Below are 48726 nucleotides of genomic sequence, written 5' to 3'. Positions count from 1 at the left end.
CTCAACATCAACGCCGGCACCACCGGATCGGCCGGCGGCGACAGCTAGGGCCCCCGGGGATTGAGCCCGCCGGTGATTGAGCCCGTCGAAACCACCGGGCCTCGACAGGATCGAGCCCACCGGTGATTGAGCCCGCCGAAATCATTTGGTCTCGACGGGCTCGACCACNCCCCAGCGGCTCCCCCTGCTCGCAAGCTCGCACCGGGTCCCCCGCCGCTGTGGGCCCAGGCTCGACCACCGACCGGTCTCGACCAGCGGCGGGGCCGCACCGCCACAACAGCGGTGCGGCCCCGCCGTCGTCATTTGTAGCAATCACACAAATGGGCATTGGCACGGCTCTGGTCCTATGCTCGTTCAATGGCATATGACAGCAGCGACCCGACGGCATCCTCGCGCACCCTGGAGCGGTTGCGCGCCAACCTGGGGCACCTGTCCACCTCGACGCTGCGCGAACTCGACAACACGCTGCCCTGGTACCGGCGGCTCAGTTCCGACGAACGGTCCGCCCTGGGCCTGGTGGCACAGAACGGCATCGCCGCGTTCGTGTCCTGGTACGAGCACCCGTCCTCGCCCGGCTGGGTGCTCTCGGACGTGTTCGGCACCGCCCCGACCGAGCTGACCCGCTCGATCAGCCTGCAACGGGCGCTGCAGCTGATCCGCACCGTGGTCCAGGTGGTGGAGGACCGGGTGCCGGAGCTGGCCCCGGTGGACGAGCAGGTCGCGCTGCGCGAGGCCGTGCTCCGGTATTCGCGCGAGGTCGCGTTCGCCGCCGCCGACGTGTACGCCCGCGCCGCGGAGACGCGCGGCTCCTGGGACACGCGGCTGGAAGCGCTGGCCGTGGACGGGATCCTGCGCGGCGAGAACACGGACGCGCTGCAGTCCCGGTTCGCCGCGCTCGGCTGGAAGACGCAGCACAACATCACCGTCATGGTGGGCCCGTCACCGTCCGGCACGAATGCCGGGTTCGTCGCCGGGCTGCGCCGGGCGGCCGGCCGCTTCGCCGACGACGTGCTCGTGGGCATCCAGGGCGACCGGTTGATCCTGGTGTTGGGCAACGTGGTCGACAAGGAACCGGCCTACCACCGGCTCAGCGACCTGTTCGCGCCGGGGCCGGTCGTGTACGGGCCCCTCGCCGCGGGGTTCGACGAGGCCACCGCCGCCGCGCAGGCCGCCTTCGCCGGCATGGCCGTGGCGAAGGCGTGGCCGGCCGCGCCACGCCCCGTGGCGGCCGACGACCTGTGGCCCGAACGCGTGATCTCCGGCGACGAGACCGCACGCCGGGCGCTGCTCGCCAACATCTACCGCCCCCTGGTGGCCGCCTCGAACGGGTTGGCGGAGACGCTGGGCAGCTACCTGCAGCTGGGTCATTCACTGGAGGCCACCGCACGCGAACTGTTCGTCCACGCCAACACGGTCAGGTACCGGCTGCGCCGGGTCTGCGACGTCACGGGCTGGGATCCGCTCATCCCCCGCGAGGCGTTCGTACTGCAGACAGCGCTTGTAGTGGGCCGGCTGGCGGCACCGGCGAAGCCCGCCGCGGAGCGCCCCAATGGCCGCGCCTGACCCCGTCCACGTTGTAGACTTCCTACAAATGGACCCCCGGAGCTTGGTGCACCAAAACACGGGGAAAACCGGCCCCGGGCTGGAAAGGTAGATACCGTGCTCGCAATAGTTTGCCCCGGCCAAGGCTCCCAGACCCCCGGTTTCCTCTCCCCATGGCTGGAACTGCCCGGCGTCGAGGCCAGGCTCGCCTACCTGAGCGAGGCCGCCGGCATCGACCTGGTCACCCACGGGACGGTCTCGGATGCCGAAACCATCAAGGACACGGCGGTGGCGCAACCGCTGATCGTCGCCGCCGGCCTCATCGCCGCCGACGCCCTGCTCGACGCGCCGCTGGACACGCTGCCGGCCGTCGTCGCCGGCCATTCGGTGGGCGAGATCACCGCGGCGGCGCTGACCGGCACCTTGAACGACGACGACGCCATGGCGTTCGTGCGCGAACGCGCCACCACGATGGCCGCGGCCGCCGCCGTCACCCCGACCGGCATGGCCGCCGTCGTCGGCGGGGACCCGGACGAGGTGCTGGCCGCCATCGCCGCCGCCGGCCTGGACCCGGCGAACATGAACTCGAAGGGCCAGACCGTGGCCGCCGGAACGCTGGACCAGATCGCCGCGCTGCTGGCGAACCCGCCGGCCAAGGCCCGGGTCATCCCGCTGCAGGTCGCCGGCGCCTTCCACACCCACCACATGGCCCCGGCCGTCGCCGCGCTCGAGGCGCTGGCACCGTCGCTGACGGTCCACCAGCCGTCGGTGCCGCTGCTGTCCAACTACGACGGCGCCGTCGTCCGCTCCGGCGAAGCGGCGCTGGAGTCGCTCATCGCCCAGGTGTCGCGCCCGGTCCGCTGGGACAAGTGCATGGACACCATGGGCGCCATGGGCGTGACCCGCCTGATCGAGCTGACGCCGGCGGGCACGCTGACGGGCCTGGCCAAACGCGGCATGAACGGCGTTGTCACGGTTGCGGTGAAGACTCCGGACGACCTGGAGACCGCCAAGGAACTGCTGGCCGAACCGGCCACGGGGGAAGAAGGACACCAGTGAGCACGCCCACACTGAAGCAAAACGCCCTGCACGAGGGGACCCGGATCCTGGGCGTCGGCGCGTACCGGCCGTCCGTCATCGTCAGCAATGACGACGTGTGCCAGTGGATCGACTCATCCGACGAGTGGATCCGCAAGCGCACCGGCATCGTCACCCGGCACCGGGCCCCGCACGACGTGTCGGTCGTCGACATGGCCGTGGCGGCCGGCAGCGAGGCCATCGAGAAGGCCGGGATCGCCCCGGGCCAGCTCGGTGCCGTGATCGTCTCCACCGTCACCCACCCGTACGCGACCCCGTCCGCGGCCGCGCTCATCGCCGAACGGATCGGCGCCAGCCCGGCGCCCGCCTACGACGTGTCCGCCGCCTGCGCCGGCTACTGCTACGGCATCGCCCAGGCCGACGCCCTGGTCCGGGCCGGGACCGCCGACTACGTGCTGGTCATTGGCGCGGAGAAACTGTCGGACGTCATTGACAACCACGAACGCACCATCTCGTTCCTGCTGGGCGACGGCGCCGGCGCCGTCGTGATCGGCCCGGCCGAGGAGCCCGGCATCGGCCCGTCCGTGTGGGGTTCGGACGGCAGCAAGTGGGACACCATCGGCATGACGCACTCGCAACTGGAGATCCGCGACTTCAGCGAGCAGAGCATGAAGAATGGCACGGACCTGGACGACCTGGACCTGGCGGCCCTCGGGGAGGCGCAGGCCAACCTGTGGCCGACGCTGCGCCAGGACGGGCAGACGGTGTTCCGGTGGGCCGTGTGGGAGATGGCGAAGGTGGCCAAGCAGGCGCTCGAGGCGGCCGGCATCGAGGCGGCCGACCTCGGCGCGTTCGTCCCGCACCAGGCCAACATGCGCATCATCGACGAATTGGCCAAGCAGCTGAAACTGCCCGAATCGGTCATCGTCGCCCGGGACATCGCGGACGCCGGCAACACCTCGGCCGCCTCGATTCCGTTGGCCACGCACCGCCTGTTGGCGGAGAATCCGGAACTTTCCGGTAAATTGTCCCTGCAGATCGGTTTTGGTGCCGGCCTGGTGTTTGGCGCCCAAGTCGTCCGACTCCCGTAGAAACGAAAAATCGCGGACGGGCCGCGCCCGCGGCCCGTCCGACACCGCCTGAAACGGTCAAGATTCCTGACCAGGCACATCACATCAAGAAAAGGAGCCTGTAATGGCCAGCAACGAAGAAATCCTCGCCGGTTTGGCTGAAATCGTCAATGAAGAGACCGGCCTGGCCCCCGAGGCCGTCGAGTTGGAGAAGTCCTTCACCGACGACCTGGACATCGACTCCATCTCCATGATGACGATCGTCGTCAATGCCGAGGAGAAGTTCGACGTGAAGATCCCGGACGAAGAGGTCAAGAACCTCAAGACCGTCGGCGACGCCGTCAGCTTCATCGCCGGCGCCCAGGCCTAGCACTCACTGATCCGGCCCGGCCTCCCGCAGGAGGCGGCGCAGGCGGCGTGGATGGCCGGGGTGCCAGCCCCGGCCATCCACCAGCACACGCCCCATCCTGAACACTTCGTCTATTACCACGAGAGTTGAACCATGTCCCGCAAAGTTGTCATCACCGGTCTCGGAGCGACCACGCCGATCGGCGGAGATGTCCCGACCATGTGGAGGAACGCCCTCAAGGGTGTTTCCGGCGCCCACACGCTGACCGATGAATGGGTGGCCAAGTACGACCTTCCTGTGCACTTTGCGGCGAAGGTCAGCAATCCGGCCAGCGAGGTCCTGTCCCGGGTCGAGGCGAAGCGCCTGGACCCGTCCAGCCAGTTCGCCGTCATCGCCGCCCGCGAGGCCTGGAAGGACAGCGGCCTCGGGGAAATCGACCACGACCGTTTTGCTGTCGCGTTCGCCACCGGCATCGGCGGGGTGTGGACCCTGCTGGACGCGTGGGACACGCTGCGGGAAAAGGGCCCGCGCCGTGTGTTGCCCATGACGGTCCCGATGCTGATGCCCAACGGCGCCGCCGCCGCCGTCAGCCTGGACCTCGGCGCCCGGGCCGGCGCCCACACGCCGGTCTCGGCCTGCGCCTCGGGCACCGAGGCGCTGCACCTGGGCCTGGACCTGATCCGCGCCGGCAAGGCCGACGTCGTCATGGCCGGTGGTGCCGAGGCGGCCATCCACCCGCTGCCGTTGGCGGCGTTCGCCTCGATGCAGGCCCTGTCACGCCGCAATGACGATCCGGAGCACGCCTCCCGGCCCTACGACATCGACCGTGACGGGTTCGTCATGGGCGAGGGTGCCGGCGCGCTCGTCCTGGAGGCCGAGGAGCATGCCCTGGCCCGCGGGGCGCGCATCTACGGCGAACTGGCCGGCACGTCGGTCACGGCCGACGCCTACCACATCACGGCCCCGGACCCGGAGGGCCTGGGTGCCACGCGGGCGCTGAAGGCCGCCCTGTTCGATGCCCGGGCGCAGGCGGAGGACGTGGTGCATGTGAACGCCCACGCCACCTCGACGCCCGTCGGCGACCGGCCCGAGTACACGGCGTTGAGGGCCGCCCTCGGAAACCACGTGGACAATGTGGCGGTCTCCGCCACGAAGTCCCAGACCGGCCACCTGCTGGGCGCCTCGGGTGCCGTGGAGGCCGTCATGACGGTGCTGGCCGTGTACGACCGCAAGGCGCCGGTCACGATCAACCTGGAGAACCAGGACCCGGAGATCCCGCTGGACGTGGTGACCACGGCCCGCGACCTGCCTTCCGGCGACATCGTGGCGCTGAGCAACTCGTTCGGCTTCGGCGGGCACAACGCCGTCATCGTGGTGCGCAACCACTAGCCCACGCCCTCCCACGTGCGGGCCCGGCTAAACACGGCGAGGCGGCCACCCAGTTTGGGTGGCCGCCTCGACGTTTTTGGCTCCAGGTAGTTTGGTGGAGGTTTCCGCCGATGCGCTTTCAGCCGACGCGGTGCAGCCAGCGCACCGGGGCACCCGCGGCGGCGTGCCGGAACGGTTCGAGTTCCTCGTCCCAGGCCTCGCCGAGGGCAAGGGACAGTTCCTGGTACACGGCCGCGGGGTCGCCCTTGCCGGCCTCATAGGCGTAGCGGATGCGGTCCTCGGAGACCATGATGTTGCCGTGCACGTCGGTGACGGCGTGGAAGATGCCCAGCTCCGGGGTGTGCGACCAGCGCGACCCGTCGACCCCCCGGCTCGGTTCCTCGGTCACCTCGTAGCGCACGTTGGCCCAGCCGCGCAGCGCCGAAGCCAGCTTGGCACCGGTCCCCGCGGGGCCGTCCCAGGCGAGTTCCGTGCGCAGCATATTGGGCGCAGCGGGCTGGTCGATCCACTGCAACCCCGTGCGCTGGTCCATCACGGCGCTGATGGACGACTCGATATGTGGGCACATCACGGCCGGGGCCGAATGCACAAACAAGACACCGCGCGTCGAACCGACGTTCATACCATCCTCCATACTGTAGGTGCGTCTTCCCCAACGACCTGCCATGGAGCGGTGTGTTCGCGAGCGCGGATCCCTGGCGCCCATCGGCGCTGGTGCTCGTCCCGATCTTGCCCTTACTGGTGTGGTTACATCCCTATCATTGATCTTCCCGCCCGGGCAAAACGCAACGGGCGAATCCGTGTTTCATTGTGCCGCAGCTTCAATTGTTACGCCACCATGAGCGGCCAACGTCCGGCGTGTCGCCCGGCGTGTCGTACTCAGGCCCGCGGGTGGGCCTGCTGGTAGCTGGCCCGCAACCGTTCCACGGACACGTGCGTGTACAGCTGGGTGGTGGCCAGCGAGCTGTGGCCCAGGATCTCCTGGACGGTGCGCAGGTCCGCTCCCCCATCGAGCAGGTGCGTGGCCGCCGAGTGCCGCAGCGTGTGCGGGCTGGTCGCGGACGTGTCACCCAGGTCGGCCAGACGGCGTTCGACGACGGCGCGCACCTGCCGCTGGTCTATCCGGCGGCCGCGCACGCCGAGGAACAACGCCGGGCCCCCGGCCGGTTGCCAGAGGGCGGGCCGGCCGGTCCGCAACCACCCGTCGACGGCCCGGGCGGCCGGCACTCCGAACGGCACGGCCCGTTCCTTGTTGCCCTTGCCCAGGACGGTGAGCGTGCGGCGCGCAAGGTCCACGTCGTCGATGTCCAGCCCGGCGAGTTCACCGACGCGCACACCCGTGGCGTACAGCAGCTCGACCATGGCCAGGTCGCGCAGCGGCACGGCTCCCCCGTCTGCGGCGTCCTCGGCCAGGGCCCCAAGGGCGCGCTGGACCTGCTGCTGTTGCAACACCCCCGGCAGCGACTTGTCCCGCTGGGGTGCCCGCAGCCGCAACGCCGGATCGACGAGGACGAGTTCCTCCCGGGTGGCCCACGCGGTGAATGTGCGCACCGTGGCGGCACGGCGCGAGAGTGTGGAGCGGGCCAGCCCCTCCGTGCTTTGCGCCCCCAGCCAACGGCGCAGCAGGCCCAGGTCCAGGTCGGCCAGCGTGTGGCAGCCCTCGGCCACCGCATGGATGAACAATGCGTCAAGATCCGACAGGTACGCCCGAAGGGTGTGTGCCGACCGGCCGCGTTCGGCCGCAAGGTACCGGGCAAAGCCCGTCGACGCGGCGGTGAACTCCGCCGGCAGCCGGTCCCGTTCGTGTTGATCCACCCCCCTACTGTCCGCCGCGACAGCGGGCCGGGCAAGCTGCCCCGCCGCCCGCCACCAAAGTGTTACCTCTTCCGCCGCCAGCCGGCGCCGCCGCGCTCCGCCAGTCCCATGACCTCCAGCCGGCCAAGCCCGGCCAGCACGGCGGGCAGGCCCAGCCCGGCCACCGAACACAGTTTCTGCGGTGTCGTCACCGACGCCACGGGCAGCGCGTCCATGAGCAGCAGGTCCTCGACGGCCAACCCGTCGTGGCGTGCGGCGGCGCCCACCGGCTCGGCGGCCAGGTTGCTGCCCGCGGCCCCGGCCAGCTCGGCGACCTCGGCGACGTCCGTGACGCACACGGCCGATCCCTCACGCAGGATCCGGTGGCAGCCGGCCGAGTTCGCCGAATACACCGAGCCGGGGACGGCACCCACCGGACGGCTCAGCGCATCGGCATGGTGGGCGGTGTTCAGCGCCCCGGAGCGCCAGCGCGCCTCGACGACGACCGTGGCCGCCGCCAACGCCGCGATCAGCCTGTTGCGTTGCAGGAACCGGTACCTGGTCGGATTGGTGCCCGGCGGCACCTCGGCCACGAGCGCCCCGGCATCCGCGACGGCCCGGAGCAGTTCCTCATTCCCGGCCGGGTAGAACCGGTCCAGACCGCCGGCCATGATGGCCACGGTCGCCGGCCACCGGCCGGGATTGCCGCCGAGCGCCCCCCGGTGCGCGTGCGCGTCGATCCCGTAGGCGCCGCCGCTGATGACCGTGAACCCCCGGCCAACCAGCCCGTGGGCGACCTCGCCGGCCACATTGGCACCATAGGCGGTGCTGTCGCGGGACCCGACGACGGCGACGCACCGCTCGAGCGGTGGCAGCTCCCGCAGCCGTCCGCGCAGCCACAGCGCGATGGGCGCGGCAAGTTCCAGGTCACCGAGCGCGGCGGGCCACGCGTCGTCCTCCGGGATCAGCAGCGTGCCGCCCAGCCGCCCGATCATGGCGAGGTCCCGTTCCGGCGCCAGGTCACCCACCCTGGGCCGCCACCGGGTCAGCGCATCCGCCAGTCCGGGCCAGCGGGGCACCCCGGCATCGGCCAGCACGGCGCTCATGGCACGTTCGAGTTCCGGGCTGCCGGCGGCGGAGCCGCGGATGAACGCCAGCGCCTCGACGGGTCCGGCGGCCCGCACCAGGGCCAGCCCGGGCAGATCCGCCGGTTCCATCAGGCGGGTCAGCGCGGCGCGGGCGATCCGCGGGGCGTCACTGCCCACCCGGATTGGGGTCTCAAAGGTGTTCACAGTCCCAGTCCTCGCTGTCGCATTGTCAGGGCCAGCCCCACGTCGTCGCCGCCGGGCCTGTCCCGATCGGCGAGGTCGGCCACCGTCCAGGCGATCCGCAACACCCGGTCGTAGCCGCGGGCCGTCAGCGTGCCCGCCTGCATGGCCCGGTCCAGCAGGCCCGTGTCTGTGCGTTTGAGCTGCAGCGGTCCGCGCAGCAGGTTGCCCGTGACGTCGGCGTTGCGCACCAGCCCGAAGGGTCGCAGCCGCGCCGCCTGGCGGTCCCGGGCCCGCCGCACCCGGGCCGCCACGTCCACACTGGATTCGCGCGGCTCCGTGGACGACAGGTCCGGCAGAGAGACCCGGTGGACCTGCAGCTGGATGTCGACGCGATCCAGCAGCGGCCCGGACAACCGGCCGAAGTATCGGCGCCGCGCCATGGGCGTGCAGCTACACTCGGTGCCCTTGCCGCCGGCCTTCCCACACGGGCACGGGTTGGCGGCCAGCACGAGCTGGAAGCGCGCCGGGTAGGCGGCCGTGCCGGCCGACCGGTGCAGGACCAGCTCACCGCTTTCAAGCGGCTGCCGCAGCGCATCGAGGACCCGGCGATCGAACTCCGGCGCCTCGTCCAGGAACAAGACGCCACGGTGCGCCCGGGAGGCCGCCCCGGGACGGGGCACACCCGTGCCGCCCCCGATGATCGACGCCGTCGAGGCGGTGTGGTGCGGACGTTCGTACGGCGGGCGGTGCATCAACGCGGCGATGCCGGTGTGCGGTCCGTCGAGCGAATGGACGGCCGTGACCTCCATGGCCTCCCCGTCGTCAAGGTCGGGCAACAGCCCCGGCAACCGGTCGGCCAGCATGGTCTTGCCCGAGCCCGGCGGGCCGACCATGAGCAGGTGGTGGCCGCCCGCGGCGGCAATCTCCAGGGCCAGACGCGCCTCCGGCTGCCCGGCCACGTCCCGCAGGTCCGCCGCCTCCCCGGCGCCCGGGCCGGCGGCATCGTTGGGCGTCTGAATGGCCGCCGGTTCCGCGAACACCAGATCCTGCGGGTCGGCCCCATAGTCCAGCACGGCCTGGGCCAGCGACTCGTAGCCGCGCACCCGGGCGCCGCCGACCAGCCGGGCCTCGGCCAGGTTCCCGGCCGCCACGACGAAGTCCCGGCGTCCCGCCCGCAGGCCCGCAAGCACGGCCGGCAGGATGCCGCGCACGGGCCGCAGCCGCCCGTCCAGGCCCAGCTCGGCGATGAACACGGTCTGTCCCGTGCCGCGGACATCTCCGGCGGCATTGAGCGTCGCCATGACGATGGCCAGATCGAACGCCGAACCCTTCTTCGGCAGCGACGCCGGGATCAGGTTCACGGTGATCTTGCGCCGGCTCAGCGGGATGCCGGAGTTCTGCGCCGCAGACCGGATCCGGTCCTTGGCCTCGTTCAACGACGCATCGGGCAGCCCGAGCAGGACGAACGCCGGCAACGTCTGGCCGATGTCCGCCTCGACCTCGACGACGTGGCCGTTCAGGCCGACAAGCGCCACGGCCAGGGCCCGGCCCATGCCCACGGTCAATACACCCCCTTGAGGTGCGCGATGTCGGGCTCCGACCGGCCGTCGTCGATGATCCCCAACACGTCAATGCGCAGGGCGCCCAGGCCGCGGCCGTGCTCGTGGGCCCACATGACGGCCAGCGTCTTCAGCCGCGCCAGCTTGGCCCTCGTGACGGCCTCGAGCGGGTCGCCGAAGTTGCGTGAGCGGCGGGTCTTGACCTCGATGACGACGAGATCGCTTCCGTCGACGGCCACGATGTCGATTTCCCCACGCGGGCAGCGCCAGTTGCTGTCGATGACGCGGATGCCGCGGTCTTCCAGGTAGTCGGCGGCGAGCATTTCGCCGCGCCGGCCCAACTCGTCCTTTGGTTTCATCTGTTCCTCCGCGACCAGCGTCGCGGAGTCCGGGCGGGGGCACCAGTGCCGGGACGCACCCTGTGGACGGCGCAGGGTGTGGCGGTGGCTGTGGAGGAGTCTAGCCCAACGGCCCCAGGTGCCCATCCTTGGGGATCTGCAGGTCGTCGGTCTTCACAAGTTCCTCGACATTGACATCCTTGAACGTGATCACCCGCACGTTCTTCACGAAGCGCGCCGTGCGGTACACGTCCCACACCCAGGCGTCCTGCAGCGTCAGGTCGAAGTACACCTCGCCGTCGGCGGAACGGGCCGTCAGGTCCACATGGTTGGCCAGGTAGAAACGGCGCTCCGTCTCAACGACATAGGTGAACAGGTTGACCACGTCGCGGTACTCGCGGTAGAGCTGCAGCTCCATGTCCGTTTCATAGTTTTCCAGGTCCTCGGCACTCATGGTTCCATCATCCCCCACGGCGGCGCCGGGCGCCCACTCACCCGGCGGTGAGGCGCCAGGTTCGGCGGTGGAACTCCGTGGCGCCGTGCGCGGCGATCGCGGCCCGGTGCGCGGCCGTGGCGTAACCCTTGTTCACGTCCCAGCCGAATTCCGGGTGCGAGACGGCCAGCCCCGCCAGGATCGAGTCCCGCTCCACCTTCGCCAGCACGCTGGCCGCCGCCACCGACAGGCACGTCAGGTCCGCCTTGATGCGCGTGCGCACCGGCACGTCGGCACCACCGGCGGCCCCGCCGAACATCAGCTCGGGCTGCACCGGGACCGACAGCCAGTCCTGGTTCCCGTCGAGGATGACGACGCCCGGCAACACTTCGGCGGCCACGGCGTCCAGGGCGCGCACGCCGGCGCGCCGGAGCGCGGCCACGAGACCCACGGCGTCGATCTCGGCGGCCGACGCGTGCCCGACCGCGCTGGCCACGGCCCAGTCCCGGATCACGGGGACCAGCGCCTGCCGAGCCGGCTCCCGCAACAATTTGCTGTCCTTCACCCCGGCCAGCAGCTCCTGGCCGGCGGCAACCACCACGAGCCCGACGCTCACGGGCCCCGCCAGCGCGCCACGGCCGACCTCGTCGCAGCCGGCCACGAGGGCGTACCCCTGCCCGGCGAGTTCCCGCTCGAAGTCGAGCGTGGGCGCGGCGGCGGGCATCAGCGGGCCGCCGGGACGCCGGCGAAGACCTGCGGGTAGTCGCCCAGGATCGCCCAGCGCGTCACCGGCCAGGCGATGACGGTGGCCCGGCCCTCGATGTCGGAGATCGGCACGAACCCCTTGCCCGGCTGGTCCTGGTGGTAGCGGGAGTCCAGGGAATCGTTGCGGTGGTCGCCCATGACCCACACCTCGCCGGCCGGGACGACGACGTCGAACGGCGTGGCGGACGGCGCCGCGCCCGCGAACACATACGGCTCGGTGATGGGCGCGCCGTTGATGGTCAGCTTCCCGGCGGCATCACAGCACACGACGTGGTCGCCGGGCAGCCCGATGACGCGCTTGATCAGATGTTGCTGGGACTCGTCCGGCGCCAGGCCCACGAACGTGAGCGCGTCGCCGACCCAGCCGAACGGCCCCTTGTCCACGGGCGCCGTGGCCGGCAGCCAGCCCTGGGTGTCCTTGAACACGACGACGTCGCCGCGCTTGAGCGCCATCGGGGACGGCACCAGCAGGTTCACGAAGATCCGGTCATCAACCTGCAGGGTGTTCTCCATGGACCCGGACGGGATGAAGAACGCACGGAACAGGAACGTCTTGATCAGGAACGACAACAGCAGCGCGATGACGACGATCGTGCCGATCTCCTTCAGCCACGACAATGCCACGCCCCGGGGACCCGACGGCTTGCCGGCACCGCGTTTGCCCGCACTGTGTTGGCCGTGCCCTGAGCCGTGCCCTGAGCCGTGCCCTGAGCCGTGCCCTGGACCATGCCCTGAAGCATGCCCTGAACCGTGCCCGGCGTCGGCTGCGCCATCGTGCACTACGCCGGAGCCGGCGTCGCGCTCCCGGCCGGCGGCAGCATCGCCGTCGTACTCCGGCTCTCCCGGCGTGCCGGGCGGGTTCTGCTGCATCAATCGCTGCTTTCCTTGGGGTTGGTTCTTGCCGGGCGTGCGGCGCCTAGCGGGCCGGAAAGGACTGGATCCGGGCCGGCGGCCAGAGCACCTGCACCGGCCGGCCGATGACGCGGTCCACGTCCACCAGGCCGCCGCCCGGGGCGCCCAGCAGGTCGCGGGAGTCGGCGGAGACGGCACGGTGATCGCCCATGAGCCATAACTTACCGTCCGGAACGCGCACCTCGAACCGCAGCTCGCTGGGCGCGTCGTGCGGGTACAGGTACGGTTCGGTGATCGGGACGCCGTTGACCTCCAGCTGGCCGGCGGCGGTGCAGCATTTCACGGTGTCCCCGGCCACGCCGAGCACGCGCTTGACGTAGATGTCGTTGTTCGCCACCACACCCAGCCACTGCCCGGCCGCGACCAGGGCGTCCGCGACGGGGCCGCGCCCGGAGGCCGGCGGCGTGAACGAGCCGCGCCCGTCGAAGACCACGACGTCGCCGCGCCGGACGCCGGCGCCCGCGAACGCGGTGCGGGAGACCAGCACCCGGTCGCCGACGACCAGCAGCGGCTCCATCGACGCGGACGGGATCGAGTAGACGTCCACCCACGTGTTGCGCACCAGCGAAAGGGCCAGCACGAACGCGACGACGGCCACAATGACAAAACGCCAGCCCGGTTTCCCGGGCCGGCGTTTCGCTTCGGTCAAAGCGCTTTCGCCCGTTACTTGGCGGACGTGTTCTCGCGCTTTTCCTTGATCTTGGCGGCCTTGCCGCGCAGGTCGCGCATGTAGTACAGCTTGGCGCGGCGCACGTCGCCACGGGTGACGACCTCGATCTTGTCGATGACCGGGGAGTGCACCGGGAAGGTACGCTCCACGCCGACACCGAAGGAGATCTTGCGGACCGTGAACGTCTCGCGGACGCCGTCGCCCTGGCGGCGCAGCACGAAGCCCTTGAAGACCTGCACGCGGGAGCGGGTGCCTTCAATGATGTTCACGTGCACGTTGAGGGTGTCGCCGGCGCGGAAGGCGGGGATGTCGCTGCGCAGGCTGGCTGCGTCAACGGAATCGAGAATATGCATGTTCTCTCTCCTGGCAAACGCCACAGGTCGCTCGCGTTGTGTTGCGGCGCACCGGGCGCCCTTGCGGGCCCGACCCGGGCGTCGAAGCATGGTTGACCGGCTGCGCCGTGGATGGTTTGCCGGTGTGCCGGACTGTTGGCGGACGCTCCCCCTGTGGCAGGAACGCGCCCAGCGGGCACTGCACCCCATTTTGCCACATGGCGTGCCCCGGCGACGAATTCCGTCATCGTCTCAGAGCCGCAGGGCCGCCTCGATGTGGTCGAGGTACTCGGCGACCAGCCCGACCAGGTCGGCCCCCGGATCACCCACGGCGCTGAGCAGCGCCGCCATGGCGGCCCCCACCACGGCGCCGGCGAGGGCACGGATCTGGGGGTCGTCCACGGTCCGGCCGGTGCGGGCCGCCGCCAGGGCGGCCACCTGCTCGATGCCTTGAACCAGCTGGTCCAAGGCGGTGGCCCGCAATTCCGGCACCGTCCACAACAGGTTCATCCGCTCGCGCATACCGGCCGCCTCCGCCCCCGAGACGTGCCCCAGGACCTCGCGCATCGCCCCCACGATGGCCTCCACGGCATTGAGTTCGGGCGGTTGCGCGGCAAAGGCGGCATCGATCAGGGGATCCATGTCGTCCTGCAGCACCAGGTCCGCCTTGGTGGGAAAGTGCCGGTACAGGGTGCTCTCCGACACCAGTGACGCGGCGGCGACCTGTTCCACGGTGGTGGCGTCATAGCCCTGGTCCCGAAACAGTTGCAGGGCCTGCGCCTGGATCTCCCTCCGCATTTTGGCACGTTTTCGTTCGCGCAGCCCACCCGTCGGTTTATGCGTCTCCGCTGACAAGTTTGGGCTCCTTCCCGTCGGCTTTTCCGAGCCTATCGCGGCCGGCGCCGCCCCGCGGCATGAACACCAAGGCCAACACGAACCCACCACCACAGATCGCCACCGAGACCCACAGGGCCGCCGAAATACCGCCCACGAAGGCTTCGCGCACGGCCGCGACGTCGGCCGGCCGCGCCCGGGCGGCCAGGGCCACGCCGGCGAACACGCTGTGCCGGGCCGCCGCGGCAATCGCCGGCGGCAGCCCCTGACCGGCCAGCCCGGCCACATAGTACGCGTGCAGCACGCTGCCCAGCACGGCGGCGCCCAGCGGCGCACCGACCTTGCTGGCCGACTGCAGCACGGCCGAGCCGACCCCGCTGCGGTCCTCGTCCAGCCGGGAGAGCGCCGCCGTGCTGGCCGTGACCATCACCAGCCCCATCCCGGCGCCGACGAGCCCCAGCCACAGGCCCAGGAACCAGTCGGCGGATGCCACGGTGGTCAGGGTGCCGATCCCCGCGCCCAGGCCGAGCAGCGCGAAGCCGGCGGCGGTGGCCGCCTTCGCACCCACGGCCCGGGCCGCGACGGAGGCGCCCAGCGTCCCCGCCACCAGGCCGGCCACCAGCGGCAGCAGCCGCAGGCCGGAGCCGAGGGCGTCGGCGCCGAGCACGCCTTGGAAGTATTGCGGCATGGTGAACAGCGTTCCGATCATGGCCAGCCCGGCCACGGCCGCCAGGATCACACCCCAGGTGAAGGACGGCTCGGAGAACAGGGCAACGTCCACCAGCGGACTGCCGCCGGGGCGTCCGCCGATGCGGCGCTCCACCAGGAACAGGCCGGCCAACAGGGCCGCCCCGACGACGATGGCCACCCAGGCGCCCGGGTCGGTCCAGCCGTCCTGGCCGGCCCGGATGAACCCGTACACGGCCACGGCCAGCCCCGCCACGGACAAGGCGACGCCGGCCGGGTCCAGGCCCGGGCGTTGCGCGGCGCGGGATTCCGGCACCAGCGCCCCCGCGACCAGCATGCCCACCAACGCCACCGGCACGTTCACCAGGAAGACCCAGCCCCACCAGACATTGGTCAGCAGCCAGCCGCCCAGAATGGGCCCGATCGGCAGCGCCAGGAAGTTCGCCGCAGCCCAGATGCCCACCGCCCTGGGCCGCGCGGCGTCGTCGAACAGGACCGTCAAGGCCGCCAGGACCATGACCACGATCCCCGCGCCGGCCAGGCCCAGGAACATCCGCGCCGCGATGAACTCCAGCGACGTCGTCGAGAAGGCACAGGCCGCCGACCCGGCGCCGAACAGGACGAGGGCGACCATCAGCAGCCGCTTGCGCCCAAAGCGGTCGCCGATCAACCCGATCGGCAGCATGGCGGCGGCCAGGACCAGCAGGTACCCGGCCGTGAACCATTGCAGGTCGGGTTCGGTGGCGTGGAAGACGCCGGCCAGCGTGGGCAGCGCGACACTGAGCACCGTGGAATCCAGGCTGACCGCCATCACGGCCAGGCTGAGGGCGCCGAGGGCCCACCACTTGCGCGTGGACCGTTCGATCATGACTGTCGTTTCCATTATGAGTGTCACCTCCATTTTGGTAGTTGCAACTAAAACGAATGTTACTCCCAGAATTTCACCGCGGCAATGGCCGTGATCGGGTCACGTGGCGGCTTCCCGCTTCACCAGTTGACGGTCGACGACGGCGTACCCCAGTTCCCAGAGCACGTTGCGGTCCGCCTTGCCCAGCGACCCGGCGTCCAGTGCGGCGATGAGGTCCGGCCGGCGGGCGACCGTGCGCCGCAGCTGCTGCTCCCGGCGGAACTTCGCGATCTTCCCGTGGTTGCCGCTGAGCAGCACCTCCGGGACCTCCCGGTCGCGCCATGCGGCGGGTTTCGTGTACACGGGATACTCGAGCAGCCCGTCGGCGTGCGACTCCTCGACCAGCGACTCGGGGTTGCCGACCACACCGGGGACCAGGCGGCCGATCGCCTCGACCATGGCCAGCACGGCCACCTCGCCGCCGTTGAGCACGTAGTCGCCGAGGCTGACGGGACGGACGGTGTAGTGGTCGGCGGCCCAGTCCAAGACGCGTTCATCGATGCCCTCGTAGCGGCCGCAGGCGAACACCAGGTGCTGCCGCGCGGCGAACTCATGGGCCAGCGCCTGGGTGAACACCTCGCCGGCCGGGGACGGCACGATCAGCGTCGGCTTCGCGTCCGCGTGCGGGTCCAGCACGGACTCGAGCGCCTGCGCCCACGGCTCGGGCTTCATGACCATGCCGGCGCCGCCGCCGTACGGCGAGTCGTCAACCGTGCGGTGGCGGTCCGTGGTGAAGTCGCGCAGATCATGCACGGCGACCTCCAACAGGCCCTGGCCGCGGGCCTTGCCGATCAGGCTCAGCTCCAGCGCGGCCAGGTATTCGGGGAAGATGGTGAAGACGTCAAAGCGCACGGCTACCGTTCGCCCTCCGCCGCATCGGCCCCGGGCTCCCCGCGGTTCAGCTCGAACAGCCCCGGCGGCGGGGTGAGCCGCACATAGCCGGCCTCGGTATCGACCTCGGGGACGATCTCCTCGACGAACGGGACCAGCACCTCCTCGCCGTTGGCGTCCTCGACGATCAGCAGATCCTGCACCGGCAGGGTGCGCAACCCCGTAACCTTGCCAACCGTCTCGCTGCCGACCCGCACCTCAAGGCCCAGCAAATCGTGTTCGTACCAGCCGTCGTCGTCCGTGTCCTCCTCGGCGTCGATGAACAGCGTGGTCCCGCGCAGCAGCTCCGCGTCGTTGCGCGTGAGCACGCCCTCGAAGCCGAGCAGCAGGATGTCCTTGTTCCAGCGGGCGCTGCGCACCACCAGTCCCCCGGCCCGTGCCGGCCTGGTGGCGAATTCGGCGCCGGCGACAAACCGGGCATCCGGGTCGTCGGTGAGCACCTGGGCGGTGACTTCACCGCGAATGCCGTGCGGCTTGCCGAGTCGGGCAACCTGGACCTGCATGGGATCTCCTGGGTGGATCGTGTCGGGAATGGAAGCGGCCCCGGCACCACGAGGGTGCCGGGGCCGCGACTAGAGGCATGTGGGTGGGCCCACGCGCCCGAGGGAGGGCGTGGGTGGGCCCACAGCGGCGAGGGCCCCGCTGCGAGCTTGCGAGCAGCGGGAGCCGCTGGGGACTAGCGGCGACGGTCCGTGTCGACCACGTCCACACGAACCGGTTCGCCATGAGCCAGCGCCGCAACCACCGTGCGCAGGGCGTGGGCGGTGCGACCCTGGCGGCCGATCACGCGGCCCAAATCGTCCTGATGCACGCGAACCTCGAGGGTTTCCCCGCGACGGTTGTTCAACAGGCGGACCTTGACGTCCTCGGGAAAGTCAACGATTCCGCGGACCAGGTGCTCCAGCGCATCGGCCAGCAAGTTACTCGGCCTCGGCGGTCTCTGCCGGAGCCTCGTCGGCCTTCTTGGCCTTCGGCGTGATGGCTTCCCTCAGCACGACGTTCTTGGCCTCGGGGGCGACGAAGGCGGGCTTCGGGGCCTTGGTCTTCAGCGTGCCTTCCTGGCCGGCGATGCCCTTGTGCTTCTGCCAGTCACCGGTGATCTTCAGCAGCTTGAACACCTGCTCGGTCGGCTGCGCGCCGACACCGAGCCAGTACTGGGCACGGTCCGAGTCGATCTCGATGAACGAGGGTTGCTCGGTCGGGTGGTACTTGCCGATTTCCTCGATGGCACGGCCATCGCGCTTGGCGCGCGAATCCATGACGACGACGCGGTAGTACGGGGCGCGCATCTTGCCGAAGCGCTTCAGACGAATCTTTACGGCCACTTTTGTGGTTTCTCCTGGTTCGAAAAGGGGCGAATCCCGTTGCACGCTCCCGTGGGGCGGGCCGATTCACGGAACTCTCAAGGACTCCGATCGCAGCACGGAGAGAGGGGCCGCGCGGATCGAGTACCCATCCATTATGCCAGACGCTAGGCCGAGTAGAAGAACAGCCCCAGCCGGGTGTCGTTCTCCGCCTCCGCGTGCACGGTTGCGGCCATCGAGGCGAGCTGGCGCACGAGTGGCTCGGTGACCTCCGGCGCGGACTCCATGACGTCGTCGCGCGCCCATTCGGCGGCCAGTTCCGGGATGGTCTCCGGTTCCTCGGCCGTGGCGAGCTCGGCGAACACCTCGACCAGCGCGTCCGGGACCGCGTACAGCGAATCGAGGGCGATGTCGACCATGTTCAGCTCGGCGCGCACCCCCGTGGCATGGACCTTGCGGGCGGCCAGTTCGCCGAGCACCTCGATCTCCAGGTCGCTGAGGCCGGGCGTGGGCAGCACGGGGACGTCGACGCTCGGGGACGTGCCGGCGTCGCGGGCCTTGGCGCGGGCCACGGCCACGTGGTGGTCGGCGATGAAGAACTCGGAGTAATTGGGCACAGAAAGCACCTTTCGCGCGTCGCGGGCAAGGGGTGTTGCGTCTCGGCGGCCACCCAGGTGGCCGGGTTACGACTCCACACTAACCCGGATCCGGTTGTGCCACGGATCAAGGAAGACGAGTTCGGCCCCGGTATCGGCGACCGCAATCTTGTGGTGCGCCAATCGCTGCGCCAGCGCGCCGACGTCGTCCCGGCCGGGCAGCTGGATCAGCACCTCGCCCAGGCCCAGCGTATCCTTGCGCGGGCCGGCGCCGCGGCTGTTCCACACGTTCATGGCCATATGGTGGTGGTAGCCGCCGGCCGAGACGAACAAGGCCTGGCCGTGCCAGCCGGCCGTGCGCTCGAAGCCGAGCGTGTCCACGTAGAACTGCTGGGCCGTCTGGACGTCACCCACCTGCAGATGGACGTGTCCGACGGCGGCGGCCGCGTCGCGCTGGCCCGTCACCGAGGCCTCGGTCAGGTGCTGGTCCAGGAAGCCCTGCGGGGGAAGCGCCAGGGAGTCCATGACGACCGCGGACCCGTCCCAGCGCCACTCGCTGCGCGGGCGGTCCCAGTACAGCTCGATGCCGTTGCCTTCCGGGTCCGTGAAGTAGAACGCCTCGGAGACCAGGTGGTCGGCGCTGCCGGCGAACAGCCGGGGGTTGTATTGGGCCGCGGTGGCCACCGTGGCGGCAAGGGATGCCTGGTCGTCGAACAGCAACGCCGTGTGGAACAGCCCGGCCTCGCCCCGGCCCGGGATGTGCAGGCCCTTGGCCGGTTGCAGGTGGACCAGCGGCGTGGCGCCGCGGCCCAGGTACTGGCCGCCGTCGGCCTCGGCCACGACGTCCAGGCCCAGGGCGGTTTGGTAGTAGTCGCTCATCGTGGCCATGTCGCCGACCTTGAGCATCACGGTGCCCATGGAGAGGTCGGCGGAGAGCAGGTTGTCGGTGGTGGTCATGGTGACTCCCGGGTCGGTTGAAGTTTCACTAACACCAAACTACTTGAAGCTTCAAGTTATTCCAAATGGCGCGGAGTCGCACGGTTTCGTCACACGGATGGTTTCCGGGGCTGCGGGACGGGACCCGTGCCCGGGTGATTTCGACAGGCTCAATCACCGGCGGAGAGCTCCGCCCGCATGACGACGCGCCGGCCCAAGGCGTCCAAGCCCAGCTCCGTCTCGATCCGCCGCAGCCGGGCCAGCCCGGGCGTGAGCAGGGCGACCTGCGAGAACCCGCACGACGCGTAGAACGGCGCATTGAACGGTACGTCAGCGAACGTGCACAGCGTCATGGCCGTGAACCCGGATTCGCGCGCCCACGCCTTGGCCGCATCCACGAGCGACCGGCCGATCCCGCGCCGGCCGACGTCGGGGCTGACGGCCAGCTGCTCCAGGTGCGCCAGCCCGTCGACGATCTCCAACCGGACGAACCCCACCGGCGGGCGCCCGGCCACCATGATGTGGAACGCACCGGCATACTCGGCCACGGACGCCGGCGGCGGCAACCGCGCCGGGTCAATCGTGGACCCGGGCGTCGCGAAGACGGCATCGGCCTCCGCCTCGAGGAGGGGCAGCAGCGAGAACTCGTTGATCCCCGCGGGCCGGATGTCGAACATGACACCAGCCTAGAGGCCGAGGGGCCCCGAGCGTGCGAGCGGTGGGAGCGGCCGGGGACGAAGCTTGGGGAGGCCGAAAGGCTAATGCGGTGACCGGAAAAGTCGGAGGTGTTTGTTCGGGCGGCCGTCGCCGCGTCAGGGGCTGCCCCGCCGGCGCCGGCCGCGGACGCCCGGGCCCGGGACGCAACTGCTGGGCAGTAGCTGTCGATGACGCAAACTACTGGACAGCAGATGTCGAAAATCGGCCCGAAACGAGCACTTACCGCCCACTGGTTCGCAAACGAGCGTTTGCAGTCCACTGGTTCGCCAGATGCCATGGCCCTTCCGCCCATGACAGCCGGCCCATCGAAGCCCAGGCGGCACCAACCCCGGGTGGCCACGGTCCCGAAGCCGGCAAACCATGCCGGCCACCGAACTAGAGGCCGCCCCCGCCAGGATCGGCGGCGATGAACTCCTCGATCAGTGCCGCTCCCTCCGGCAGGTCGTGCAGCCGGTGCCCGCCGGGCGCCACCAGGTGCCGCGCCCCGGTCGTGACCAGATAGCCGGCGATCTCCTCGTACAGCGGCTCCCAACCGCCGGTCAGCACCAGCGTGGGCACGCCCGGCACGATGTGGAGCGGCGCCTCCCACGGTGGCGCCTGCAGCCGCAGCCGGGTGGCGACGCGGTCGGCGGACTCCGGCACGCCACCGCCGAACACGCCGGTGCCGGTGGAGCCGGAAACGGATGAGTCGACGAACCCGCCGGCCGGTGCAACCCGGGCCAGCTCGCGGGCGAACTCCGCGTCGGTGAGCTGCCCCCGCCGGGCGTACAACCGCTCGAGCTGCCCCCGGTACGCGGCCGACGCCGGCAATTCCGCGGTCAACGACAGGCACGCCGGCTCCACGAGCACCAGCGAGCGCACCAGGTCCGGCCGGGCGACGGCCGCCATCATGGCCGCGATCGCACCCTGGGCGTGCGCCACCACGTGCCCGCCGGCGCCGAGCGCCTCGATCACATTCGCCTCGTCCGCGGCGAAGTCGGTGGGCTGCGGAGGGACGACGGCGTCAAAACCGGTGCGCTTGAGAAAGAGACAATCGTAGCGGCCCGCCAACCGGTGCTGGGTCGGCCATGCGGCGGCGCCGTAGCGGCCCGACCCATGGACGAACACGATGCGGGTTTTGCTCATTCCAGCAGGGTACCGGATCGGGCTGGGCGCGCCCGCGGCGGCGGGAGTGCTCAGACCGGGTCGGGCGCGGCCGTTTCGTCGGTCAGGGTGTCGGCGGCGGCGTGGCCGTTGATCGGGAAGTGGCAGGCCACCAGGTGCGGCACGGTGCCGGCGGCCACGGCCTTGGCCGTGGCGGCGGCCAGTTCGTCGGCCGGCATCGGCTCGTGTCCGCCGCCGGGTTGCAGCGGCGGTTCGACCCGGGCGCAGATCTCCTGCGCCATCGGGCACCGGGTGCGGAACCGGCACCCGCTGGGCGGGTTCATGGCCGAGGGCAGTTCGCCGCGCACGCCCAATTTCGCCTTCCTGCGCTCGATCACCGGGTCCGGGATGGGGATCGTATCGATCAGGCCGCGGGTGTAGTGGTGTTGCGGGTGCGCATACACGGTGGCGGCCGGGCCAACCTCCACCATCTTGCCCAGGTACATGACGGCGATGACGTCGGAGAGATACCTGACCACGGACAGGTCGTGGCTGATGAACAGGTAGGTCAGTTCACGGTCCCGCTGGAGCTCCTTCATCAGGTTCAGCACCTGTGCCTGGATGGACACGTCCAGGGCCGAGACCGGTTCGTCGGCGACGATCAGACCCGGTTGCAGGGCCAGCGCGCGGGCCAGCCCGATGCGTTGCCGCTGCCCGCCGGAGAACTCGTGCGGGTAGCGTTCGGCGGCCCGGGCCGGCAGCCCCACGGCGGCCAGCAACTCGTCGACCCGGTCGTTGCGGTCGCGGGGCGAACCGACGTGCTGGATGTCCAGCGGCTCGCGCAGGATGGAGCGCACGCGCATGCGCGGATTGAGTGAGGCGTAGGAGTCCTGGAACATGAACTGCACGTTCCGGCGCCCCTCCTTGGCCTCCTTGCCGCGCAGCTGGCTGATGCGCCGGCCGCGGAACAGGATGGCGCCACTGGTCGGCGTGTCAAGCCCCACGACCATGCGCCCCAGCGTCGTCTTCCCGCACCCCGACTCGCCCACCAGGCCGAGGGTCTGCCCGCGCGGGATGGACACGGTGACACCGGCGACGGCGCTGATGTCGCCCACGTGCCGGCGCAGGATGGCCCCGGCGGTCACCGGGAAGTCCTTGACGGCTTCCTGGATCTGCAACAGCGGGGTGCCGTCGGCGGGGATGAACGTCGTCGGGGCCACCCAGGAGCGGGCGTCCGACGACGACGGGCCGGCGCCGTGGGCACCCAGGTCGTGCCCGCCGTCGTCCTTCACCAGCGACAACTCCATGCCCGCTTCCAGCTCGGCCGCCTCCACGCGCGCCACTTCCGGGATGGTGGTGCGCAAGTCCCGGGGCTCGGGCATGCCCAGCGGCGTGGTGCGCGGGACGATGCAGGCGAACTCCTGCGGGCCGTAGGGCGTGGCGATGGTCGTCACCGGCGGCACCTCGGCCCGGCACTGGGCGACGGCGAAGCGGCAGCGCGGCGCGAACCGGCACGCCGGCGGCGGCTCGGTCAAATCCGGTGGCAGGCCCGGAATGGAGTACAGCCGTTCGCCCGTGCCGGCCACGCGTTCCGGCAGCGCCTCGAACAACGCGTCGGTGTACCGGTGCTTGGGCGCGGCGAACAGGGTGTGGACGTCCGCCATCTCGGCGACCTTGCCGGCGTACATGACGACGACGCGGTCGGCGTTGCCGGCGATGACGCCCAGGTCGTGGGTCACCAGGATCATGGCCATGTGGAACTCGGCACGCAGCCGGGCCACCAGTTCCAGGATCTGCTTTTGCACGGTCACGTCCAGGGCCGTCGTCGGTTCGTCGGCGATGAGCAGTTTCGGTTGGCAGATCAGTGCCATGGCGATCATGACGCGCTGGCGTTGGCCGCCGGAGAGCTGGTGCGGGTAGTCCTTGACGCGCTGCAGCGGGCTGGGGATGCCCACCAGGCCGAACATGTCCACGACCTCCTTCAGGGCCGCCGACTTGCCCATGCCGCGGTGCAGCATGAGCGGCTCGGCCACCTGGTCGCCGATGGTCACGACCGGGTTCAGCGACGTCATGGGGTCCTGGAAGATCATGCCGATGTCGACGCCGCGGATCTCCCGCAGGCGTTGTTCGGGCAGTTTGACCAGGTCCTCGCCGTCCAGCAGGATCTCCCCGTTGACGATGTGCCCGCCGGGTGGCAGCAGCCGCTCGATCGACATGGCCGTCATGGTCTTGCCGCTGCCCGATTCGCCCACCAGGCCCAGGCACTCGCCGGCGTCGACGTGCAGCGAGACGTGATCGAGGGCGTGCACCACGGACTTGCTCAGCTGGATGTCCGTGCTCAGGTCGCGTATGTCCAAGAGCGGCATGCCGGTCTCCTTCCCTGCGTTGGTGTGCGGCTGGCGTTCAGCGCCGTTGCAGCCGGACCTCGACCGAATCCCGCAGCCCGTCCCCGACCAGGTTGACGGCGACGACGACGATGATGATCGCGAACCCCGGAGGGTAGATCAGCCACCAATAGTTGGTGAACACGAACGCGGTGCCGTTGCTGAGCATGCCGCCCCAGTCGGTGGCCGGCGGGGAGATGCCCAGGCCCAGGTAGCCGAGGTAGGCGATCAGCAAGATGGCGTCGGCCACCTGGAACGTCGCGTTGACGATCACGGTGCCGATCACGTTCGGCATGATGTGCCGCAGCACCGCATGCCAGGACGTGCCGCCCATGACCCGCACCGCCTGGACGTATTCGCGCACGCGCAGGGTCAGCGATTCGCCGCGCACCAGGCGGGCCGGCACCAGCCACGCCGTCAGCCCCAGCACGAAGATCATGACCGGGACACTGGGCTTGACGATCGTGACCAGGAACAAGAGCAGGAACAGGATCGGGATGGACAGGATGGCGTCGACGATGCGCATCATGACCGCGTCGACCCAGCCGCCGAAGAAGCCGGCGACCGCACCCCAGATGGTTCCGACGATCGTGGCGATGATGGCGGCCGCGAAGCCGATCATCAGCGACACCTGGCCGCCCACCATGAGCCGGCCGAACTGGTCGTACCCTGTCTGGTCGGTGCCCAGCGGATGGCCGGGACCGGGTGGCAGGTTGACGTTCTCCAGGTTTACGGTCACCTGGTCGGTCGGGTACAGCACCGGGCCCAGGAAACAGAACAGCACGGCCAGGACCAGGACGATGAACCCCACGATGGCCAGCCGGTTCTGGATGAACACCTCGAAGCCGAGCCGGAACATGCTCTTGGCCTTGCCGACGGGCAGTCCCGTGCTGGAGACCGCGACGGCGGCCCCCTCGCCGTGGGCCTCGTCGAGGACCCCGGCTGGAATCCCCTCCCCGGGACGGATGGTCATAGCTTCACCCTCGGATCGAGTACGGCCAGCGAGACGTCCGCCAGCAGGTTCCCGACCACCGTGGCAAACGCCGTGATGATGACGACGCCGAGCTCCACGGGGTAGTCGGACGCCTGCGCGGCCTGCCAGAACAGCAGGCCCATGCCGGGAAAGTTGAAAATGGATTCGGTGATCAGGGCCCCGGCGAACAGTGCCGGCAGGGACAGGCCGAGCAGCGTGATGATCGGGATCAGCGCGTTGCGCAGCACGTGGTGCGCCAGCACCCGCGACGGCGAGGCACCCTTGGCCCGGGCCGTGCGCACATAGTCCTGGTCGATGTTGTCCAGCACGGACGATCGCATGTACCGGGAAAACCCGGCGATGCTCAACAGGGCCAGCGTGACGATGGGCAGGATCATGGCGTCGAATTCCTGGAAAATGGGTCCGATGCCGTCCGATTGCGGCGCCTCCGGCGGGAACCAGCCCAGGTTCTGGGAGAAGATCTCGATCATGATGATGCCGATGAAGAACGTCGGCGCCGCATAGAAGATGAACGACAGCCCGGTCGCCACGTAGTCGAACGACTTGTTGCGGTGCACGGCCTGGTAGATGCCCAGCGGCACCGCCACAATGACCGTCAGCACCAGCGACAACAGGCCCAGGATGATGGTCTTGGGCATGCGCTGGACCAGCAGCGAACCGACCGACTGGTTCAGCTTGATCGAGAAGCCGAAGTCCCCGGTCACCCACTGGCCCAGTTGCCGGAAGTACTGGATGACCAACGGCTGGTCGTAGCCGTTGGCGGCGTTGAAATCGGCGATCTGGGCCGCGGTTGCCCGCGGGCCCAGGATCGCCCGTGCCGCGCCACCGGGCAGCTGGTGCAGCAGGATGAACACGATGATGGTCACGACCAGGACCACCAGGACGGCCTGGAGGAGGCGGCGGACAATGTAGCCGATCATGGCGCCGGCCGTCCGGTCGGCGTGTTCTGCGAAGTCATGTCCTTCGCCGCCTCCTCACTTGCGCTTCACCGTGCCGGGACCTGTCAGTAGTGCCAGGCCTCGGGGTTGATGTTCGCGTACGGGTTCTGCGGGGTGGCGCCCTGCAGCGCGTTCGCGACCATGGTCAGGCTGTAGGTGTAGTTCGGCTGCCAGATGACAGGAACGTCCTTTGCCAGCGCGTCCTCGTACGCCTGCATCACAGCGGTGCCGCTTTGCGTTGTCGAGTCCGCGATCAGCTTGTCCATGGCGGGGTTCGAGTAGCTGCCGCTATTGGAACCTGCTCCGGTCTGGAACAGCGTCTCGCCGGTCGGGTAGTAGTCGGGTGCGTAGACCCAGCCGCCACCCCAGTTGCCCATCTGCCACGTGCAGGTCTTGCCGGAGCACGGGACCGCGGTACCGGTGACCGTGTTGAACGGCGCCGGGACGAGGTTCAGCACGATGCCGGCCTGGCCCGCGTTGGACTTCAGCGACTCCATGGCCGTGGTGATGGTCTGCTGGCCGCTGGCGTACTGCAGCGTGAACTCCAGCTTCTGCCCGGCCGTGATCCCGGCGCCGCAATCGCCCGCAGCCGTTCCCGGCTTCGAGCAGGTGGCCGCGCTACCGGCGGTGACGGTCCAGCCGTTGTCGGTCAGGTCCTTCTTGGCCGCGTCGATGTTGAACGGGTACGGGTTGTTCTTCTCGACTTGCGAGATCAACGGGCTGTCCGGGAACAACGGCACCGGGCCGGTGGTCTGGAAGCCGTAGTTCTTCGCCGCGGACTTCAGGATGGCCGGCTGGTCAACCACGGACTGGAACGCCTGGCGGAAGTACAGCTGCTTGAAGATCGGCCCAACCGTCGGGTTGTTGTAGTTGATCGGGAAGTAGTTGATGCCGTACAGGTTCCACGGCGCCAAGGTGTAGTTCTTGCTCAACGGGTTGGGCCCGGGCTGGTCAGGTGTCGTGTTTTCCGGACGCGGAGCGCTCAGGTCCTGGGTGGGCAGGTAGCCGACATCAAGGGTGCTGCCACCGCGCAGGACGTTGAACTCCGCGTCGTCCGTGGTGAACGGAACCTCCTTGAACTCCTTCAGCGACGCCTTCACCGGTCCCGAGTACTTGGTGTTCGGCACGAACGTGATGTGCCCGTCGGAGCTGAACGACTTCAGCGTCCACGGTCCGTCAACCACCTGCCACAGCGGGTTGGTGGCGTACGTGGGCAGGTCCTTCGACTGGGAGATCAGGTACTTGTACACGGCCGCGCAGCCGGACTGGTTCGTCGCGCAATCGCCCTTGGTGTTCGCCGCGGTCATGTCCCACGCCGCGGGCATCGGGGTGATCTGCCCGAGCTGGTTGTACAGGAACCACTGCTCGCTGTAGGCCTTATCCGTGTTGAACACGACAGTCTGCGCATCGGGGGCCGACGCCGAGACCACATTGTCCGGGAATTGCCCGGGCACGTAGGCGGCGTAGTTGGTCTTCTCGGCCTTGGCCATGTTGTACCAGAACATCACGTCGGTCGAGCTGACCGGCGTGCCATTGGACCAGTTGTATGGCTTGAGCTTGATGGTGACGGTCTTGCCGCCGTTGCTGTAAACCGGTTCCGCGGCCAGGCTCAACGAATCGTTAACCTGCGCCTTGCCCTGGTCGCCAAACCAGTACAGCGGGCGGAACATCAGGTACTGCAAATCGGAAATGTTCGATACGGAGAAATCCGCGATTGGTGCAAACGGCCAAATCCAGTTCGGCACGGTATTCGGCGGTTCCGCAAACGTGGCCGTGTTTGTCGCCTTGCCCGGCGCGTTCGCCGAGGCGGCGGTGTTGTTTCCGGAGCCGGTCCCCGAACATGCCGTCAGGGCCAACAAGATCACTGCAACGCTTCCTACAACCGGGAAGATCCGCTTCCGGTTCCCCCCACGAGTTCGCAAATAATTCATCATGCGCCTCCTGGCAAAGCGCACACTGCGGTGGATCGGTTTGGTCCACATGGACGCTTCACGAGCAGTCTAGACCCAAGGCAGGCCGGATGGCTGGGAACTTTCTGGGAAACGGATATTGAAACCGAGTTAGCGCTTACTTACCCAAAAACTTATCGAATCCCTTGGGCAGGTTCAGCGCCGCCGGGTCGAATTCCTCGGTCCCCGCGCCGAAGGCGGCGCCCGTGGGAAGTGACCGCCCGGCGTTCGCCCGGCGCTCGGCCGCCTCGCGGGCCTCCTGCGCCGCCTTCGCCGGGTTGCCGGAGCGGGCCTTCTTCTTGACGACCTTCTTGCCCTTGCGCGCGCCGCCGAAGCCGCCCGGCCCGGCGATCCCCGGCATGCCGGGGATGCCGCCGCCCTGGGCCATCTTCTTCATCATCTTCTGCGCCTGGCCAAAACGCTCCAGCAGGCCGTTGACCTCGGAGACGTGCACGCCGGACCCCCTGGCGATGCGGGCGCGGCGGGATCCGTTGATGATCTTCGGGGCCACGCGCTCATGCGGGGTCATGGACCGCACGATCGCCTCGACCCGGTCGATCTCGCGTTCGTCGAAGTTCTCCAGCTGCTGGCGGATGTTCGCGGCGCCCGGCATCATCATGAGCATCTTCTTCATGGAGCCCATTTTGCGGATCTGCTGCATCTGGGCGAGGAAGTCGTCGAGGGTGAAGTCCTCCTGGTCGGCGAACTTCTGCGCCATCCGTTCGGCCTCGGCCCGGTCCCAGTTCTTTTCCGCCTGCTCGATCAGGGTCAGGACGTCACCCATGTCGAGGATGCGGCTGGCCATCCGGTCCGGGTGGAACAGCTCGAAGTCGTCCAGGCTTTCACCGGTGGAGGCGAACATCACCGGCTTGCCGGTCACGGATGCCACCGAGAGGGCCGCACCGCCGCGGGCGTCGCCGTCGAGCTTGGCGAGCACCACACCGGTGAAGTTCACGCCCTCGTTGAACGCCTGCGCCGTGGTGACGGCGTCCTGGCCGATCATGGCGTCGACGACGAACAGGACCTCGTCAGGGGTGATGGCGGCGCGGATGTTCGCGGCCTGCGCCATCATCTCGGCGTCGATGCCAAGGCGCCCGGCCGTGTCGACGATGACAACGTCGTACAGCTTTGCCTTCGCCTCCGCGACGCCGGCCCGGGCGACGGCGACCGGGTCGCCGGTGGCGGCCTCGAACTCGCTCGAGACGCCCGGGTGCGGGGCGAAGACGGGCACTCCGGCGCGCTCGCCGTTGACCTGGAGTTGCTTGACCGCGTTGGGGCGTTGCAAGTCCGCGGCGACGAGCAGCGGGCTGTGCCCCTGGCTCTTGAGCCACTTGGCCAGCTTGCCACCGAGCGTCGTCTTGCCGGCGCCCTGCAGGCCGGCCAGCATGATGACGGTCGGCGGGTTCTTGGCCAGATGGATCCGCCGCGTCTCCCCGCCCAGGATGGCGACGAGTTCCTCGTTGACGATCTTGACGATCTGCTGCGCCGGGTTAAGCGCCGCATTGACCCCGGCGCCCAGGGCACGTTCACGGACCTTGCCGGTGAATTCGCGCACCACCGGCACGGCCACGTCGGCGTCGAGGAGGGCGCGGCGAATCTCCCGGACCGTGGCGTCGACGTCGGCCTCGCTGAGCCGGCCCTTGCCGCGCAGGTTCTTGAAGGTTGCTGTCAGCCGGTCGGATAGCGAATTGAACACGTGCCGTGTGCTTCTTTCAGTCGTGGAATCACCGCAGCCCGCGCGAACCCGCCCGGGACTGGGCGGATCCGCGACGGCGGGCACGGCTATCGAATTGCAGGATGAGAACGGCGGGCGGCCGCACGTGCCGACCCGCTCCCTTTCCCGTAGGACTCAACTATCAAGGGTACCAACTGGAGCGGCCCGATGGTGCCATTGATTTGCGGCCCGTCAGCGCCCCGGCCGCCCTTTTTCGGTCCCCGGCCGCAGATCCGTCCCTGGGCCGCCGCAGGCCAGACATTCGCGGCCCGTCATGGCATGCTGGGAACGTGACCCAGAGCACCGAGAACCCCGCGGCGGAACATCCCTCGCCAGACTCAGACACGCATCACCCAACGCACCCGAACGGGCGACGCCACGGGCATCGTTCCGCACGCCACCAGGTCCGCACACTGCTGGTCCTCGGCGCCTCGGGCGACCTGACCGGCCGGCTGCTGCTGCCCGGGGTCGGGCGGCTCATCGCCGCCGGCCGGGCGCCGAGGCTGGAATTGGTCGGGGCCGGCAGCGACGACTGGACGGCCGAACGCTGGCGGCAGCGCCTCGACGACAGCTTCGCCGGCGCCGATGAAGGCAGCACCGCCGAAGGAAGCACCGCCGAAGGAAGCGCCGAGCTGGCCCGGGTCAAGGACGCCAGCACATACCACCGGCTGGACGTGACGGCGCCGGGCGAACTGGGCCGGCTCCTCAAGACCCTGCAGGCCCCCGTGGCCGTGTACTTCGCGCTGCCGCCGGCCGTCAGCCAGGCCGCCTGCGAGGCACTCACCGCGGGTGACCTGCCCGAAGGCACCCGCCTGGTGATGGAGAAGCCGTTCGGTTCGGGTGCCGAATCGGCGGCCCGGCTCAACGCAACGCTTGCCGGGCTGGTCCCGGAGGACCACATCCACCGCGTGGACCACTTCCTGGGCAAGTCCACCGTGTTCAACATCGTCGGCCTGCGGTTCGCCAACCGGCTGTTGGAGCCGCTGTGGAACGCCGAACACATTGCGAAGGTGGAGATCATCTTCGACGAGGACCTCACGCTCGAGAACCGGGCCCGCTACTACGATCATGCCGGCGCCGGCCGCGACATGATCCAGAGCCACCTGTTGCAGATCATGGCCATCATCGCCATGGAGGCCCCCGCCTCGCTGGACGAACGGGATGTGCGGGACGGCATCGCGGCCGTGCTGCGGGCCAGCTCCATCGACAACCACTTCGCCCGCAGCACCCGGCGCGCCCGCTACACGGCCGGGGCCATCGGGGACCGGCCGGTGCCCGACTACACGGCCGAGGCCGGCGTGGACCCGGCCAACAACACCGAGACCCTGGCCGAGGTCGAGATCCGGGTGAAGAACTGGCGCTGGGCCGGCGTGCCGTTCTTGCTGCGCTCCGGCAAGGCGCTGGGCCGCAACCGCAAGGAGGCCGTCATCACGTACAAGCCGGTCCCGCACCTGCCCGACGGCTTCCGCGGCGTCGACGCCCCCACCCGGCTGCACATCGGCTTCGGCCCGGAGAACCTGACACTCGACCTGGACGTCAACGGCCCCGGGAACCTGTTCGAGCTGGACCGGGTCCGGCTCGAGACCGAACTGGCCAGCGACCCGCTGCTTCCCTACGGGGAGGTGCTCGACTCGGTGCTGGCCGGCGACCCGCTGCTGTCCGTGCGCGCCGACACCGCCGAGGAATGCTGGCGGATCGTCGAACCGGCGTTCGCCGCCTGGCGTGCCGGCACGGTGCCGCTGGAGGAGTACGCCGCCGGCAGCGACGGCCCCGCCGACTGGCGCTCGAGCCGTCCTCGGAGCGCCGGGGATAAACAGCGCGCCGATGGTTGACGGCGCAAAAGCGCCTGCCGCCGTCGTACTTGTTGACGTACGACGGCGGCAGGTGCGTCACACCGCGGCGGCGCCCCGCTCGCCGGTGCGGACCCGGACGGCCTCGTAGACCTCGACCATCCAGACCTTGCCGTCGCCGGCGCGGCCCGTGTTCGACGTGGCGACGATGACGTCCATGAGGTCCCACGCCTGGTCGTCGGTGGCCAGCACCTCGATGCGGATCTTCGGGTGCAGGTCGACCGTGTACTCGGCGCCGCGGTAGATTTCCGTGTGCCCGCGCTGGCGGCCGTAACCGTGCGCGCTGCTGACGGTCAGGCCCTGGACGCCGAAGCTCTCCAGGCCGGCACGCACCGGGTCCAGCAATTCCGGGCGGATGATGGCTGTCAGGAGCTTCATGCGTCAACCTTCTCGGGCTGGGGTGCCGGGACCGGCAGCGGGGACGGGTGGAAGGCGCCCGAGGAGCGGCCGCCGAAGTCGTAGGCGGTCTCGGCGTGCAGCGAGACGTCGATGCCGGCGGCCTCGTGGTCGCTGGAGATCCGGAAGCCCATGGTCTTGTTGACGACCCAGCCAATGGCGTAGGCGATGACGAACGAGTAGATCATGACGGCGAACGCGCCGATCGCCTGCTTGCCCAGCAGTTCCAGCCCGCCGCCGGAGAACAGGCCGCTGCCGGCCGCCGGGGAACCCGGGTCCGCGGCGAGGCCGATGAACAGCGTGCCGAACAGGCCGCCGACCAGGTGGACGCCGACGACGTCCAGCGAGTCGTCGAAGCCGAGGCGGTACTTCAGCCCGACGGCGAGGGCGCAAACGACACCGGCCAGCAGGCCGAGCACGAGCGACCACATCGGGGTGATGGCGGAACAGGCCGGGGTGATGGCGACCAGGCCCGCGACGGCGCCGGACGCGGCACCGAGGCTGGTCGCGTGGCCGTCACGCAGCCGCTCGACCAGCAGCCAGCCGAGCGTCGCGGCGCAGGGGGCGGCCAGCGTGTTGATCCAGGCGTACCCGGCCACGGCGTTGGCGCCCAGGGCGGAGCCGGCGTTGAAGCCGAACCAGCCGAACCAGAGCAGGCCGGCGCCGAGCATGACGAACGGCAGGTTGTGCGGGCGGTGGGTCGGGTCCTTGCCGAAGCCCTTGCGCTTGCCGACGATCAGGGCCAGTGCGAGCGCCGCGGCGCCGGCGTTGATGTGCACGGCGGTGCCGCCGGCGAAGTCGATGACGCCCAGGCCCTGGCCGATCCAGCCGCCGATCGGGTTGCCCGCGGCGTCCTTGTTGAAGTCGAACACCCAGTGCGCCACCGGGAAGTAGACGACCGTGACCCAGATGGCGGCGAACACGAGCCAGGCGCCGAACTTGGCCCGGTCGGCGATGGCTCCGGTGATCAGGGCGACCGTGATGATCGCGAACACGCCCTGGAAACCGACGAACACGATCTCCGGGATGGTGCCCACGAGCGGGACGTTGGTGGTGGTGCTGAGCAGGCCCTGCAGGCCGAAATGCTGGAACGGGTTGCCGATGATCCCGCCGCCGGTGTCGCGGCCGAACGACATGGAGTAGCCGAACAACACCCAGAGGGTGCCGACGACGGCGATGGCGCCGAAGCTCATCATCATCATGTTGAGCACGCCCTTGGCGCGCGTCATGCCGCCGTAGAAGAATGCCAAGCCCGGCGTCATCAGCAGCACCAGGGCTGCCGAGACGAGGACCCACGCGGTATCGCCAGTGTTCACGGTGCTGGCCTTTCGTTGTGAGGGTATTGCGGCCACTTCTGCGGGGCGGGTGCAATGTTGACCCTCACAACTTTGCCGGGACCCTGTTTCGGCGGGCGCCGTAAAAGATTGCCAAGCTGTTACGTTTGGCGGGTGCAGGTAAAAGGCGCGTGTCGGTTGTGTTTCCGGCGCGTTACACGCCCGCCCGTTTCCGGCGCGCTACGCGCCCGGCAGTGCCGTTCGGGTCAGTGTTGTTCGGGTCCACGCTGTTCGGGTCCGGCCAGCCGCCGCGCACCAGCATGCGCGCCACCTTGGCCACCACCACGGCGGAGCCGGCCCGCATGTCGTCGTCGTTGATCCGCGCCTGGTGCCAGCCCAGTTGCCGGGTCCGGAAGTCACGGTCATGGTCGGAGGCCTGCTGTCCAACCGTGAGGTGGTGCATGCCCTCGTATTCCACGCACGTCCGGAACTCGTCGCAGGCCAGGTCGGGCCAGACATCCGGTTCGCCCCGTTCGTTGCGGATCGGATGGTCGGGGACGAATTCCGGCAATCCCGCCCGTTGCAGCATCAGCCGGACCCGTGTTTCCCGGGGTGAGTCAACGCCCACCCGGACCAGGGCCAGCGCCGCACGTGCCTTGGCGATCCCCCTGACGCAGCGCTTGGACGCGACATATTCCTGCAGTTTGGCAAGTGGGACCAGGGCCACCTTGCGTGGGCCGAAGTTCCGGTGGTGCTCGTTGACGATCTGGTCTCCCATGGCCACCAGGTCGTCCAGGCCGAGCACGGAGGCCAGGTCGAGCCACGTGCGCGCAACGGATGTCACCGGCACGCCGGCCACCAGGACCACCTCACCTTCACCCAATTCCAGCCGGTGCCCGACGACGTGCCGTCGACGCACATTGCTCTTCCCCCGGGGACGGGCCAGGTCAATGACCGGTCGGCCTGCCAACCTGTTCGGCAGGACCAGCCCGTGGATCTGGGCCGCCGTCACATGGCTGACGACGCCGTCGACGGTCACCTGGGTGTAGGGCCGGCACCGGTCCAGCATCGCCATCCGCACGCCCCTGGGAACGCGAATCCTCCTGCTGGGGGCGCGCAAGTCACCAGCCCGCGTTCGCCGACGGGAAATGCCCAGCGCATCGGAATCCGTGAGCGTGAACGGTCGCCCGCGCAGACTGTGCGGGAGGGGACTTGGTGATCGCATTCCTCTATTAGCCACCAAAAATGGAGACCGTGCAGAAGTTATCCACAGCCGCGCGCCGCGTCATGCCGTTCCGGGGCCGAACCTCATAGTCGAGTGTGCAGATCGGGACGCTCTGGTGCCCACGCCCCCATTGAGTGCGCAGATGACGACGTTCCGGGCGGGGAATTCCGGCGTGATCTGCTCACTGGATTGACGGACGACCTCCAGAACGGCGTGATCTGCTCACTGGATTGACGTGAACGTGATCCGTGGCGCCCCGCGCGTCCGAAAGTCGCCGTGACCGTGAAAGTGCCCGCCGAGGCGGGCACTTTCACGGAATGAATCAGCCCTCGAGCAGCGCGTCCACGAAGCCCTCCGCGTCGAACGGGGCCAGGTCGTCCGGGCCCTCGCCGAGCCCGACGAGCTTGACCGGCACGCCGAGGGCCTTCTGGATGGCGACGACGATGCCACCCTTGGCGGTGCCGTCCAGCTTGGTCAGCACGATGCCGGAAATATTCACGACCTCGGAGAACACCTTGGCCTGGGTCAGGCCGTTCTGGCCGGTTGTCGCGTCCAGCACGAGCAGCACCTCGTCGACCGTGGCCTGCTTCTCGATGACGCGCTTGACCTTGCCAAGCTCGTCCATGAGCCCGACCTTGTTCTGCAGGCGCCCGGCGGTGTCGACCATGACGACGTCGACTTCCTGCTCGATGCCCGCCTTCACCGCCTCGAAGGCGACGGACGCCGGATCCGCGCCGTCGACGTCGGACTTCACCGTCGGCACGCCCACCCGGGCACCCCAGGTGGCCAACTGCTCGGCCGCGGCCGCGCGGAACGTGTCCGCCGCGCCCAGCAGCACGTCCTTGTCCTCGGCGACGAACACCCGGGCCAGCTTGCCGACGGTCGTCGTCTTGCCCACGCCGTTGACACCGACCACCATGAGCACCGAGGGCCGGTCGTCGTGCCGGTCAATCTTCAGCGTCCGGTCCATGGTCGGGTCGACGAGCCGGATGAGTTCCTCGCGCAGCAACGCCCGGACGTGCTCGGGATCCCGCGTGCCGAGTACCTTGACGCGCTCGCGCAGCGTGTCCACCAGGGCCGTGGTCGAGTCGGTGCCGATGTCGGCCAGCAGCAGCGTCTCCTCGACCTCTTCCCACACGAACTCGTCGATGGTGTCGCGGGAGAGCAGCGCCAACAGCCCCTTGCCGAGCGCGTTGTTGGATTTCGCCAGGCGGGCGCGCAGCCGCACCAGGCGGCCCTCGACGGGCAGCGGCCGCTCCACGGCCGGAGCGGCCGGTTCCTCCAGGAGGGACTCCAAATCCGCGGCCGCTTCGGTGGACGACGGCGGGGCCTGGGTTGCGGGGCGGTCCTCCAGCAGGGTGCCGGTCGCCGCCGGGGCCGCGGATGCCGTGGGCGCCGGATCGTTGGCGTCCCGGGTCCCGGCATGTGTTTGCGAATTCTTCCGCGCCTTCAGGAAGACAGGGATCAGGGCGCCGACAACGGCGAGCCCGATCACGATGTACAGGATGACGGCAAGAGTCTGATTCACTCGTCCAGTCTCTCACGGGCCGACTTCCCGCGAAGTAGGGCGCAGTTGCGCACCGATTCGGGCCCGGAATGGTGCGCAAGTGCGCCCTACTTGGGAGGCGTGGGAGGATCTAGGGTGATGACCCGCCAAACGACAAGCCCCGACCTGAGCGCTCGGGTGGCGCTCCCCCGGGAGATCAAGGTCCTGGTCGCCGCGGCGTTCCTGATTGCCATCGGCTTCGGAATCGTCGCCCCCGTCCTGCCGCAATTCGCCCAGAGTTTCCATGTCAGCGTCAGTGCGGCAGCCGTCGTCGTGAGCGCGTTCGCGTTCACGCGACTGGTCTTCGCCCCGCTCAGCGGCGTGCTCGTCGAACGCCTCGGCGAACGGTGGACCTACATCCTCGGCATCCTGATCGTGGCCGCGTCGTCGGCCGCGTGCGCGTTCGCGCAGGACTACTGGCAGCTGCTCGTGTTCCGCGGGCTGGGCGGCATCGGGTCCACCATGTTCACCGTCGCCGCCATGGGCCTGCTGATCCGGCTGGCGCCGCCGCAGGCCCGCGGCCGGGTGTCGAGCCTGTATTCGGGATCGTTCCTGCTGGGCAACATCGCCGGTCCTGCCGTCGGCGGCCTGCTGGCCGGCCTGGGGCTGCAACTGCCGTTCCTCGTCTACGCCGGGGCCCTGGTGATCGTGGCCATTCTCGTGGCAACGCAGCTGGCACCTGGCGTTGGCGTCCCGGCCGGCACCCGCGTCGGCGCCCCGGCCGCCGAGAAGCAGCCCATGGAGTTGCGGCAGGCGTTGGGCCTGCCGCCGTACCGGGCCGTCCTGGTGTCGGCGTTCGCCAACGGCTGGTCGGCCATGGGCATCCGCATGGCGCTGGTGCCGTTGTTCGCGACGGCGGTCCTCCACGCGGGCCCGCAGGTCGCCGGCACGTCGCTTGCCGTGTTCGCCGTGGGCACGGCCGTCGCGCTGACGTTCTCCGGCAGGCTGGCCGACACGTGGGGGCGCAAACCGATGATCCTGCTTGGCCTGGCCGTCAACGGCGTCGCCATGGGGCTGCTCGGATTCACCGGCGAGGAGCTCTGGTTCTTTGTCATCTCGGCCATCGCCGGACTGGGCAGTGGACTCATGGGCCCGGCACAGCAGGCCACCGTGGCGGACGTGATCGGCAATGAGCGCTCGGGTGGCAAGGTGCTGGCCACGTTCCAGATGAGCCAGGACTTCGGCACCATCATCGGCCCGATCGCGGCCGGCGTGCTCGTGGACGCGTTCTCCTACGGCCCGGCATTCACCATGGCCACGGCCGTCGCCCTGGTCGGCATGCTGTTCTGGCTGCCGGCACGCGGGACCCGGGGTTGACGGGAACCGGGCCGAGGGGGCGCGGCGGTGGTCGAGCTTGTCGAGACCCGATTTCGACAGGCTCAATCACCGGTGGTCGAGCTTGTCGAGACACCGGGATTTCGACAAGCTCAATCACCGACAAGCTCAATCACCGCGCGGCGGGCTCAAGCCGCTGGCTGATCACCGTCGAGACGCCGTCGCCGCGCATGGTGACGCCGTACAGGGCGTCGGCGACCTCCATGGTGCGCTTCTGGTGCGTGATGATGATGAGCTGGCTGGACTCCCGCAGCTCCTCGAAGATCGTGATGAGCCGGCCCAGGTTGGTGTCGTCCAGCGCGGCCTCGACCTCGTCCATGACATAGAACGGGGACGGCCGGGCCTTGAAAATGGCCACCAGCAGTGCCACGGCCGTCAGCGAGCGCTCCCCGCCGGAGAGCAGCGAGAGCCGCTTGATCTTCTTCCCGGCCGGCCGCGCCTCGACCTCGATGCCCGTGGTCAGCATGTCGGAGGGGTCGGTCAGCACCAGCCGGCCCTCCCCGCCCGGGAACAGCCGGCCGAACACGCGCTCGAAGTGCACGGCCGTGTCCGCGAACGCGGCGGAGAACACCTCCTGCACGCGCGCATCGACCTCCTTGATGATGTCCATCAGGTCCTTGCGCGAGTTCTTCAGGTCCTCCAGCTGGCCGGCCAGGAATTGGTGCCGTTCCTCGAGCGCCGCGAACTCCTCCAGCGCCAGCGGGTTCACCCGGCCCAGCGCGGCCAGGTCCTTCTCGGCCCGCTTGAGCCGCTTCTCCTGCTCGGCCCGCACAAACGGCACGCCGTCGCGCACCGGCGACCCGTCGGCGTCGACCTCGACACGCAGCGCCGCCCACTTGTCCGTGGCCTCCCCCGGACCCGGCGGCACCAGCGTGTCCGGCCCGTAGTCGGCCAGCAGATGGTCCACGGTCAGCCCGAGCTCCTCGATGGCCTTGTTTTCCAAGGCCTCGATCCGCAGACGTTGGGCCGCCCGGGCCAGCTCGTCCCGGTGCACGGAATCCGTCAACGCGGCCAGCTCCGTGTCGAGGGCCGCGTTGGCCACACGGATCCCGGACAACTCGGCGTCCCGTTCCGCCCGCAGTTCCTCGGCGGTGTCCCGTTCCTCGGCGGCCATCGAAATCGACGCCGCAATCCGCGCCAGCATGACCTCCACGGCCGCGGCAACGGACGCGGCCTTGGCGCCCTGGTACCGACGACGCCGGGCCCGCGCCGCTGCCTGTTCCCGCGCCGCCCGCTCCACGGCGGCCGCGCGTTCCAGCCCGGCCGCACGGTTGCGCATCGACGTCAGCTGCTCCTCGCCGCTGCGCAGCGCCAGCCGGGCCTCCATCTCCACGGCCCGCGTCGCGCTGGCCTGGGCGGCCAGCGCGTCCCGGCCCTCCATGGACGGCTCGGCGTCGGCCGGGGCCTGCCGCGCGGCGGCCAACCGGTCGGCCGCCTCGGCCAGCGCGGCCTGCTCCCGGTCGCGGTTCTCGGTGGCCGCCGCCAGCGACGCCTCGTACCGTTCCGACTCCCCCGACGCCGACCGCAGCACGGAGCCCAGATGCCCCAACCGCTCCGTCACGGCCGCCAGCCGGGCGTCGGAATCGTTCAGCGCCTCCAGCGCGGCGGCCTGGGCGGCCGCCGCCTCCTGCCGCCGGGCCTGCACGGCGGCCAGCGTAAACCGCAGCCGTTCCCCCTCCGCCGTCACGGACGCCAGGTCGGCCTCGGTCTGGTCCACGTCGGCTTGCAATTCCAGCAATGACGGCGCCCCGGCCGACCCGCCGTGCACGGCATGCGCGGTCAGCACGTCGCCGGCGGCCGTGACGACGGTCAACCCCGGATACGCGGCCACCGCCTCGGCCGCCGCGGCCAAGTCCGGCACCAGCACCACGTCGTGCAGCAGGGCGTCGACGGCGTCGGCCAGCTCGGGCGGGCACGTCACCACGGCACGTCCGACGGCGGCGCCCGCCACGGCGCGCACGGCCTCCCCCACCGCCAATCGAGTGGACAGTAGCTGCTCGGAATCCGCGGATTTCGTGCAGCTACTGTCCACCAGTTGGGAGGGGGGGCCGGCGACGACCAGGGTGACGCGGCCGCCGTCGTCCTTCTTAACCAGTTCCAGCGCATCGACGGCCGCGCTGGCCCCGCTGACGGCAACGCCCTCGGCGGCGGCGCCCAGCGCAGCGGCGATGGCCGTCTCATGCCCGGCCTCGACGGCAAGCAGGTCGGCGACGGCGCTGAGCACACCGTCCAGCCCGGCCGAGAGCAGGTGGGCCGAGCCGTCCTTGCGGCGCAGTCCCACGGCGAGCGCGTCGCGGCGGGCCACCAGGGCGTCGCGTTCCCGCTCGGCCGTGCGCTGGGCTGTGGTCAGTTGCTCGAGTTCTGCGTCCAGGACGGCGAGCGCGGCGGCGGCCTGTTCGTAATCGGCGTCGAGGCATTCCTCCCCCTCCTCCACACCGGCCACCTGCGCCTCGAGTGTGGCGAACTCCTCGGCGGCGACCCGGCGGCGGTCCGTCCCGGCGGACATGGACCCACGGAGCCGGCCAATCTCCGCCTCGGCGGCCTCGACCCGGGAGCGGGCCGAGGCGACCGTGCCGGCCAGCCTGGCCAGCCCCTCGCGACGGTCGGCCGTGGCACGCAGCAGGGCCGTGACACGCTGTTCCTCTTCGCGCACGGCCGCCTCGGCGTCCTGTTTGAGTTCGAGCGCCGTCTCCAGGCCGATCCGGCGTTCCTCCAGGGCCAGCTCCAGCTCCGCCTCCTCGTCCCGGACCTGCCGGGCCTGGCGGGCCAGCTTGTCGGGGTCGCGACTGGGGTCCGGGGCGGGCTCCGCCGCGCCCAGGTGGCGTTGGCGTTCGGCGGCCAGCTGCGCCAGCGCGGCGAAGCGTTCCTTCACGGCGGAGAGCCGGTACCACGTGTCGCGGACCGCGTTCAGGGCCGGGGTGGCGGCGGCGCCGAGGCGTTCCAGCTCGGCCTGGCGTTCCCTCCCCGCCCGCAGCAGTTCCTCGACCTCCGCCCGGCGGGCCTTCATGGCCTCCTCGGCGGCCGTGTCCTGGGCCGCGGCCGTGGTGAGTTGGACGATGTCGTCGGCGAGCAGCCGGGCCCGGGCGTCCCGCACGTCGAATTGCACGGTCTGCGCCCGCCGGGCCACCTCGGCCTGCTTGCCCAGCGGCGTGAGCTGGCGGCGGATCTCCGTGGTCAGGTCCGTCAGCCGGGCCAGGTTGGCACCCATGGCGTCCAGCTTGCGCAGCGTCTTTTCCTTGCGCCGGCGGTGCTTGAGAATGCCGGCCGCCTCCTCGATGAACCCGCGCCGGTCCTCGGGCGTGGCGTGCAGGACCTTGTCGAGCTGGCCCTGGCCGACGATCACGTGCATCTCCCGGCCCAGCCCCGAATCGGAGAGCAGCTCCTGGATGTCCAGCAGCCGGCAGCCGGTGCCGTTGATGGCGTATTCGGAGCCGCCCGTGCGGAACAGGGTCCGCGAAATGGTGACCTCGGAGTATTCGATCGGCAGCGCGCCGTCGGTGTTGTCTATGGTCAGCGACACCTGGGCGCGGCCCAGCGGCGGGCGGCCCGCCGTGCCGGCGAAGATGACGTCCTCCATCTTGCCGCCGCGCAGCGTCTTGGCGCCCTGTTCGCCCATGACCCAGGCCAGCGCGTCCACCACATTGGACTTGCCCGACCCGTTCGGGCCCACGACCGCCGTCACGCCGGGTTCAAAGTCGAAGGTTGTGGCCGAGGCGAAGGACTTGAACCCGCGCACGGTCAGACTCTTCAAATGCAAATCGGTGTCTCCTGAAAATCAGTGTCTCCTGAAAACAGGCTCCTGCAGGCGGAATGAACTATCCCCAATCTACCGTGCCGCCCCGACAACCATGCGGGAAGGCGGCCTGTTCGCCGCCTGTTTATGCCGTGCGGCGTATGTGCGGGAACGTCCGCGTTGGGTGCATAGTTAACAAGTTGGGTATTTTCCGGGACGGGCCCGCCGTGTCTGCGGCGACGAATGGCCCGTCCCCGCGGCCCGAACAATTCCGCATATCGACCAGAACTTCGACAACACAAAGGCTGGAACTTGATCGGCAACGCGACGTTTCGACACACCAACACCTCGCTCCTGGCGGTCTCCGCGGTGGAGGCGCCCGTCGTCGTCAGTTCCACCGAGTTCGACACGCGGCTGGCCCCCAGCCTGAAGCGGCTGCGCCTGTCCAAGCGGCTGCTCGAGCGCGTGGCCGGCGTGACCGAGCGCCGCTGGTGGGCCCCCGGAACCCAGTTCGACGACGCCGCCATCGACGCCGGGGCCAAGGCCATGGCGGAGGCCGGCGTCGAACCGGGCGAGATCGGCCTGCTCATCAACACGTCCGTGACACGCCGCAACCTGGAACCGTCCGTGGCCGTGAAGGTGCACAACGGGCTGGGGCTGCCGTCGTCGGCCATGAACTTCGACCTGGCCAACGCCTGCCTGGGTTTCGTCAACGGCATGACGCTTGCGGCCAACATGATCGATTCCGGCCAGATCGGGTACGCCCTGATCGTGGCCGGCGAGGACGCCCAGGCCACGCAGGAGACCACGTTCCGCCGGCTGAACGCCGAGACGTCCACCCGCGACGACTACCTGCGCGAATTCGCCACCCTCACGCTCGGCTCCGGCGCGGCGGCCGCCGTGCTGGGCCCGGCCGACGCGCACCCGGGCGGCCACCGCATCCTCGGCGGCGTCTCCCGCGCCGGCACGGCCCACCACGAGCTGTGCGTGGGCGGGCCGGACGGCATGTTCACGGACACGAAGGGGCTGCTGGACAACGGGCTGGAACTCGTCACCGACGCCTGGCACGAGGCACACAGGGACGGCTGGAACTGGCGCAGCATGGACCGCTACGTCACCCACCAGGTCTCGAATTCGTACACGAACGCGATCATCAAGGCCGTGAACCTGGTCAAGTCCCGCGTCCCGGTCACGTTCCCGAAGTGGGGCAACGTGGGCCCGGCGTCGCTGCCCATGACGCTGGCCCAGGAGTCGCAGACGCTGGCCGCGGGCGACCGCGTGCTGTGCATGGGCGTCGGCTCCGGGCTGAACACCACCATGATGGAAATTGCGTGGTAGCCGGCACGGCCCACCTGTCCACCCCCGACGAGCTGTGGCCGGGCGTCCCCGCGTCCTGGTCCCGCACCCTGTCCGTGCCGTCCACGGCGTCGATCGAGCTGCCCGGCACGCACCGCCGGTGGCACGTCCTCGACAACATCGACGACTTGGCCGGCCGTGAACCCGCCGGGACGCTGCTGTGCGTGCACGGCAACCCGACCTGGTCGTACCTGTGGCGCACGCTGCTGGCCGGCGCCACGTCCGCGTCCACGGTGGCCGCGGGCGGTCCGTGGCGGGTGATCGCCGTCGACCAGCTCGACATGGGCTTCTCCGAACGCACCGGCACGTTCCGCCGCCTCGCCGACCGCATCACCGACCTGGGCGACCTCACCGACGCGCTCGGGCTCACTGGGCCATCGGCCACCGGCCCGCTGGTCTCCGTGGGGCACGACTGGGGCGGCATCATCTCGCTCGGCTGGGCGAGCCGGCAGCGCGAGCGGCTCGCCGCCGTCGCGCTGACCAACACCGCCGTGCACCCGGCCGGCTTTTCACTTCCGCCGGCGTTGTCGCTGGCGCTCCACCCGGCCGTGCACACGTGGGGCACGACGACGTCGGCCGCCTTCCTGCGCGTCACGCACGGTTTGGCGCGGCCGCCGTTGGCCCCGGAGGTCCGTGCCGCGTACATGGCCCCGTACCTGACGGTTCCGCGGCGCGCCGGCGTGGGCAACTTCGTGGCCGACATCCCGGCCGCGCCCGGGCACCCGAGCTGGGCTGCGCTTGCCTCCGTTTCAGAGGCCGTGCGGTCGCTGGACGTGCCGGCGCTGCTGCTGTGGGGGCCGAAGGACCCGGTGTTCTCCGACCGGTACCTGCGCGACCTCATGGACCGGCTGCCGCAGGCCGACGTGCACCGCTTCGAGGGTGCCGGCCACCTGGTCCAGGAGGACCGGGACGTGGCCACCCCGATGTTTGACTGGCTGGCGCGGAACGTCCTCGCCGCCGGCGGTGGAGCAGCGAGCCCTGCGAGCGTGTCGCGACCCGTCGAAACGTACACCCCCATGCTGGCCGAGCTGGATTCGCGCCGCGGCGACCGGTCCGTGGCCGTCGTCGACATGGCGCCGGGCGCGTCCTCCACGGCCCTGTCCTGGGCGGAGCTGGCCGAGCGTGTGGACGACCTGGCCACCGGCCTGGCCGGGCTGGGCGTGCGCGCCGGGGACCGGGTCAGCCTGCTCGTCCCGCCCGGCATCGGGCTGACCACGCTGATCTACGCGTGCCTGCGGCTGGGCGCAGTCGTCGTCGTGGCCGACGCCGGACTCGGCACTGCGGGCATGAGCCGGGCCATCAAGGGTGCCGGGCCGACCTATCTTGTCGGCATCGAGCGGGCCCTGGCCGGTGCCCGGCTGTTCAATTGGCCGGGCCTCAGGATTGCCGCCGGACCGCTTTCGGTGCGGAAGGCCGGCCTGCTGAACGTCGCCGCGACCGTGCCCTCGCTGCTGGCCGCCGGCAGGGCACGCCGGGGATCGGTGCCGTTCCCGCCCGCCGATCCGGACGCGGACGCCGCCGTGCTGTTCACCTCGGGCTCCACCGGCCCGGCGAAGGGCGTCGTGTACACGCACCGCCGGCTCGCGGCCATGCGGGACACGCTCCGGTCGACGTACGACCTGCGCGCCGGCACCGCCCTCGTGGCCGGTTTCGCCCCGTTCGCGCTGCTCGGCCCGGCACTTGGCGCCACGTCCGTCACCCCGGCCATGGACGTCACGGCGCCGGCCACGCTGACCGCCGTCGCCCTGGCCGAGGCGGCGCGGGCCGTGCAGGCGACCACGGTGTTCGCGTCCCCGGCCGCGCTGGTCAACGTGCTGGCCACGTCCGGAGCGCTCGATGACGGCCAGCGTGCGGCCCTGGCCACTGTCGAGTTGCTGTTGTCCGCGGGCGCGCCGATCGCCGAACCGCTGCTCGCGCGGGTTCAGGCCCTGGTCCCGAACGCGTCGTTGCACACCCCGTACGGCATGACCGAGGCGCTGCCGGTGACGGACATCGACCTTGCCGGCATCCGGGCGGCCGGGAACGGCAACGGCGTGTGCGTCGGGACCCCGGTCAGCGGCGCCACCGTGGCGATCGCGCCCCTGGCCGCGGACGGTTCCGTGGCAGGCCAGCCGTCCTTCGAGCCGGGCGTCACCGGGGAGATCCTGGTCAGCGCCCCGCACGTGAAGAAGCGGTACGACCGGCTGTGGATCACCCAACGGGCCAGCGTGTCGATCCCGGGCTGGCACCGCAGCGGCGATGTCGGGCACCTGGACGACGCCGGCCGGTTGTGGGTCGAGGGCCGGCTCGGCCACATCCTGACCACCCCCGCCGGGGTTCGCACCCCCGTTGCCGGGGAACACGCGGCCCAGGGCGTGCCCGCGGTGGCGCGCGCCGCCGTCGTCGGTGTTGGACCGGCGGGCACCCAGGCCGCCGTGGCCATCGTGGAGACGGCCCCGCCGGCGAAACGTTCCGGGCTGGCGTCCCCCGCGCTGGCCGCGGCCGTGCGCACGGCCGTGGCGGATGCCACCGGCGTGGACGGGGTTGGCATGGACGTCGCCGCCGTGCTGGTCATCGACGCCATGCCCACCGACATCCGGCACAACTCCAAGATCGACCGGACGGCCCTGGCGGCGTGGGCTGCCCGCAGGCTTGCGGGACGGCGGGCGTGAACAGGCGTACGACGACGCCCGCGGGTTCGCCGCGCGCCGCCCCTGACGCCGTGGCCGGCCGACGGGTGCTCGTGACCGGCACGAGCGGCCTGCTGGGCGGCGCGGTCGCGCAGTTGCTCGCCGACGCCGGGTACGGGGTGCGCACGCTGCAGCGCCGGCCCGTCGATTCCGGGTGGGAGTCCGTGCAGGGCTCGGTGGCCGATCCGGACGCCGTGGCGCGTGCCGTGGACGGCGTGGATGCGGTGATCCACCTGGCCGCGAAGGTGTCGTTCACCGGCGCGTGGAGCGAATTCGTGGCGACGAACATCGACGGGACCCGCGTGCTGCTTTCCGCCGCCCGGGCCGCCGGGGTCCGCGACTTCGTGTTCGTGTCGTCCCCGTCCGTGGCACATTTCGGTTCCTCGATCGCCGGCGCCGGCGCCGGCACGGCCGATCCGTCCCGGGCGCACGGACACTACGCCCGGTCGAAGGCCGCGGCCGAACTGCTGGCCCTGGCCGCGGATGCCGTGGATTTTCGCGTGACGGCGATCCGGCCGCACGTGGTGTGGGGCCCCGGCGACACACAGCTCGTGCAGCGCGTGGTGGACCGGGCACGGGCAGGCCGGCTGCCGCTGCTGGACCACGGCACGGCACTCATCGACACCACGTACCTGGACAACGCCGCGGCCGCGATCGTCCGCGGCCTGGAACGCATGGGCCACGCGCACGGCCAGGCGCTGGTGGTCACGAACGGGCAGCCGCGCCCGGTCGGGGAACTGATCGCGGGGATCTGCGCGGCCGCCGGGGTGCGGGCTCCTTCCCGCTCGGTTCCGGGCTGGCTGGCGCGCTCCGCCGGGTCCGCGATCGAGGGGGCGTGGACGTTCGCCGGCTCGCGCGGCTGGGTGCACGACGAGCCGCCGATGACCCGCTTCCTGGCCGAACAGCTCTCCACCGCGCACTGGTTCGACCAGCGCCGCACCCGGGAGGTCCTCGACTGGACGCCCGCCATCACCATCGACGACGGCCTGGCCCGCCTGGCCGCCTACTACTCAGGTCGCTGACCGGGCCTTCCCCGAGTACTCGATTTTCGCGCCGGCACTACTTGTCTCTGCCGATTTTCCTTGCCTCCGCGCATCCGCCGTCCTAGCCTCTGATTGGATTGGTGCTTGCCCCCGGCAACAGCATCTGTCCGCCGCTGCATTTAAGCGCCACTGCATTTAAACAACGTTCGGTCTCTCGCGACAGGGGAACCCCGCCTTGAAATCATCAAGTCGATCGCAAAGGCGCACACGGTCATCGGTTGGACGTGATGGTCGCGGCGGTGCGTCCGGTATCCTTCCGGCGACCGGCTGGGGGCCGGGCCGCCGGGTTCTGGCCATCCTCATGGTCATGGCCCTGGTGTCCGCGTACCTCGTGACGGCGTTTGCCGCCAAGGCCTCCGCCCTTGACCCGTGCGGGGCCGGCAGCAACCCGGTCAGCTGTGAGAACAGCAAGCCGGGAACCGACCCCTCGGTGTGGGACATCAGCGGCGCCGGGGACTCGTCCATCCAGGGCTTTTCCACCGACATCAGCGTCAACGCGGGCAACACCATTGGCTTCAAGGTCAACACGAACGCCGCCGCCTACACGGTCGACATCTACCGCACCGGCTGGTACCAGGGCCTGGGGGCCCGCAAGATCGCCTCGGTGACGCCGTCGGCGAAACTGCCGCAGACCCAGCCCCAGTGCCTCTCCGATGTGACCACGCAACTGTACGATTGCGGCAACTGGGCCCTGTCCGCCTCGTGGGCCGTCCCGTCCACGGCCGTCTCGGGCGTCTACATCGCCCTCCTGACGCGCACCGACACGGGTGGGCAAAGCCAGATCACGTTCATTGTCCGCAACGACGCCAGCCACTCCACCGTGGTGTTCCAAACCTCCGATCCGACGTGGCAGGCGTACAACACGTACGGCGGTGCCGACTTCTACCAGGGCGCCGAGATCGGCCGGGCCTTCAAGATCAGCTACAACCGCCCGGTCGTCACGCGCGGCGACAATGAGGGACGCGACTTCTACTTCGCCAACGAGTACCCCATGGTCAGGTTCCTGGAAAAGAACGGCTATGACGTCTCCTACATGGCGGGGGTGGACTCCGACCGTTACGGCTCCCTCATCAAGAACCACAACGTGTTCCTCTCCGTGGGCCATGACGAGTACTGGTCCGCCAACCAGCGTGCCAACATCAAGGCCGCCGGGGACGCCGGCGTCAACCTGCAGTTCCTGTCCGGCAACGACGACTACTGGCATACCCGCTACGAGGCCTCCACGACCGACGGCACCAGCTACCGGACCATCACGTGCTACAAGGAAACGTGGTCGAACGCCAAGATCGATCCGTCCCCCGAGTGGACCGGCACGTGGCGCGATCCCCGGTTCGCCTCCAAGGCCAACGGGGCCGGGATCCCCGAAAACGCGCTCAGCGGCACCATCTACATGTCCAACTACACCGACCTGCCCGTGACGGTCACCGCGGCCCAGGGCCAGACCCGGCTGTGGCGGAACACGTCGCTGACGTCCATGGCGCCCGGCACCACCCAGGCGCTGGCACCCCACACCGTCGGCTACGAATCCAACGAGGACCTCGACAACGGGTTCCGGCCGCAAGGACTGATCGACCTGTCCACGACGGTGGGCTCCGTCCCCCAGTACCTGCAGGACTTCGGCAACACGGTGGCCCCCGGAACCACCACGCACCACATCACGCTGTACAAGGCCGCCAGCGGGGCGCTGATCTTCTCCGCCGGCAGCGTGCAGTGGACGTGGGGCCTGGACCAAACCCACGACGGCAACGGCGCACCCGCCGATCCGCGCATGCAACAGGCCGAGGTGAACCTGCTGGCCGACATGGGCGCCCAGCCGCTGACCCTGGACGCGTCCCTGGTCAAGGCCACGGCCAGCACGGACAAGACCCCGCCCACCGTCGTCATCTCGTCCCCGGCGGCCGGGGCCTCGATAGCCAACGGCGCCAGTGTCACGGTGACGGGCACGGCCGCCGACGCCGGCGGCGGCGTCGTCGTCGGTGTCGAGGTGTCCACCGACGGCGGGGCCAGCTGGCATCCGGCGCAGGGCACCACCAGCTGGACGTATTCCTACATCCAGCATGGGGTCGGCGCCACCACGATCCTGGCCCGCGGCGTCGACGACAGCGCCAACTACCCGGCCACACCGACGTCCACGAACATCCAGGTCACCGGTCCCTACAGCCTCCTCGGCAACGAGGTGCCCAAGAACCCGGACTCCGGGGACGCGAGTTCCGTCGAAATGGGGTTGCAGTTCACACCCAACCAGAACGGGTTCATCTCCGGGGTCCGCTTCTACAAGAGCGCGGCCAACACCGGCACCCACACGGGCACCCTGTGGAGCACCGCCGGGGCGAAGCTGGCCACGGTGACGTTCACCAATGAGACGGCCAGCGGATGGCAGAGCGCCCGGTTCGTCTCACCCGTGCAGGTGACCGCCGGACAAACGTACGTGGTCTCGTATTCGGCCCCCAACGGCCACTACTCCTACGCCAACTACTACTGGGCGTATGCGGGCACCTCGGCGGCGCCCCTGTCCGTGGCCGGCGGGTTCGGCGCACCGCCGGCCGGGGTGTACAACACCAACGGCAGTTTCCCCACGAACAGCTACGAGGGCAGCAACTACTACGTCGACGCCATCTTCGAGCAAACCGACACGTCCCCCCTGTCCGCCAACCAGCAGGTCCCGNCAAGGACCCCTCCGGCACGGCCGTGGCCGGCAGCACCGCGTACGACCCGAGCACCCGCACGGCCACGTTCACCCCGGCCGCGGTGCTGGCGAAGAACACCACGTACACGGCCACCATCAGCGCCACGAGTGTCGGCGGCGACCTGGTGACCAAGGGCGGGTCGTGGTCGTTCACCACGGTCAAACCCGACACCCCCGTGGGCACCTGCCCGTGCAGCCTGTACCAGGACAGCTCCAC

Annotated in this window: 42 protein-coding genes and 1 pseudogene; 13 read left to right on the top strand and 30 right to left on the bottom strand. The window is 70.0% G+C overall.

The genetic code is table 11. From position 1 onward, the window contains the following. The first annotated feature begins 357 nt into the window (after window positions 1-357). The 5 genes from EJC77_RS13640 (at window position 358) to fabF (ending at window position 5388) form a co-directional block, all read left to right on the top strand. The gene (locus EJC77_RS13640; RefSeq protein WP_125613555.1) at window positions 358-1563 is read left to right on the top strand and encodes a PucR family transcriptional regulator; all 1206 of its coding nucleotides are present in this window, start codon (window positions 358-360) and stop codon (window positions 1561-1563) included. 96 nt (window positions 1564-1659) lie between these two features. Continuing rightward, a complete protein-coding gene (locus EJC77_RS13635; protein WP_125613552.1) occupies window positions 1660-2601 on the top strand; it encodes an ACP S-malonyltransferase in 942 nt (313 codons plus the stop codon). Further along, window positions 2598-3671 (top strand): beta-ketoacyl-ACP synthase III, encoded by a 1074-nt coding sequence (locus EJC77_RS13630; RefSeq protein ID WP_125613549.1) that lies wholly within the window; start codon window positions 2598-2600, stop codon window positions 3669-3671. The genes EJC77_RS13635 and EJC77_RS13630 overlap by 4 nt, the downstream gene beginning before the upstream one ends. Before the next feature lie 103 nt (window positions 3672-3774). Further along, complete coding sequence (locus tag EJC77_RS13625) at window positions 3775-4020, top strand: acyl carrier protein (protein ID WP_044571151.1); 246 nt, start codon at window positions 3775-3777, stop codon at window positions 4018-4020. A gap of 132 nt (window positions 4021-4152) precedes the next feature. Next, window positions 4153-5388 carry a beta-ketoacyl-ACP synthase II gene (gene fabF, locus EJC77_RS13620; RefSeq protein WP_125613546.1) on the top strand — a complete coding sequence of 412 codons (1236 nt, stop codon included), beginning with the start codon at window positions 4153-4155 and terminating at the stop codon, window positions 5386-5388. A 118-nt stretch (window positions 5389-5506) separates the two neighbouring features. On the opposite strand, the gene EJC77_RS13615 is transcribed toward fabF, so the two are convergent. The 24 genes from EJC77_RS13615 to EJC77_RS13500 form a co-directional block, all read right to left on the bottom strand. Next, window positions 5507-6010 carry a DUF3145 domain-containing protein gene (locus tag EJC77_RS13615; RefSeq protein ID WP_125613543.1) on the bottom strand — a complete coding sequence of 168 codons (504 nt, stop codon included), beginning with the start codon at window positions 6008-6010 and terminating at the stop codon, window positions 5507-5509. Window positions 6011-6267: 257 nt separating this feature from the next. Further along, window positions 6268-7203, bottom strand: a complete 936-nt coding sequence (locus EJC77_RS13610; RefSeq protein WP_125613540.1) for a tyrosine recombinase XerC — start codon at window positions 7201-7203, stop codon at window positions 6268-6270. Window positions 7204-7265: 62 nt separating this feature from the next. After that, window positions 7266-8399 carry a DNA-processing protein DprA gene (gene dprA, locus EJC77_RS13605; RefSeq protein WP_125613573.1) on the bottom strand — a complete coding sequence of 378 codons (1134 nt, stop codon included), beginning with the start codon at window positions 8397-8399 and terminating at the stop codon, window positions 7266-7268. Window positions 8400-8470: 71 nt separating this feature from the next. Then, on the bottom strand, window positions 8471-10012 hold the full coding sequence (locus EJC77_RS13600; protein ID WP_125613570.1) for a YifB family Mg chelatase-like AAA ATPase: 1542 nt from the start codon (window positions 10010-10012) through the stop codon (window positions 8471-8473). A 2-nt stretch (window positions 10013-10014) separates the two neighbouring features. Continuing rightward, window positions 10015-10371, bottom strand: coding sequence for a YraN family protein (locus EJC77_RS13595; RefSeq protein WP_125613537.1), 357 nt, complete (start codon window positions 10369-10371; stop codon window positions 10015-10017). A gap of 100 nt (window positions 10372-10471) precedes the next feature. Further along, window positions 10472-10804, bottom strand: a complete 333-nt coding sequence (locus tag EJC77_RS13590) for a DUF2469 domain-containing protein (RefSeq protein WP_125613534.1) — start codon at window positions 10802-10804, stop codon at window positions 10472-10474. A 37-nt stretch (window positions 10805-10841) separates the two neighbouring features. Then, complete coding sequence (locus EJC77_RS13585; protein ID WP_125613531.1) at window positions 10842-11507, bottom strand: ribonuclease HII; 666 nt, start codon at window positions 11505-11507, stop codon at window positions 10842-10844. Continuing rightward, a complete protein-coding gene (gene lepB, locus EJC77_RS13580) occupies window positions 11507-12418 on the bottom strand; it encodes a signal peptidase I (protein ID WP_125613528.1) in 912 nt (303 codons plus the stop codon). Before lepB (EJC77_RS13580) ends, EJC77_RS13585 begins: the two co-directional genes overlap by 1 nt. Window positions 12419-12464: 46 nt before the next feature. Further along, on the bottom strand, window positions 12465-13109 hold the full coding sequence (gene lepB / locus EJC77_RS13575; RefSeq protein WP_125613526.1) for a signal peptidase I: 645 nt from the start codon (window positions 13107-13109) through the stop codon (window positions 12465-12467). A gap of 14 nt (window positions 13110-13123) precedes the next feature. Next, window positions 13124-13483 (bottom strand): 50S ribosomal protein L19, encoded by a 360-nt coding sequence (rplS, locus tag EJC77_RS13570; protein WP_125613524.1) that lies wholly within the window; start codon window positions 13481-13483, stop codon window positions 13124-13126. Window positions 13484-13714: 231 nt separating this feature from the next. Beyond that, window positions 13715-14260 carry a TetR/AcrR family transcriptional regulator gene (locus EJC77_RS13565; RefSeq protein ID WP_205787312.1) on the bottom strand — a complete coding sequence of 182 codons (546 nt, stop codon included), beginning with the start codon at window positions 14258-14260 and terminating at the stop codon, window positions 13715-13717. 37 nt (window positions 14261-14297) lie between these two features. Then, window positions 14298-15866: an MFS transporter gene (locus tag EJC77_RS13560; RefSeq protein ID WP_205787310.1), complete on the bottom strand. Its 1569-nt coding sequence runs from the start codon at window positions 15864-15866 to the stop codon at window positions 14298-14300. An 84-nt stretch (window positions 15867-15950) separates the two neighbouring features. Continuing rightward, on the bottom strand, window positions 15951-16742 hold the full coding sequence (gene trmD, locus EJC77_RS13555; protein ID WP_125613520.1) for a tRNA (guanosine(37)-N1)-methyltransferase TrmD: 792 nt from the start codon (window positions 16740-16742) through the stop codon (window positions 15951-15953). A gap of 2 nt (window positions 16743-16744) precedes the next feature. Next, window positions 16745-17284 (bottom strand): ribosome maturation factor RimM, encoded by a 540-nt coding sequence (rimM, locus tag EJC77_RS13550; protein ID WP_125613518.1) that lies wholly within the window; start codon window positions 17282-17284, stop codon window positions 16745-16747. A 173-nt stretch (window positions 17285-17457) separates the two neighbouring features. Continuing rightward, entirely contained in the window at window positions 17458-17700 is a 243-nt protein-coding gene (locus tag EJC77_RS13545; protein ID WP_125613516.1) for an RNA-binding protein, read from the bottom strand. A 1-nt stretch (window position 17701) separates the two neighbouring features. Then, window positions 17702-18106: a 30S ribosomal protein S16 gene (rpsP, locus tag EJC77_RS13540; RefSeq protein ID WP_125613514.1), complete on the bottom strand. Its 405-nt coding sequence runs from the start codon at window positions 18104-18106 to the stop codon at window positions 17702-17704. 146 nt (window positions 18107-18252) lie between these two features. Then, complete coding sequence (locus EJC77_RS13535) at window positions 18253-18702, bottom strand: hypothetical protein (RefSeq protein WP_125613512.1); 450 nt, start codon at window positions 18700-18702, stop codon at window positions 18253-18255. 66 nt (window positions 18703-18768) lie between these two features. Beyond that, complete coding sequence (locus EJC77_RS13530) at window positions 18769-19638, bottom strand: VOC family protein (RefSeq protein WP_125613510.1); 870 nt, start codon at window positions 19636-19638, stop codon at window positions 18769-18771. A 149-nt stretch (window positions 19639-19787) separates the two neighbouring features. Continuing rightward, window positions 19788-20294 carry a GNAT family N-acetyltransferase gene (locus tag EJC77_RS13525; protein WP_125613508.1) on the bottom strand — a complete coding sequence of 169 codons (507 nt, stop codon included), beginning with the start codon at window positions 20292-20294 and terminating at the stop codon, window positions 19788-19790. 415 nt (window positions 20295-20709) lie between these two features. Next, window positions 20710-21459 carry an alpha/beta hydrolase gene (locus EJC77_RS13520; protein ID WP_125613506.1) on the bottom strand — a complete coding sequence of 250 codons (750 nt, stop codon included), beginning with the start codon at window positions 21457-21459 and terminating at the stop codon, window positions 20710-20712. 50 nt (window positions 21460-21509) lie between these two features. Next, entirely contained in the window at window positions 21510-23783 is a 2274-nt protein-coding gene (locus EJC77_RS13515) for an ABC transporter ATP-binding protein (protein WP_125613503.1), read from the bottom strand. A 37-nt stretch (window positions 23784-23820) separates the two neighbouring features. Continuing rightward, the gene (locus tag EJC77_RS13510) at window positions 23821-24774 is read right to left on the bottom strand and encodes an ABC transporter permease (protein WP_240630247.1); all 954 of its coding nucleotides are present in this window, start codon (window positions 24772-24774) and stop codon (window positions 23821-23823) included. Beyond that, a complete protein-coding gene (locus EJC77_RS13505; protein ID WP_125613501.1) occupies window positions 24771-25715 on the bottom strand; it encodes an ABC transporter permease in 945 nt (314 codons plus the stop codon). The genes EJC77_RS13510 and EJC77_RS13505 overlap by 4 nt, the downstream gene beginning before the upstream one ends. 83 nt (window positions 25716-25798) lie before the next feature. After that, window positions 25799-27415, bottom strand: coding sequence for an ABC transporter substrate-binding protein (locus EJC77_RS13500; protein WP_205787308.1), 1617 nt, complete (start codon window positions 27413-27415; stop codon window positions 25799-25801). 7 nt (window positions 27416-27422) lie between these two features. Here EJC77_RS13500 and EJC77_RS20420 point away from each other — a divergent pair, with 7 nt between their 5' ends. Next, window positions 27423-27659 (top strand): hypothetical protein, encoded by a 237-nt coding sequence (locus EJC77_RS20420; protein WP_164520416.1) that lies wholly within the window; start codon window positions 27423-27425, stop codon window positions 27657-27659. A 141-nt stretch (window positions 27660-27800) separates the two neighbouring features. On the opposite strand, the gene ffh is transcribed toward EJC77_RS20420, so the two are convergent. After that, complete coding sequence (gene ffh, locus EJC77_RS13495) at window positions 27801-29378, bottom strand: signal recognition particle protein (protein WP_125613498.1); 1578 nt, start codon at window positions 29376-29378, stop codon at window positions 27801-27803. 431 nt (window positions 29379-29809) lie between these two features. Here ffh and EJC77_RS13490 point away from each other — a divergent pair, with 431 nt between their 5' ends. Further along, the gene (locus tag EJC77_RS13490; protein WP_240630248.1) at window positions 29810-31228 is read left to right on the top strand and encodes a glucose-6-phosphate dehydrogenase; all 1419 of its coding nucleotides are present in this window, start codon (window positions 29810-29812) and stop codon (window positions 31226-31228) included. A gap of 57 nt (window positions 31229-31285) precedes the next feature. On the opposite strand, the gene EJC77_RS13485 is transcribed toward EJC77_RS13490, so the two are convergent. The 4 genes from EJC77_RS13485 to ftsY all read right to left on the bottom strand — a co-directional run bounded on the left by EJC77_RS13485 (window position 31286) and on the right by ftsY (window position 35669). Beyond that, window positions 31286-31624, bottom strand: coding sequence for a P-II family nitrogen regulator (locus tag EJC77_RS13485; protein ID WP_125613494.1), 339 nt, complete (start codon window positions 31622-31624; stop codon window positions 31286-31288). After that, entirely contained in the window at window positions 31621-32958 is a 1338-nt protein-coding gene (locus tag EJC77_RS13480; RefSeq protein ID WP_125613492.1) for an ammonium transporter, read from the bottom strand. The genes EJC77_RS13485 and EJC77_RS13480 overlap by 4 nt, the downstream gene beginning before the upstream one ends. 172 nt (window positions 32959-33130) lie before the next feature. Then, complete coding sequence (locus EJC77_RS13475) at window positions 33131-33991, bottom strand: hypothetical protein (RefSeq protein ID WP_205787306.1); 861 nt, start codon at window positions 33989-33991, stop codon at window positions 33131-33133. Window positions 33992-34463: 472 nt separating this feature from the next. Further along, window positions 34464-35669 (bottom strand): signal recognition particle-docking protein FtsY, encoded by a 1206-nt coding sequence (gene ftsY / locus EJC77_RS13470; RefSeq protein WP_125613490.1) that lies wholly within the window; start codon window positions 35667-35669, stop codon window positions 34464-34466. 117 nt (window positions 35670-35786) lie between these two features. Here ftsY and EJC77_RS13465 point away from each other — a divergent pair, with 117 nt between their 5' ends. Beyond that, on the top strand, window positions 35787-37004 hold the full coding sequence (locus EJC77_RS13465; protein ID WP_125613488.1) for an MFS transporter: 1218 nt from the start codon (window positions 35787-35789) through the stop codon (window positions 37002-37004). A gap of 130 nt (window positions 37005-37134) precedes the next feature. On the opposite strand, the gene smc is transcribed toward EJC77_RS13465, so the two are convergent. After that, window positions 37135-40779, bottom strand: a complete 3645-nt coding sequence (smc, locus tag EJC77_RS13460) for a chromosome segregation protein SMC (protein WP_205787304.1) — start codon at window positions 40777-40779, stop codon at window positions 37135-37137. A gap of 288 nt (window positions 40780-41067) precedes the next feature. Here smc and EJC77_RS13455 point away from each other — a divergent pair, with 288 nt between their 5' ends. The 5 genes and pseudogenes from EJC77_RS13455 to EJC77_RS21450 all read left to right on the top strand — a co-directional run. Beyond that, window positions 41068-42093, top strand: coding sequence for a 3-oxoacyl-ACP synthase III (locus EJC77_RS13455; RefSeq protein ID WP_205787302.1), 1026 nt, complete (start codon window positions 41068-41070; stop codon window positions 42091-42093). Beyond that, complete coding sequence (locus EJC77_RS13450) at window positions 42087-44762, top strand: alpha/beta fold hydrolase (RefSeq protein WP_240630246.1); 2676 nt, start codon at window positions 42087-42089, stop codon at window positions 44760-44762. Before EJC77_RS13455 ends, EJC77_RS13450 begins: the two co-directional genes overlap by 7 nt. Before the next feature lie 50 nt (window positions 44763-44812). Then, the gene (locus EJC77_RS13445; RefSeq protein ID WP_125613558.1) at window positions 44813-45802 is read left to right on the top strand and encodes an NAD-dependent epimerase/dehydratase family protein; all 990 of its coding nucleotides are present in this window, start codon (window positions 44813-44815) and stop codon (window positions 45800-45802) included. Window positions 45803-46124: 322 nt separating this feature from the next. Then, window positions 46125-48371 (top strand): annotated as a pseudogene (locus EJC77_RS13440) (N,N-dimethylformamidase beta subunit family domain-containing protein); the annotation flags it as partial. Window positions 48372-48511: 140 nt separating this feature from the next. Next, on the top strand, window positions 48512-48726 hold a 215-nt coding region (locus EJC77_RS21450; RefSeq protein WP_338069479.1), incomplete at its 3' end, for an Ig-like domain-containing domain.

It is taken from the genome of Specibacter cremeus (genome assembly GCF_003946885.1).
GTDB classification, from domain to species: domain Bacteria; phylum Actinomycetota; class Actinomycetes; order Actinomycetales; family Micrococcaceae; genus Specibacter; species Specibacter cremeus.
Note: the sequence above shows the minus strand (reverse complement) of the source record. Positions and strands in the feature narration are given on the sequence as shown.

What these genes read in the sequence shown, in the direction of transcription:
- EJC77_RS13640 (WP_125613555.1), top strand. Translation starts at nt 358, where the DNA reads ATGGCATATGACAGCAGCGACCCGACGGCATCCTCGCGCACCCTGGAG.
- EJC77_RS13625 (WP_044571151.1), top strand. Translation starts at nt 3,775, where the DNA reads ATGGCCAGCAACGAAGAAATCCTCGCCGGTTTGGCTGAAATCGTCAAT.
- fabF (WP_125613546.1), top strand. Translation starts at nt 4,153, where the DNA reads ATGTCCCGCAAAGTTGTCATCACCGGTCTCGGAGCGACCACGCCGATC.
- EJC77_RS13615 (WP_125613543.1), bottom strand. Translation starts at nt 6,010, where the DNA reads ATGAACGTCGGTTCGACGCGCGGTGTCTTGTTTGTGCATTCGGCCCCG.
- dprA (WP_125613573.1), bottom strand. Translation starts at nt 8,399, where the DNA reads ATGGAACCGGCGGATCTGCCCGGGCTGGCCCTGGTGCGGGCCGCCGGA.
- EJC77_RS13595 (WP_125613537.1), bottom strand. Translation starts at nt 10,371, where the DNA reads ATGAAACCAAAGGACGAGTTGGGCCGGCGCGGCGAAATGCTCGCCGCC.
- EJC77_RS13590 (WP_125613534.1), bottom strand. Translation starts at nt 10,804, where the DNA reads ATGAGTGCCGAGGACCTGGAAAACTATGAAACGGACATGGAGCTGCAG.
- EJC77_RS13585 (WP_125613531.1), bottom strand. Translation starts at nt 11,507, where the DNA reads ATGCCCGCCGCCGCGCCCACGCTCGACTTCGAGCGGGAACTCGCCGGG.
- lepB (WP_125613528.1), bottom strand. Translation starts at nt 12,418, where the DNA reads ATGCAGCAGAACCCGCCCGGCACGCCGGGAGAGCCGGAGTACGACGGC.
- rplS (WP_125613524.1), bottom strand. Translation starts at nt 13,483, where the DNA reads ATGCATATTCTCGATTCCGTTGACGCAGCCAGCCTGCGCAGCGACATC.
- EJC77_RS13565 (WP_205787312.1), bottom strand. Translation starts at nt 14,260, where the DNA reads ATGCGGAGGGAGATCCAGGCGCAGGCCCTGCAACTGTTTCGGGACCAG.
- EJC77_RS13560 (WP_205787310.1), bottom strand. Translation starts at nt 15,866, where the DNA reads ATGGAAACGACAGTCATGATCGAACGGTCCACGCGCAAGTGGTGGGCC.
- rimM (WP_125613518.1), bottom strand. Translation starts at nt 17,284, where the DNA reads ATGCAGGTCCAGGTTGCCCGACTCGGCAAGCCGCACGGCATTCGCGGT.
- EJC77_RS13530 (WP_125613510.1), bottom strand. Translation starts at nt 19,638, where the DNA reads ATGACCACCACCGACAACCTGCTCTCCGCCGACCTCTCCATGGGCACC.
- EJC77_RS13525 (WP_125613508.1), bottom strand. Translation starts at nt 20,294, where the DNA reads ATGTTCGACATCCGGCCCGCGGGGATCAACGAGTTCTCGCTGCTGCCC.
- EJC77_RS13520 (WP_125613506.1), bottom strand. Translation starts at nt 21,459, where the DNA reads ATGAGCAAAACCCGCATCGTGTTCGTCCATGGGTCGGGCCGCTACGGC.
- EJC77_RS13515 (WP_125613503.1), bottom strand. Translation starts at nt 23,783, where the DNA reads ATGCCGCTCTTGGACATACGCGACCTGAGCACGGACATCCAGCTGAGC.
- EJC77_RS13510 (WP_240630247.1), bottom strand. Translation starts at nt 24,774, where the DNA reads ATGACCATCCGTCCCGGGGAGGGGATTCCAGCCGGGGTCCTCGACGAG.
- EJC77_RS13505 (WP_125613501.1), bottom strand. Translation starts at nt 25,715, where the DNA reads ATGATCGGCTACATTGTCCGCCGCCTCCTCCAGGCCGTCCTGGTGGTC.
- EJC77_RS20420 (WP_164520416.1), top strand. Translation starts at nt 27,423, where the DNA reads ATGTTCGATACGGAGAAATCCGCGATTGGTGCAAACGGCCAAATCCAG.
- EJC77_RS13485 (WP_125613494.1), bottom strand. Translation starts at nt 31,624, where the DNA reads ATGAAGCTCCTGACAGCCATCATCCGCCCGGAATTGCTGGACCCGGTG.
- EJC77_RS13475 (WP_205787306.1), bottom strand. Translation starts at nt 33,991, where the DNA reads ATGGCGATGCTGGACCGGTGCCGGCCCTACACCCAGGTGACCGTCGAC.
- EJC77_RS13465 (WP_125613488.1), top strand. Translation starts at nt 35,787, where the DNA reads ATGACCCGCCAAACGACAAGCCCCGACCTGAGCGCTCGGGTGGCGCTC.